This window comes from Rhodococcus sp. ACPA1 (assembly GCF_002300195.1).
Classification (GTDB): Bacteria; Actinomycetota; Actinomycetes; order Mycobacteriales; family Mycobacteriaceae; genus Rhodococcus_F; species Rhodococcus_F opacus.
The window spans coordinates 344,917-402,587 of the sequence record NZ_NSDX01000008.1; the positions used below are offsets into that span (position 1 = coordinate 344,917).

The following is a 57,671-nucleotide window of genomic DNA, read 5'->3' on the forward strand; positions in this document are numbered from 1 at the left end:
ACGCCGTGGGCAGTGGCAGCGCCGACCGGGGCGTACCCGGAGCGGCCGAGTTCGCTTATCCGACCGCCAGCCTGGAGGAGGCGCAGCGGCTTCGGTCCGTCCTCGATGACGCCCCCGTAGCGGCGCCGGTGACGGTGACGGTGGTCGGTGGCGGTCCGCTCGGCATCGAGACGGCGGCCGAGCTCGCGGAGCTTGGGCGGACCGTGACTTTGGTCTGCGGCGACCGGCTCGGCCCGTATCTGCACCCACGGGGCCGACGCTCGGTGGCCAAGGGGTTGTCCAATCTCGGTGTGACCGTGCTCGATGGTCCTGGCGCGACGGTCACCACGGTGACACGCGACGCCGTGGAGCTCAGCGGCGGCCGTGAGCTGCCGAGCACGGTGACGATCTGGACCGCCGGCTTCGGCGTTCCGGACCTGGCCGGCCGCAGCGGTCTGAGCACCGACGCCGTGGGCCGTCTCCTCACCGACAAGACGCTGACCAGCGTGGACGACGAACGCATCGTCGCGACTGGCGATGCCGCGGCCCCGTCGAACCTGCCGTTGCGGATGAGCTGCCAAGCTGCGCTGCCCCTCGGCGCGCATGCCGCTGACACGGTGCTCAGCCGGATAGCAGGGGAGCGGCCCGCAGACTTCGGCAAGGGGATCGCCGCCATGTGTGTCAGCCTGGGGCGTGGGGACGGTGTCTTCCAGCTCGCCCACAGGGATGACACCGCGATGCGGCTGCACCTGCGGGGCCGCCTCGGCGCGAAGCTCAAGGAGGCCGCGTCCGCGAGCCCCGTCAAGCAGCTGGCGGGCGAGGCGCGAAAGCCCGGGTCGCACACGTGGCCGGTCAACGACGCCTCCCGACGGCAGCGGGTCCAGGCTGAGCACGGTCGATCGCTGGCCAAGCCAAGCGGCCCGGCATGAGCGAGGAGGTGGATAGGGAGCGAGCCAGATGCGGTCGCCCGGCTGCCCGCGCGGCGGAGTGAGGGTGAGGACCGGCCCCCGCGTGGGTCGGGGGATTCACGGGTGTGGTGTGTCCGTGCTCAGTGCGGCGAGCTTTCGCATCCCGGCCGGGTAGAGCCGCTTGCCGGCGATCAGTGCGGCGATTGCACCGAGGTAGACCAGGGGTGAGAGTTGCAGGGCCCGAAGCAGCCCTAGGTGGTCGGCGAGGACGCCGACGGTGAAGGGCCCCAGTGCCATTCCCAGCAGGTTGTAGGCAACGGCGAGGGTACCCATGGCGGAGGCTCGGACAGAGGAGTGCGTGAGATTGGCTACCATGGCCGCGGATGGGCCGGACGCCCCGCCGGAGAAGAAGGCACCGATTGCGATCAGGACCATTTGCGCAGTCCCGGCACCGACGCTAAATCCTACCGTCAGGAACACGAGCGAGATCAGGCAGAAGGCGATCGCTGCGGTCCACTTGCGGCTGGTGTCGGTGCGGCCGACACGGTCGGTGATGATGCCGCAGATCACCATTCCGCTGCCGACGAGCAACACGAAGACTGCCGCCATCGCGCCGGCCTCGGCCGGGGCAAGGTCGTAGTAGCGGTTGAAGAAGCTGGGGAGCCAGGACAGCAGCACTCCGGCGGTGAACAGATGCAGTCCGCCGCCGATATAGGCGCACAGGACCGCCGGATTGGTGAACAGGGTCGACACCGGGGCGCGGTACCCCGCCTGTGTTGCAGCAGCTGTGACCGCGGGCAGGTCGTCGGCGGCGTGCTGGGCCAGTTTACGTTCGGTGATCAGGGCTCGGTACAGCGCGACCAGGATCAAACCGAAGATCGCCATGGCCGCGAACGACCAGCGCCAACTTACGTGGACGGCGATGACGCCGCCGAGGGCGACACCGATCACCGACCCGAAGGATCCGCCGGCCATGAAGGCTCCGCTGAGGGTGGCGTGCAGTCGGGGGGCGAAGACGCTGAGCACGACCGCGATACCGACGCTGGTATAGGCGGCCTCGCCGACTCCGACGAGGAACCGGGCACCGAGCATTTGTTCGTAGCTGCCGGCCACTGCGCACAACAGGGTGGCTGCGCTCCAGAGCACGGCCATGAGGACCAGGCTTTTGACCCGGCCCCACCGGTCCGCCAGCAGCGACAGCGGCAGGGTGAGCAGGCCGACCATGAGCGCGACGATGCTCGAGAGCGAGGCGAGCTGGGAATCAGACAGCGCCCATTCAGTTTTCAGGAAGGGGAAGATGGCGCTGAGAACCTGCCGGGACATGTAGTCCGAGAGCAGGAGCCCGAAGGTGAGGGCGAAGACGATCCACGGATACCTACTCGACCGGGTGCTGGGGCCGACGCGGGGTGTGGCGGCCGGGTCGTCGACGGAGGTGGCACGCAGTTCCATGTGGTGCTCCTAATCTAATGACCGACCGTGGTCGTGGGCACGTCGCGACCGGAGATACCAGCCGAGTCGGAGGGGGCATCGTCGAACTGGGCACGGAGGAACGGCAGCACGATGTCGGTGACCTTGTCGGGCGCATCGAGCCAGGGCCAGTGTCCGGTTCCCGGCACGATGTCGACCCGCGCGCCGGGAAAGCTCGCCAACTGCCGCTGGGCGAACTCGACGGGAATGAAGGGATCGTCCGCGCCCCACACCACGAGCGACGGAACCTCCAGGTCCCGGAGCGGGCCGGTCAAACTTCCTTCGAGCACGGCGAGGTCCAGGGACCTGTACATCTGGAGCACCGCCCGTTTGGTACCCCAGGGCGCGGCGTGGTCCACGATCTGGTTCAGCCAGTTCTCGGGCAATGCGGGATTCTTGCGTCCGATGATCGCCCGGGTGACCCGGCGGCTCATCATCAGTTGCACCAGTTCGCCGACGAACCGGGTTCGCCACAGGCGAGCGAATCCGTGCCAGTGCGAGTTCCTGTTGATGCCGGTGTCGATGAGCGTGACGCTCGCGACGTGCTGGGGATGCGCGGCAGCCCAGGCCAGCCCCCACGGCCCCCCGAAATCGTGGAGGACCAGATGCGCGCGCGTGACACCGAGTTGGTTGATGATTCCCTCGAGGTGGTCTGCCTGCGCCGGCACCGTGAAGTCTTGATTAGTGCGCCGTTCCGTGTCGCCGAAACCGGGCATGTCGGGGGCGATCACCCGGGCGAAGGCGGCAACCTTCTCCAACAACGGGACCCAGTCGTCGCCGGAGCCGGGATTTCCGTGCACGAACACCACGGCCTCGTCGGATCCGGAGGGGCTGTTGGTCAGGACCGGTGACCGGACCTCTCCCACCACGATGTGCAGCTTGTCGAGCATTGTTTCTCCATGCAGTAGTGCCCGATGGGCCAGTAAGTGTCATGGGAGTCGCGTTGCGGCCCCCGGTTGCCGGCGCGGTCGGATGCGTGAGGCAACCTAGGCGAGGCTGCGTTTGAGGATCTTTCCGGTGGCGGTCATCGGCAATGACGTGACGAACTCGACCATCCGTGGGTACTTGTAGGCGGCCATCTGCGTCTTGGTCCACTCGATCAGCTGGCCTTCGGAAATGTCCGCATCCTTGCCGAGGATGACGAAGGCCTTGACCTCCTCGCCGTGGCTTTCGTGCGGTACCCCGACCACTGCCGCCAGCGAGACCGCCTGGTGGGCCATGAGGACCTCCTCGATTTCCCGGGGGTACACGTTGAAACCGCCGCGCACGATCATGTCCTTGGCCCGGTCGACGATGTAGTAGAAGCCGTCCTCGTCGCGGCGGGCGAGGTCCCCGCTGCGGAACCAGCCCTCGCGCATCACCTCGGCGGTGGCCGCGGGCCGGTTGTAGTAGCCCGTCATCACGTTGTGGCCCCGGATCGCGATCTCACCTACCTCATTGGGCGAGGTCACAGGCTTCCACTGGGCATCGACCAACTGGACCTGCACACCCCAGACGGGCGTGCCGATCGACCCCGGCCGGGTATCGCTCTCGGCGTCGCTGAACACCGCCAGCGGCGATGTTTCCGAGAGCCCGTAGCCCTCGAGGATCTGGACGCCGAATCGCTGCCGGAATTGCTTGTGGATCTCTACCGGCAGCGCCGATCCACCCGAGATCGCCTTACGCAGGTTCGCCGCGATCCGTGTCACGTCCACTCCGTCGACTCCGGCGGCGAGGGCGTCGAGCAGACCCCAGTACATGGTGGGCACCCCCGCGAAGACCGTCACGTTCTGCTCGTTCATGATCTTCAGGGCGGATTTTGCATCAAATCGCGGCAGCAGGATCAATGTCGCGGCCACCGAGAAGGCCGAGTTCATGTTCACGGTCTGGCCGAAGGTGTGGAAAAGCGGTAGCGCCGTCAGGTGCGTGTCCTGTTGGCTCGGTCTCGAGTCGAACAGGCGGTTGGAGGTTTGCGCATTCATCACCATGTTCGAATGTGACAGCTCGGCTCCCTTGGGCTGCCCGGTGGTGCCACTGGTGTAGAGGATCACGGCAGTGTCGGTGGCCTCGCGGACCGCGCTCTCGAACTCGCTGGACTGGTTTTCGAGTGCGTGCGGCAGAGCCGTGACGCCCTCCCCTGGGGCCACCTGGTCCGCGCTGATCACGAAAAGGTGTTCGCAGCCCGGGGTGTCGGCGAAGCCCTCGCGGGCAAACTCGGCGATCGGCAGGTCCGGCGTGCTCTCGTGGCAGAAGTGGGCCTTGGCCTGCGAGTCGGCCAGGTGGTAAGCGATTTCGCGGCCCTTGAGCAGGATGTTCAGCGGCACCACCACCGCGCCGGCCTTGAGGATCCCGTAGTAGAGCGCCGGAAACCACGGCACGTTCGGGAGGGACAGCGCCACCTTGTCGCCGGGCCGGATCCCGCGCGACACGAGAAGGTTGGCTACCTGGTTGGAGACGGCGTTGAGCTGGGCGTAGGTGAACCGCTGCTCGTCGTGGATCAGGGCGTCGCGGTCCGGATACCGACGAGCGGAATCCTCTAGGAGCATGGACAGATTGAGCATGTGGCAACTCTCTCGGTGGGTATTGCGGCCGTGGCCGTTGTCGAATCGGGCGTGGATGGCCCTGGGGCGCCCGAAGGTGCCGGAAGCCTTCGCGGGCGCTGGCCGGGAACGGCGCCGTCGCCGGGATCACCGGCGAAGAATCGGAAAGCCCAGGCGGTGGTTCACCGAAGCTGACCACCTACCCGGGCATCTGCAGGGCGGAACCCCCAGTGCCGCTGCCGTCTTCGGCGGACAGTGGGGAATTCCCTAGAAGGGACGCACCGGCAGCGGCTTGATCAGCGGTTCGAGCAGGGGCGCCGCCTGTGCACAGGTGAGCACCTCGGAGGGGTCGAGTCGGATGTACTCCCGTGTGGATTCGTCGACCTCCCACACATCCTCACCGATGAGGCGGCCCTCGTCGTCGTAGGGCCAGTTCATGTACTGCCGGTTCTTCATCAGATAGGTCGCCTGCGGGTCGACGTCGATGCCGTCAGCGGCCAGCGCCGTTCCGGGCGTCTGCTGGTAGAGCACGAAGTCGGTGCAGATCAGGTTGTCGCCGACAGCGATCTTCTCGTCCTCGACGTAAAAGATGCACTGCCCGGTTCCAGCCCATTCGCTGTAGACACTCTTGATCGCGTCGGCACCCTCGAGCTTGACCATGCGACCGAACGTGTTGAAGTTGTAGACGGGCTTGTCGACCATCATGTCGGGTGCGAAGATCTCCTCCCAGCGGCCGGCAATCTCCAGGTTGCGGTGCCGGTTGTAAGCGTGTAGCAGGTACCGGTGCCGCGGGTTGACGGTCTGCTCGATCAACTGCCCGACCGCAATGTTCGTCTTGGTGACGTCGAATCTACTCATCGTTTTCCTATCAGAGCTGAAATTGTGTGATGGCTGAAATTGTGTGATGCGGTCCGGTGGTGCGGACCCGAACACCTCGGCGCGAGCGCGCCGAGGGGGGAGTTCGTCGTACTCGGTCGCCCGCTGGTCAAGCGGGCATTCACGCAACGCGATACGCGGCAGTGTGCCAACGAGTGGTGTCCGGATCGGAACACTTCCGGAGGGCGTCGCGCAGTCGCGCCCGGAACTGGGCGGTGGTAATGCCGAAGCGGACGAACACTTCGTCGCCGGGTGGTCCGCCGTAGGGCGCCCAGACCTCGGCGAACCGGATGATCTCCGCCGCCTCGTGATGCGGGTAGGTCGGGCGAGCCGCCGCCGCTGCGCGGTCTGCTGCGTGCGAGGTCGATGTCGTCGATAACTCTGCACCTGCGCGGTGAGGAACGCCCCGCGAGAGTTCGGCCGCGGAACGGGTGGACGAAGGTCGGACGCGTGGGGAGTGCCGGTCATTTGGGGGTCCTGAGGTCGGTCGGCAATTGCTGTCGCGCACGGCCGCGGAAGTTGGGTGGCACGGGGTTCTCCGGCAGGTCACCTGTCATCAGGCCGGTGTGGTCGCGTTGTTCTGTGCGGCCGGAACTTCCGGGCAACACGCGGGAACGGGAGACCTAGAAGGTCCGATCTCCTGCGATCGTCGCGCGCTCCATTTTCCGGACCGCCGGCCAGTAGTCCTGCACCGCGTAATGCTGCGTGGATCGGTTGTCCCAGATGGCGACGCTGTTCTTCGTCCACGTCCAACGGACCTGGTATTCAGGGATCAATGCCCGGCTTTTCAGGTAGTCGAGCAAATTACTTGCGCTCGGCGAGTAATCGGCACCGTAACGCACCCTGCTCGGCGTGTGGAAGTTCGTGAAGTGCGTGGAGAACACATTCACATAGAGGATCTCTTCACCCGTCTCAGGATGCGTGCGCACAACCGGGTGCTCGGCATCAGGGAAACGCTCCTTCAGCTCGTGCCGTACTTCCATCGGCTTGGAAGCACCGAAAACTGCCTCAAAGCCGTGCCGGGCACGCAGGAACCGTACGTCCTCCTTCACATGGTCCGGAAGCTCCCGATACGCCTCGACCATGTTGACCCAGATGGTATCGCCACCGACCTCCGGCGTTTCCACACAACGCAGAACGGAGCCCATGGATGGACACTCGCGCCAACTGGTGTCGCTGTGGAAAGAGTTCTCGTAGTGCCCCTCGCTCGAATTGTCCTTGTACAGGAGCACTACGCCCGAATCATCATCGGTGTTGGGGTGGCCCTCTTCGAGCGAACCGAACTTCTTCGCGAACTCGACGTGTTGAGTACGCGTGATGTCCTGATCTCGGAGGAACAACACTTTGTGCTTCAGGAGGAGCATCTTCAATTCTGCGAAGAGTGTGGCGTCGCGAGTGATATCGGGAATCTGCACGTCGAACAGTTCGGCGCCGATGTGACGGGTCAACTGCTTCATTCTGATCCGTGAATTCTCGGCCTGCGCTGGTACCTCGAATTTAACGGCGGTGCCCATGGGTGTCGCTCCTTTTCTTTCATGCGGAAGGGTTACTCGTTCAGCTCGGCCCGCAATGTCAGGGACCGATCGCTGAATGCTCTTCAATTGCGGACCATCAATGACTGGATTCGCAGCTTCAGGTGTCGAAACTGTATCGCTCGGGCGTGAAAAGAATTTGACCTCACGTTGCATCTCGCTTGACGCGCTATTACTGGTGCCCGGACACGAAGCCGCGACGAACGGTCGGCTCGGGCGGCCGGCAGATCCGGCGGTGCGGCCTCGCCGGCAGGCTCGTATCTGAACGCTCAGGACACCGAGCTCCCGGAGTGCCTTCGCCGCGACATCCGCGGATCCCTGGTCAGCCGACCATGGCCCACCTGCCGGAGGTTGCGGTTATCCCACGCGCACAACTCGGGGGCGCTGACCCATCGCCTGGTGGATCCGCGCCCCTCGGCGCACCTGCTTAAGCCGATCGGCCGAAGGACCAGGCGGAGCATCCCCTGTCGGTGGACCCGGCCGCACTCGCTGGCAGCGGGCGATATCGGTCACCGGCCGTCAGGCACTCGGCGCTACCCACGACCGCAGCTGCGAGGTACCCTCGACTGCCAGTACCTGGCCTTACCAGTGACATAACCCCAGGCAGGAGGCACCTCCCCCTCGCGCGCCGCAATAGGGAACCCCTGCTCGGTACATCACGACTGAAGGAGAACGCCCACCGCCGTTCGACGAGAATCGGAAAGACGCCGCGATGACCATGCTCGTCCGCAATGCCGCTCTGACCGGCTACCTGGATCTCGTTCGGTCTCGGAAAGTTGACCCACTTCCCTTACTGAGGTCGGTGGGACTGCAGGCAGCCGACCTGGCCGTGCCAAACCAGTGGATCGCCATCGACGCCGCAGCTCAACTGCTCGAGCGGTCTGCGGTGGCAACAGGTCTCGAGGACTTCGGAATTCGCCTGGCCGACAGCCGGAAGGTGACCAACCTAGGCCCGATCAGTGTCGCTGCGCAGGGCGAGGCGGATCTGCGCGGCGTACTGATGTTGCTCGGCCAATATCAGCACATTCGCAGCGAGGCCATCAATATCCGGATCTCCGAAGCGGACGACCTCGCGAAGGTCAGGATTGACTTCAACCTAGGTCCCGACGTCAACTCCACACATTTTTCTGAGATGACCGTGGGGGCGCTTATCCGTCTAATCAAATTCGTTGTCGGAAACCAGTGGAATCCGGCACATATCTGCTTCACCCACGACGCGCCGGCCACCCGGACACGTCACCCCAAGACCTTGGGGAAGTCGGTCCGATTTGGCGATAATTTCAATGGTTTCGTATTTCCTGCGAGCGACCTAGACCTCCCGAACAAACTGTTTGACACGTTGTTTCAATCGTTCGCGAAGGAATATATCGACACCATCGCCAGCCCGCGCCCCGTCGATGACCTCGATCGCGTCCGTGAATTGATCGAGACCACTCTCCCGACCGGCCGGTGTTCACTGCAGCATGTCGCGAAGACCCTGGGAGTCAACCGCGTCACGGTATATCGACTTCTTGCCCGGTCGAACACCTCATTCTCGGAGATGGTGAATAGCATCCGAGCGGAGCTGGCCCGGAGATACGTCACCCAGCAGACACGCTCCCTAACGGATATCGCTGGACTGCTTGGATTTTCCGAGCTCTCCGCGTTCTCGCGATGGTTTCGAAACGAGTTCGGATCCAGTCCAACGGTATGGCGGGCGGAACGCGGGAACGGGTCCCGGTCGGCGTAGCCCAGCGACACCGGTGGGCAGACAGCTGCCGATGTCGAGGAATTCGTTGACGGTGAAGCAAGCCCTGAGTTGCTCACGGACGCGAGGACCGGCAGCTACTGGGCTCTTTACTTCAGAGGACTCTGGTACAAGGCTATTCTCCCCGCTGGCCACCAGCGGAATTTGCCTTGGTGCAGGCCCGTGACCACCTCCTCGGAACCGGGAACCTGTGGTCATTCGTGCTCTTTCCGGGCGGAATAATGTCGGATCCGACGGAGACCGTTCGATGCTGTTGAGCGCATCGAGTACCACGTCGGCGCTCGTGGTCGGGATTCGGAAGTGTTCGCCCTCCGACGCCCGGAGGCGGTCCCGCACGTAGACGAGCATGGCGAGTTCGCGTTCGAGGTCTGCTGCGGTGCGGTCGCTAACGACTCAGAATCGTGACACGGAGGCCTTCGTCCGAGAAGACTGGCGGTACGGTGTCTCCAGCTCACCCAGTCCGCGAGGGGACGTGCCGTGATCGCAGGTCAACACCCCGAACGACGAAACCCCTAAGTGCGAGCGGATCGGGTTCCACCTCTGCGTGTTTCGGTATGCTCGTACCGTCGGCGGCAACGCCGACAGCACGCGTGGGAGCGAGTTGCTGGTTTGGTCACCGGAATGCTTTTCCCGGGTAGACCCACGCTGCGGTCGGGTTCGAGCGTGGCAGGTCGTCAATTGGGACATTATTGCCTGCCACGCTTCATCATATCGGGGGGGGGTATTCGACGCAGCGGGAGGGGATCTGGTGGTGTACAACGTGAGCCCGGATGCACCGGCGAGTCGGTTGGATCCGGAGGCCGGCACCAGCACACGCCCGCATCGAAGCCCGCCGGCTACCGTTCCGCCGACACGTACAAAGACCGCGCACAGGAGCGTGACTCGGCGCGGGAACTGGACCGGATGGTCGAGGACGCAGAATTCACCCGCGCTCGGAAAGACCTGGAGCGGGCCTTCCCCCGGGCGACAGTGCCCGAGGTCTCCGAACGTAAACGCCGCGAGCTGCCGATCCCGGATTCGATTCGCCGAGGCCTGAGTTCGCGTCAGCGCAAGGTGCGCTCGGTGAACAAGCACCAGGCGCAGTCGCGGTTGCCGGCCGTCGGGTACACCGCCGTGCAGAACCTGATTACCGACCCGGACCGGTGGAACACCGTCGGGGAGGCGTTGTCGACGGCACGCGGTGACGCGCAGCAACTGGACGTGAAGATGCGGTCGCAGGTCCAGCGCGTGGACCAGGCGATTCAGACCGCGGAACGGTTCAACGACCGAGGGCACATCCTCTACTGCGCGGTCACCCTCCCCACCAGGTGCCTCAGGAAGCGGTCAACCTGCCCTCGACCCTGCAGCCGGGATCGCGGCTGGACTTCGACCGGCACACAATGGCCACCCATGCCCTGCACGAACTCGACCCGACGGTCGGAGAGCGGGACGTGGTGTTCGAGATCGAAACCGGCCGGGGCATGTATATGGGGAGGTCGGACACCGTCGACGACACCGCACACCTGCTGCCGCGCGGAATGCGGTTCGAGGTGGTCTCGGCCGGTGAGGGGCGATACCGTCGCCCGGACGGCAGTATCGGCCGACGGATGATCGTCCAGCTGCGAGATGTCACCAAGGAATGAGGGGAACGAGATGGGACTGTTCACCGACGACAAGGGCCGACCCGAGCTGGTCGTGCACCCGGACATCAAGTTGGGACGCGCGCACTTCCGGCCCGTCGACGACCAACCCGAGAGCGAACCCGAGGAGACCCCGAAGCAACGCGCCCGCCGGGAGCTGAAGAAACGGATGACCGACGAGCGGCTCGCGAAACAGAAAACCGAAGGCACCAACCCCGAGAAGGGGTAAACGCCTCCGGCTCATCCTGTGCATCCGCAGTGTCCATACTCTAGCTCATTCTTGCTCAGGTACTAGACAGCACGCCTTGTTCGAGCGGCCCCGGCACCGCGATCAGACGATCGCGGGACATGTCATCACCCCTGGTGAAAACCGCACTCCGTAGTGTTCGGTGCGGCGGCCAGGAACGGTCGCACCTCGAGCCACTCGTGGATCGGCTTCCCACCCGCCCCTGGGGCTGCGGACAACTCGCCGGCCAGCTCGAGCGCCCGCTCGTGGGTCTCGACGTCGATCACCATCCAGCCGGCGATCACGTCCTTGGTCTCCGCGAACGGCCCATCGGTCACCGGCGGCCGCCCCTCACCGTCGTACCGGACGAACATGCCCTCCGCGGAAAGTGCCTGACTGTCGACGAACTCGCCGGTGCCCTCCAGCCGGGCGGCGAAGTCGTTCATGTACTGCACGTGGGCGGAGATTTCCTCCGGCGTCCACTGGTCCATCGGTACGTCGTTGAGCGATGCGGGCGCGCCGCGGTAGTGCTTGAGCAGCAGGTACTTGGCCATCATGTTCTCCTTTGGTGCGGTGCGGCCCATTGTGGCCGTTTCACTGCGGGGACGAAGCCGTGCGCGGGTTCTCGACATCCCCGGCGACATTTCCTAGCTCAGTTGTCGGATGCGGGGAGCGTGTCGGCGAGTTGCTCGAAAAGGGCCGGCCACCCGCGGCGGAGCCAGGTCAGCCGGCCGCGGTCGAGGTGGCCACCGTCGATGAGGTGGGAGAGGCGGTGTTGCTGCGCGGGGACACCCAGCTGACGGAGTTTGGCATAGACGGGGTTCACCGGGAGCCGGTGGCGGGCGATGTATGCCCAGACGTCGGTGGTGGTCCAGTCCCAGATCGGCCTGTACGCGGCGGTGCCGTCCGCGCGGGCGATGATGCCGTCGCGGCGGCCGCCTCGGGTGTTGAGCATTCGGCGGGGGCGGATTCGTCGGCCCGCATACCCCACAGCTCACCCGGCCCGAGCAGTGCGTGCGCGCGGCGAGCGGGTTCAGTGATCAGCGCCGCGTGCAGATCCACCATCGCCGCGGCCGCACCGTCGGTGAGTGCGGTGTGGTTCCACAGGCCGGAGTCGGCGAGCACCTGCAGCAGTGGTGGGTCGGTGGGGATGCAGTGCAGGTCCAGCCGCCAGGTGTGGGCGAGTTCGGTGAGGTAGTCGTAGGTTTCGGGGTAGTCGAGGCCGGAGTCGAAGAACACCACCGGCACCTCCGGTGCGACGCGGCGGGCCCGGTCGAGGATGACGAGCGAATCCTTTCCGCCGGAGAACGCGAGGTACCCGTCGTGGCCGGCCAGATGTGACTCGATCCGAACGGTGATGTCCGCGATGGCCTTCGCGCCAGCTCTCGCCGACGGCCCTCGAAATCCACGCAGTGCGGCGAGATCCAGGCCAGGTTCCGATGTCGTCGCTCCGCCACTCACCCATCGGCAGTGCGGTGTGCATAGGGGACCTATGGCCCATATGGGTGCCAGCAGCAGACGCGGAGCCGCGACATGCTGGATACGGCACCTGTCGTCCCGGCGTACCCGCGCCCGGGCTTCGGCACCGGCGTGATGTTCTGCGGTTGAATGGACGGCATGGGGTCGTCCGCGGTGGAGCAGCTGTGGCAGGCGTTGTCCGAGAACGAGTTGGCGTTGGTGTGCGTCCGTGGCCCGCAGAGTCGGTGGGCGGATCTGCGGACGGTTGGGGAAGACGGCGCAGTGGGGCTGACCTGGCTTGTCCGGGAGGCAAGTGAGATCGCCGAGCAGTACCCCCACGACAGAGCGAAATCGTGACGCCGCCGGAACTGACTTCGGAGCAGGACGTGGTGTGGGCGGCCATCGACACCGTCGGCGTGGATCGGGTGATGGTGGGCAGCGATTGCTCCTAACCGTTGGGTGAGCGCCCCGGCGGTGAGGTGGTACGTAAGAGCAAATTTCTCGATGAAAGGGATCTCCAGATCGATGTCCGGTGGATGGCCTATCTGTCTTGTCCTACGACCACCGTATCGTCGATCCGCCGACGCCGCTCGCTACCTCACCAGCGTCCGCTGCCGTCTCGAAACAGTCGACACTCTCACCGCCACAGCGGAACTCGCGGCTGGAACACCAAGCCGCCGACCATGACCTGCACCACAAGCGTGACCCCAAAACCCGGCTATACCGCTTCTGGCTACCTAGCTGGTGGACGCGGCGCGTTGCGGGGCTGGGCCGGTGGTGCCTCGGATCTGGAGGCTGACCGGGAAGACTCGCTTGCCGGGTTGTTCCGGTGTGTTGTCGTCGAGTCGTGCGAGGAGGAGCTGGACCGCTTCGGCGGCCATGTCCTCGATGGGCTGGTGGATGGTGGTGAGGTTGATCATTGCCCATCGCGCTTGTGGTGAGTCATCGAAGCCGATCACGGACAGTTCGGCGGGTACGGACACGCCGAGACGCGCGGCCGCGTCCAATGCTGCGAACGCCAATTCGTCTGTGACGCAGTAGATTGCTGACGGTGGATGATCCATCGACAGCAGTGATGTCGCCATGTCCACGCCGTGCTCGTGAGTCATGGTTGCCCGGCGGATGTAGTGGTCGGGTAGGGCGATGCCGCGGCGTTGGAGTGCGTGCCGGGCGCCGTCTTCGCGGGCGGCACCATTGGTGCGGTCGCGCGGTACCGACAGGATCGCGATGTCGCGGTGACCGAGGGCGGTCAGGTGCTCGATCACCAGCTCGCCGGCACCTTCGTCGTCGGAGAGGACCACTTCGAGAGACAGGGTGGGATCGTCGCGGCTCAGGAGCACCACTGGGGTGCTTCGTTCGAGCACTCGGCGCACGGTGCGGGATTTGCGGCGAGCGGATACGAAGATCATCCCGTCCACGGTCGCCGGGTCGAGGACGTCCACGCTGTCGACGCCCTCGGGGACGTCCGGGTCGCGTATGAGGGCCATGCGATAACCGCGTTCGCTGAGCCGGTGCTGAATGGCGTCGACGACGGTGGGGTAGAACGGCGAGGTCAGGTCGGCGACCACGACACCGATCGCCCGCGCCCGTCGGGTGACCAGGCTGCGAGCCGCGGAGTTGGGGACGTAACCGAGTTCCCGGGCTGCGGCAAGTACCCGTTTGGTCGTCCGCTCGGCGACGGCGGGGTCTCCTCGCATGACACGGGAGACTGTCGACTGGCTCAGTCCCAGGTAGGCGGCGAGATCGACACTGGTTACCACGTGCGGATCATACCCAACGGTGGGCCGGGTTCGGATGACGTCGCCGCGGGCCCCGGGGCCTGGGCGTGGCGCCGTGTGGTCGGCGTCGAACGGCTTCGACGGGTCGTCCTCGCACACACCTCGATTGCTGGTGGGTGTGCCTTCCTCGTGGGTTTCATCGGAGAGCCCCGCCCTCCTCGGTCCGGGATTGGTGCTGCGGGCGCGGGGGAGATCGGCGGCGGGTGCGCCGCGGTCCGGGAATCTGGACCGCGGCACTCGCGCGGATCGCCGTCGAAGTATGCGCCGGCAACGTCCGTACCTCCGGTTCGGCCCGGCCGAGCGCGGCGCCGGCGGCCGACCGGAAACGGTTACCCACTGTCAGGCGGTGTTCCGGCCACCGCTGAGGTCCAGTGTCTGTCCAGTGACGTAGCTGGCCTCGGTCGAGAGCAGCCAGGTCGCCAGGGCAGCGAATTCTGCTGTGCTGCCGACCCGGCCCATGGGAACCCGGGCCAGGAGCGCGGCGTTGCGTTCGGGACTGAGGTCGTCGAGCATCCGGGTGTGCATCATCGAGGGTGCGATCGCGTTGACGGTGACGTTGTGTGTGGCGACCTCCTTGGCGGCGGTTTTGACCAGGGACACCACGGCGGCTTTCGATGCGGAGTAGGCGGCCTGGAAGGGATTACCCTCCCGCGCCGAGATCGAGGACAAGATCGCCACCCGGCCATACCCCTGCTCGGTCAGCGTGGGAAGTAGTGCGGCGAGGCCGTGGAAGCAGCCGTCCAGGTTGACACTCATGGTCTTCGACCAGCCCTCGAACGGCATGGCCGTGATCGCGGTTTCCGGTCCTTGGATGCCGTGCGCGAAGAGTGCGCCATCGAGGCGGCCATGGGTGGCCAACACACGGGCGAGGGTCTCGTCCCAGGCTGCACGGTCGGTCACGTCGAGAGCCGCGATGTCGCGGCCCGTCCCGTCCCCGTCGCCGACGACGTCGGTGCACACCACCGAGGCGCCTTCGTGGATGAGTCGGTCCACTGCCGCTGATCCGAGGCCGCCGGCGGCGCCGGTGACGAGGATGACGCGTCCGGCGAATCGGCCGGGATAGAACGTCGAGGGGTCGGCGGTGGTGACGTGCAGGGAGTCGGTGGTGTCGACTGCGGTCATCGAATCGCTTCCGTTCGTTCGGTGTCGGCGGTGGTGATCAGCTGTTGTGTTGCGGCCATGAGTCTGTGCAAATGTTCTGTGATGCCGTGTGATTCGACGAAGGCGACGTCGGGAACCTCCACGCTGACCGGGACGCCGGGCAGCGCCGCGAGGATCTCGATCAGGGGAAACGCGCCGTCCCCGGGCACCTGACGTGTCGCGCGCGACTCGATCTGGCGGTCGGACCCGTTGGTGTCCTGACCGAGCGGCATCCGCGGCGGCGCCTCGAGGTGCGGGACCGCGGCGGGACCGTCGCACAACTGGATCACCTGCACCGCTCCCGGCGGAACAGCCGCGAGGTCGCCGACGGTGCCCCCGGCACGGACGAAGTGCAGGACGTCGAGCATGATCCCGCACCCGGTCTGTTCCGCCACGGCGGCGGCGGCGCGGAAGGTATCGACCTTCTGATACGAGATCGGCTCGATCGAGGCGGTGATACCGAACTCGTGGGCATCGCGCACCAGCGCAGCCAGGGAATCGGTCAGGCGATGGCGGTCGTCGTCACCGCCGATCACGTTGAGTACCCGGGCACCGAGGGCGGCGCCGGCCTCGAGCACCGGCATCCACTCACCCCGACCGCGTACGCCGTCCAGGGTGAACGCCTCGACATCGAACACGCGCACACCGGTGCTGTCGAGACGAGCCCGCGTCTGCGCCGACATCGGGGAGCCCGCGGCCATGGGATACCGGGTCTCCGACGTGGTGGCGGGATGCACCCGCGCGCCGACGGAGGTGAAGCCGCAGTCGGCCGCAGCTTCGACCAACTCGGGAGGGGGTAGATGCAGAGCCGACAGGTGGGCCAGCCCGATGGGTCGTGTCATGAACAGTCCTTTACGCGGTTTCCAAGGTGGGAGTTGACGGACAGCTGCGCCCTACTTATGCTGTGAATCACAAATTTACTACGTAGTCATTCAAGCACTGCGCCCCCTCCGCCGCAACCGCCCCTTCGGCTCGGGCTTCACCCCAGGAAAGAACCCCCACCCATGACAGTTTCGAATGTTCCAGCCTCGGAACCTTATTCGTCCTCCGGCCGTACCGGACCGGTCGACGGCGAGGCGCCCGCACCGCCGCCGTCCGGCTCACGGCGGGCGGCGATGGCCAGCACGGTCGGCGCGATCGTCGACTGGTACGACTTCTTCCTGTACGGGACCGCCGCCGCCCTGGTGTTCGGACCGATGTTCTTCCCCTCCGAGGACCCGACCGTGGGTGTCCTCGCCTCGCTGGGCTCGTTCGCGGTCGGTTTCGTCTTCCGCCCGATCGGTGGGGCGATCTTCGGCCACTTCGGTGACCGGGTCGGCCGCCGGAAGATGCTGGTGATCACCATCTTGATCATGGGTCTGGCCAGCACCGCCATCGGTCTGCTGCCCAGCTACGCCGCCATCGGCATCGCGGCCCCGATCCTGCTGGTCAGCCTGCGCGCGGTGCAAGGCATCGCCGTCGGCGGCGAATGGGGCGGAGCGGCCCTGATGGCGGTGGAGAACGCGCCGAAGAACAAGCGCAACTTCCTCGCCAGCGGGGTACAGATCGGATCGTTCCTCGGCCTACTCCTGGGCACCCTGGCATTCTCGATCGTCACCAACCTCACCACCGAGGAGCAGTTCGACACCTGGGGCTGGCGTCTGCCGTTCCTGGTCAGCATCCTCTTCGCACTCGTCGGGCTCTGGATCCGCAGCGGCGTCCCCGAGTCGAAGGTGTTCGCCGAACTCGAAGAGACAAAGAAGAAGCAGGCCGCACCGCTGCTCGAGGCCCTCAGGACCAGCCCCAAGCAGATCCTCGCCATCATCGGGATGCGCCTGGTCGACCAGAGCACGTTCTACATCGGCTTCACGTTCTCGCTGGTCTACGTCAAGAACTACACCGACACCCCGCCGAGCAGCGTGCTCACCGCATCGATGGTCGCCCTCGTCCTCGCCGTACCGACCACCTCGCTGTGGGGACTGCTCGCAGACCGGTTCGGTGCCCGCTGGTTCTACATCGTCGGCCCGCTGTGCGCTGCCGCGGCCGGTGTCCCGTTCTTCTCCGCCCTCGAGAGCGGATCGATGCCGATGATGATTCTCGGGTTCTTCATCCTGATCAACCTCGGACACAACATCTCCGCCTCGGTGCAGCAGACCTGGTTCACCGACATGTTCGACGCCCGCATCCGCTACAGCGGCGCAGGCTTCGGCTACGCCGTCGCCGGGGCCGTGGGCGGCTTCGTGCCCCTGACCGCCACCGCCCTGCTCGGCGACAGCGGAAACTGGACCCCGGTGGCCATCCTGCTCGCCGCCGCGTCCCTCGTGGCGCTCGTGACCGGACTGTGGTCGTACAAGTGGACCGGGCAGGGCCGGCGATGACCGACACCCTCTCGTGCGATCTGCTCGTCATCGGCGCCGGAGCCGGTGGCCTCGCTGCCGCCGTCACCGCCGCCTACCACGGCGCGAACGTCATCGTCGCCGAAAAGGCCGATGTCTGCGGCGGGGCCACCGCCTGGTCGGGCGGATGGATGTGGGCGCCGCGCAACCCCCTCGCCCGCGCCGACGGCGTCGACGAGGACATCGAGTTGCCGCGCACCTACCTGCAACACCGACTCGGGACGAACTTCGACGCCGCCAAGGTCGATGCGTTCCTGGCGGAGGCGCCGCGCATGGTCGGGTTCTTCCATCACAAGACCAGGCTGCAGTTCGTACCCGGAACCACCATCGCCGACATCCACGGCGGCACCCCCGGCGCCGGGACCGGACACCGCTCGGTGGCACCCCAACCGATCGACGCCTACCAGATCCCCGCCCCGGCTCGGGCGAAGCTGCGCTGGCAACTCTACGAAACCTCGTTCCTCGGCATGGGAATCATGGCCGGCCCCGACCTCCAGGCGTTTCTGCACGCCACCCGCTCCCCGAAGGCCTTCGGGCACGCCGCACGTCGGGTCACCCGGCACCTCATCGACCTGGCCACCGCACGCAAGGGCATGCAACTGGTCAACGGCACCGCCCTGATCGGACGGCTCCTGTCCTCCGCCGACGCACTCGGCGTCGACATCCGCGTCTCGTCGCCGGCACGCACGCTGACCACCGACGACTCCGGGGCGGTGACCGGAGCACAGCTCGACGGCCCCGACGGCCCGGTCACCATCCACGCCGCCCGGGGAGTGATCCTCGCAACCGGTGGCTTCCCCAGCAACGTCGACATGCGCAAAAAGTACTTTCCGCGCACCCCGACCGGGCGTGAACACTGGACCCTGGCCCCCGACACCACCACCGGCGACGGGATCGCGCTCGCCGAATCCGCCGGCGGCCGCCTCGACACCACCCTCGCCTCACCGGTCGCCTACTGCCCGGTCTCGCTGGTGCCGTACCGCAACGGCAAGACAGGTGTCTTCCCGCACATCCTCGATCGCGGAAAGCCCGGTGTCATAGGCGTATTGGCATCAGGTAAGCGGTTCGTCAACGAGGCCGACGGCTACCACGACTACACCACCGCGATGATCGACGCCGTTCCCGACGGGCAGCAAGTGTGCTCGTGGTTGGTCTGTGATCACCGGTTCCAGCGCCTGTATCCGTTGGGAATGTCCAAACCGCGCCCCATCCCGGTCTGGCCGTACCTGCGCTCGGGTTACCTCAAGACCGGTCGCACCCTCACCGAGTTGGCACAGCAATGCGGCATCGACCCCGCCCAACTCCACACCACGGTCGCATCGTTCAACGACAATGCCCGACGCGGAGAGGACCCCGAATTCCACCGCGGCGAAACGATGTTCAACCGCGGCTCCGGGGATCCGGACAACCCGTTCCCGAATCCCTCACTCGCCCCGCTGGAGAAGGGACCGTTCTACGCCGTCAAGGTCGTACCCGGAAGCTTCGGGACCTTCGCCGGTATCGTCACCGACGCCTCCGCGCGTGTGCTCGACGATTCCGACACCCCGATAGCAGGTCTCTATGCCGTGGGATCCGACCAGGCCAGCGTCATGGGCGGGCACTACCCGTCCGGCGGCATCAACATCGGACCCGCCATGACCTTCGGATACATCGCAGCACGACACGCCACCAGCGCCACGGATTCGGAGGAGGAGTCCGGCAGCCCCAACGTCCGTGACACACAACCGGCTGGTTGACACCCAGTCAGCGGTCGGACGACGCCGGCGGACGATTCGAGAACGTCACCGGCGCCGCCCGTCCTGCCGATGTTCGACGACATCAGGGCGCAGCGCTCTTTCGGCACGACCCACCCGCCCGCCGCTTCCGTAGTCCCGATCAGATCTGTGAATTCTTATGAACTGTCGTGAGTATCGCCAATGGCGCCAAAGGCGTCGCGCCACCTGGATCGAAGCCAACCGCACACGCAGCCATCCTGATACCGAGGCGGAGCACCTCATCGAGTTCGCCAGGACGTGGGCACCATACGGGGGCGCTGCCGAGGAGGAAATACTTGTGCACTTCGGCATGACAACATCCCGATTCATCGAACGATTGTGGCAGGTGATCCCCGAATCGAACTGTGCCCAAAACGAGATACGAAATTTGGCGAACGCATACCCTCACCAACGGACCGGCGACCTAGAGCGCTGACCGTCCGACAGGTCGGAACCTGAGTGGACATCGGGATAGGCAAAGCCGTCGACAGGTGCGACATGTGGAATCGCCACGACAGTCGCATTCTCGACAGCCCCTGACTGTTAAGGGAGGGTTCCAATGGCTGTGCGGCCAACTCAGGGCTTGGTTGTCTCATCCTCATACACACGCGCTGACGAGTTTGAATTTAGTTTAGGTGTGGTCGACACTGGGGTCGGATGGTCTGGGTCAAGCCGGAAAGCGAATCTCCTGCAACTGAATCTTCGGTGCTGCGTCTAGAGGTCCTACATAGAGCACGTGTCCGGGGTCGTCTCCTGCTGATGTCTTCGGAAGCCCACTTCGCACTCGTGGCGAACAGCGCAACCGCGGTGGAGTGACGGCGATCGCTGCGGCGAGGGAGATCAGCACTGGCCCGCCGCATCAGACGATCTCCCGGGAAAGGGCGTCGAAGGAATGGAGGGCGGTGTGTTGGAAGGCAGGTACGAGCGCAGGGGTGATTGTCCGGGTGGCGGCTTGGATTGGCGAGGCAGTTAATCCATCGGCGACGGCGGCTGCAACGACTCCCCACCCGTTCAGAGGAAGGACACCGATGGCCATCAGTATCGCCGGGCTCGTCGCGGCGATCAGTATCAGAACCGGACGGATCCGCGGTGGCTGATTCTCGTGTGCGCTTCCCAACTGCGAAACTGGGTCATCGGGGAGGTTGACTCGCGATAGACCCACATCAATTGTGTTCTTCGAGACTGTCGCAACCGATCTCGTCTAAAATCTGCTTCACTCTTGCTTCGAATCGTTTGGTTGACATTCCAAAGTTGACGAAAATATCCTCCTCGGCTGGACCCCCCTAGGGGGCGCATCTCCGCGCAAAGGTGAGTATGTCCTCGACTTCTCTACTGCGTTCAGGGAGTTGGGTACGTCGGCGCTCTGCCTCACGTCGTCTATCGCGCCATCGACGGTAACGACGGATCTCCATCTCAACTGGTGTTGTTCGCGCAATTTGTAGATCCGGTGTTTCCCCCTGGCGTCCCCCGGTTTCGGTTGCTGACATGGCATTCTCTGTTTCGAAGTGAAGACCTGTGTCTAGTCGACCAGGTGGCGGGGGGAATCGCAGGTTTCGGGGTTCGGATCGACCGAATGTGTTGGTAAGGACGGTGTGTGATGATGCTGTACGGCGAGTGCCGCCAGAACGGATGAGGAGTACACCCGGTCAAGGGTCGCAGCATCGCAGGGGACGACCGGCCGCTGCTGGTGCCGTTGTATCGCGGCCAAAAGTAGTCGTCGGTACTCGGCGACATCGATGCCGAATTCGGACTGGATCGTTCCGGGTGTAGGTTCGCCGATCGGTGCCCAGAAGATCGCGAGATCGAGGACGTCGTCGAGATGAACGCGTGGCGCCATCATGGCCGCTTTCTGGCTTGTTGCCGGAGCCGTTATTGCACCCGTGGGTGGCGTGGTGATGTGCGGTTTGTTGCGCGCGATCTCTGCGTCATCGCCTCGCGGTCATTCTCGTGTGGAGCGCGACCGGATTTTGAGGATGATCAACTCGGAATCGTTCGCGTCGCTGAGTGTGCCGAGAAGAGTGAATGGCTGACTATCTGCCAGGGGCGCCTCGTGCGCGAGTGTTTGTGCATATCAATCCTGAGGGTCTGGGATCGTGAGCTGCCTCGCGGAGTGTCGAATGTATTGCGGGCCAGTGCTGTTAGTTCGAGCGAGAGTGGTTCCGCCTGCTCGGCAGCTACCGATGGGCGACTCTGTCGTGTCGGATCTTTGGGCTGCGACCGATTCGCCGGCGAGATGGCCCGGATTGGTACTTAGGAACTGTGCGGTGACATCAGGGTCGACGATATGCGCGGTGCTCCATCGTTCGGTTGCGTACGTTTGTGCCGCAACCGCAAGAAGCGATCCTGCATTCGGCACGCGGCGGCGCAGGACGATCGACATGACTGTGATGACGGCATGGATCAGAAGGAATAGCACTGTGAACGGTCCTGCTGGTCGGAGATTAACGATATTTCGGTAATAGTGTGTCGTTGCGCGTGATTCGCACCGTGCTGGCGCGGCCCGTGGCACGACCGGGCACGTCAGGACCGCTGTTCCTGCTCCACGACCCAGCGTAGGGCGCGCCTCACCCGGCCGGTGACGGCGTCGCGATACCGCACGACGCCGCCGGGCGAGGAAGGGGAGCTACGCGGTGACTCTGTCGGTGGCCACGGTGTCGTCGTCGAAGGTCATTTCCGGTGCGGGCCGGCGGAAGCCCTTGGTCAGAACGGCCAGATAGACAACGCCGATCGCCAACCATACGCCGCCGATTTGGAGAGCGACGTCACCGAGCCTCGTGAGCAGATAGACGGAGACGGCGCCGCCGATGACCGGCATCACCAGGTACGAGAAGAGGTTGAGGGTGCGACCGTGTCTGTGCTCTCGGACCAGGTGGGCGATCACGCAGACGTTGACCACGGCGAAGCCGAGGAAAGCACCGAAATTGATGAACGAGGTGGCTGTGGTCAGGTCGAGTTTCATGGCGATGACACCGGCGGCCGCGGTCAGCAGCAGGTTGTTGACCGGGGTGCCGGTCGTCGCCGACAGCCTGCCGAAGACGGCCTTGGGCAGTACGCCGTCGCGTCCCATGACGTACATGAGGCGGGCGGCGGACGCCTGCAGGGCGATGCAGGAGGCAATGGATCCGGCGATGGTGACGAAGTTGATGATCTCGGCGTACGTCTCGCCGCCGACCTGGACCTTCAGGTGGTAGGCGGCCGCGTCGACGTCGGTGAACAGCGCGCCCGGGTGGACGAGTTGCATGACGAATGACAGCACGATGAAGATCGCGCCGGCGGCGATGACGCACCCGACGATGCCTCTGCCGATCGTCCTCGCCCCGCCCCTGGTCTCCTCGCCGAGTGTGGAGAGGGCGTCGAAGCCGAGGAAGGAGTACGCGGCGATGGCGGCGGCCGCAGTGACCGCGCCGATCGAAGTGCCGGAGTTCCACAGGGCGTCCGTGGCGGGTGCGGAGGAGCCGTGTTTGCCGAGGAAGACGACACACAGGGTGGCGAAGAGGACCAGCGACCCCAGAGCGATGAACATCAGGACCTTGTTGACGCGGTCCGCGAGTTTCATGCCGAAGACGTTGATGGCGGTGGTGATGCCCACCGAGACGATCAGCCAGACCCACTTGGGTATGTCAGGGAACTGGGCGTTGAAGTAGATCGCCGTGATCAGCCAGCCGACCATCGGGATGAAGAAGTAGTCGAGCAGCATCGCCCAGCCGGACAGGAAACCGATGCGGCTGTCGAGCATCTTGCGGGCGTAGGTGTAGACCGACCCGGAACCGGGCACCGCGCGCGCCATCTTTGCGTAACTCAGCCCGGTGAGCACCATCGCGAGGGTGGCGACGGCGAACGCCGTCGGGGCCACGCCGCCGCTGGTGGCGGCGACCACGCCGAAGATCGTGACGACGATGCCGGGGGATATGTAGGCCAGGCCGAACAGGATGACGGAGAAGAGGCTCAGGTCGCCTTTCAGTCTCATGGTGTTCCCAGTTGTCTCTGTCTCGCTGTTCATCGTGGGGGCTCCTCGGTGGTGTGGGCGGCGGTCCAGGTGGCGGGGTCGATACGGCCCCCGTACAGCGGGAGTTCGAGGGGCGCGTCACCGGGGCGGAACTGGTCCCAGACGCGGTTGAGGCCGGCGGTGCCGTAGCGGCGGACGTTGCTGACCTCGTCGAGGTCGATCACGTCGGTGAGGGTGGAGTCGCCGGCATCGACGGTTTCGGCGCGCACGGTGCCCTGTGGATCGACGACGAGGCTGCGGCCGATCCCGGACGGGGCGGCGGAGTTGACGCTGGCGACGAAGACCTGGTTGGTGATGGCGTTGGCGCGGCTGAGGACGACTTCCTGCGTGCGGTCGCTCGTCGGGGTGCGGACCACGTTGACGATCAACTCTGCGCCCATCCAGGCCAGATGGCGGGAGACCTCCGGGAACCAGGTGTCGTAGCAGATGGACAGTCCGATACGGCCGACCCCGGCGAGGTCGACGACCTCGAACCGGTTGCCGGGTGCGGTCGTCTCGTAGGGGCGCCACGGGCAGATCTTGCGGTACGCGGCGAGGCGTTCGCCCTGCGGCGAGTAGACGGGTGCCGTGTTGTGGATGCGACCGTCGGCGCCGCGTTCGTAGACGCTGCCGGGTACCAGCCAGATGCCCAGGTCGCCCGCGAGTTCGGCGAGGGCAGCGTCCCGTTTGCCGTCGAGCGGCTCGGCGGCTTTCTCCGGCGCGGCCGGAACGCCTGGGGCGCTCTCGCCGAGGTGTAGTTCGGGGTAGACGACGAGGGCGCCTGGTGCGCGCAGCTTCACGCGCCGCTCGACGTCGGAGGTGAAGCCTGCGAGGTCGTCGGCCGGGCGGCCGGGCGCCTGGGCGAGGATCAGGGGCAGGGGGCGGGTCATGCGGGGAACACCAGCCAATCGAAGGTAGGGCTCTGGAGGGAGCAGTTGATGGTGGTTCAGGCGCCGGGGGCGTGGGCCGGGCGGCCGGGGTGAGACAAGCGTGGGCCTCGTCACATATAATTTCAAATACTTTCTAGGGCTGACTTACATGCCTTTGAGGCATGCAAGTGCCATGTCTCCTCCGTCTTCCGAGAGGCCACTTCCAATGGAACTGCGGGTGCTGCGCTACTTCCTGACCATCGTGGAGACCGGTTCCGTCACCAAGGCCGCCGAGGAGGTCCGCGTCGCCCAGCCCTCGCTGTCGCGCCAACTGCGCGGCCTGGAGGCGTCGTTGGGCATGACGCTCTTCGACCGCGGCGGCAGACAGCTGATCCTGACCGCCGCCGGCCGGCGCTTCCTTCCGTTGGCCCGAGATCTGGTCGCCCGAGCGGACGCCGCCGAGGCCGCAGTCGGAGCACTTGCTTCCGGTCGCGCCATGCGGATCACCGTGGCGGCGCCGCCCACCACCATCACGGACGTGATCGCACCGTTCCTGGCCACCTGGGGACCGGAGGATCCGCTCGTCACGGTGCAGGCGGAGAGCCCGGCCCGCGCGTACCAGGCCCTGGGGAGGGGCGCCGACGTAGCCATTTCCACGGCGCCTCCGAGGCGCCGTTTGGCCGGGCTGCCCGTGGCGCGGCTGCCGCTGTGGGCCTATGTGCGGGCCGACCACGCCTGGACGAACCGGGACGGCGTCACGATCGGGGAACTCGCCGCGGCGCCCCTCATCGTCCTCACCCCGGCGCACGGCACCCGACGCGTCCTGGACCATGCCGTGCAGGACGCCGACGCCTCGTACGACATCGTGCTCGAATGCGATACTCCGCACGTCGCCCAGGCCATGGCGGCGTCGGGCCACGGAATTGCGGTGGTCTCCGACGATCCCCGCTTCGACCTGCACCCGCTGCTGATCCTCGACGGCGCGGGCGAGCCGCTGCAGATCCATCTGCACGCCGCGTGGGACCCCAGCCACTATGCGCTGCGCAGCATCGAGGCCTTCGCCACGGGGCTCTCGCGCTTCTGCGTCGAGCAGTACGGGCCTCAGGTCACCGCCCGCGGATGAGCTGGACGTATACCTGGCGGGCAGCCTGATCAGACCGGACAGGCATTGGACGGCGGCCCCGGCGGGCCCCAGGATGCGGCGATATCCGTATCTGTTGCCGGCCCGAGAGGACACCCACCATGCCAAGACCCTTCTATGCCCGAGGGCTGAGCCGTGCCATCGTCGTTACCGTCGCACTCGCGGCGGCGTGCACCGTCTCCCACCGACGATCGCGGCGCCCGCCGAAGCCGTGCCCGTACCGGGCGATCCGCTCACCGGAAGCGGGGCGGTGAACCGGACCGAACTCACCGCCGGCCAACTCACCGAGGGCGCCGCCACGGACACGGTCCCCGACAGCGCCTTCGCACTGCCCGCCCAGGCAGCACCACCCACCCACAGCTTCGAAGGCACCCTCACCCTCAACGGTCTCTCCGCCACCGGCGGCTTCCGCGTACTGAAAGACCCGTACGGATACGGAGATACAGCGGCCACCCGGCACCTGCCACCGGTCGACATCGCCCTCGTGCAGAATGGCAGCCACCTCGTCCCGGCCAAGCGCGGGTTGCAGTACACGGGGAACCAGGCGTGGAACCTGGCGGTGGGCCCCGGCCGTGCGTGGAACGAGGACGGCGACGGCGAACGCACCCGCGCCTCACTGCCTTTCGCGCTCGTCGAGCGCAACGCGAACTGCGTGCACAACGGCGCCCTGATGTTCCTCTTCGACGCCACATCGGTCTCCGAAATCCGCTACCAGATCACCACGGAGACCTGCGAATACTTCCAGCTCGACATGTGGGGCCAGGTACCGGCCGACTACCGGCCCGGGCCCGTCGACGGCGCCGAGAACCTGCGCGACGCGTACGCCGCCGAGGTCGGGGACCGGCTCCCGACCAAGCCCATCTCGGCGCTGGCCACCGACTACCCGGACAGTGGGGTAGACGTAGCGAAGTTCAGCGCCGGCATCACGCCGTCCGCACTGAGCACCTTCGGCTTCTACTTCGGCGGAGTGCACTATGTGGGCAACTGTCGGACCCGGCAAGGGGAGTACCCATTCTGCGGCCAGATGCTGTTGCCTTCGTACTCGACCGCGAAGTCGGCGTTCGCGGGAACAGCCATGCTGCGGCTGGCGAAGCGCTACGGCCCCGCCGTGGCCCAGGAGATGCTCTCCGACCGAATCCCCGAGACCGCCGGCAACACCGCCTGGAGCGGCGTCACCCTCGACCAGACTCTCGACATGGCCACCGGGAACTACATCTCGCACGGCTACGAGACCGACGAAGCGGGCCCCACCATGGCGGACTTCTTCGCAGCCGAGCCCTACGCCGACAAGATGCGACTCGCCCTGTCCTTCCCGCGTAAGGCCAGCCCCGGCAGCCAGTGGGCCTACCACACCTCGGACACCTACCTCGCCACCCGCGCGATGAACAACTACCTGCAGGACAAGGCCGGTTCGGACGCCGACATCTTCGACATGCTCCGTGACGACGTGCTCGAACCCGTCGGCGTCGGGCCCGACTCGCTCGTCTCCTCCCGCACCGACAACAGCCCCGGCGGAGCACCCTTCGGCGGGTACGGCATGTTCTGGACGCAGGACTCCGTCGCCCGGTTCGCCAAGTTCCTCAACAACGACCACGGGGCCGTCAACGGCACGCAGATACTCGACCCGGCCCTGCTCACGGCCACCATGCAACGCGACCCGGAGGACCGGGGCATGACCACCACCGGCGCCAAGCCCATGAAATACCAGAACGGCTTCTGGGGCCAGGACTTCACCTCCGCCGACAACCCCGCCTACACCAGCCCCTTCTACGTACCGTTCATGTCGGGGTACGGCGGCATCACGGTCGCGATGATGCCGAACGGCGCCACCTACTACTACTTCAGCGACAACAACGAGTTCAGTTGGAGCTCCGCCGTCGCCGAGGCCGCCAAGCTAGCGCCCATGCCCGTCGAGGCAGTTGGTGCGAGATAGACCCAGCGAACGTACCCTTATCGGCCTGGGATGCGCTTCGCCTGACTATGGCCGTTGATGGGGTTCCCCACCCGAACCCCTTCCAGGTTCGATCGGAGACTTCATCCAACGGCGCGCTCGTGGTCGGCACCACCGCCGACGACGAGGTCGTCGCGCAGGTCTGACCTGCGGTGAAGGTGACATGTATCTGTGTGCGATTAAGGATGAGTATTCGAAGAAGGTTCTGGGGTGGGCGGTGGCGGATCACATGCGCACCGAACTGGTCCTCGAAGCGCTGAACATGGCTGTCGACGAACGTGGCGGAGACGTCGCAGGCACAATCATGCGCTCGGACAGGGGAAGTCAGTATACCGCCGAGATCATGAAGCAGGCGTGCGCACGGTACGGGTTGCGGCGTTCGATGGGCGCGACCGGCATCAGGTCATGCTCGAAGCGCCTGGCGTTGCGCCGGTGTGGTGGTCGCGGGTGGCTCCGCTGATCGTGGAGACGATGACCGCGCGCTGCGCCGAGTGGGTTCGCTGGTTCAATGCGGACCGGTTGCATTCGTCGAACGATCGGGTCTGGTGCGGGTTGGTTCGACATCCCTCCACTTCGTGGATGCTTCCCCGCCGTGGAGGGATGTCCTCACACTGGAGGCGTTCTCGATACGAGAAGTTTCGCAGCGACGTCATCGCCGTCGAGGATTATTTGTGCGGATGGGTGAAAGCGCGACGACGGCGTCAAGACAGGTGGCGCCTCGACCTCGAACTCAGGCGAGCCCCCGAACTGAAAGAAGCCGCCAACCGATCAAACCGCTGCGAGAATTTGAGGGGACAAGTCGCGCAGTCGCCGATCTCTCAGTAGGACAATCCGAATGAGCGCGAACCACTACCTAAGCATCGTTGATGATCTGTACTCAAATCAGATCGTCGAATACTCGATCGACTCGCGCGATGTTACCGAACCTCGTGGCGCGATCGACCGTCTGCGGACCTCATTGATCACGCTGCCGAACGAAACCGACCGCTCGGCACATTGCGTGTCGTTAGTAGGCACCAAAAAGTTCCTAATTGTCACCCAACTGTGACGGACTTAACGTCTTCGGTGACTCGATTTCCAACCGTAAGGCGGTCAGATGCAGACGAACTATGCCGAAGAAGATGTGTTGAAAGATACAGACGATCTACTGTTTTCGTCTCTTCGAATCAATACCACGACGGTCCGTAACAGGTTTCTTCTTCCTGCCATGCAGCGTGGCTCGCGTGGGTACAAGCCAACTGTGGGCATGGCGGATACGCTGCGCTCGACCGCTGAACGGGGCCCGGGAATAATCATTTCCGAGGGGGCCGCACCTGACCATCCGGCGGGGTACTGGCAGCCGGCGTTCAGCATTCTCGGCCGTGACACCATCAAGGAATGGGGACATGTCGTCCGTGAGGTCCTCAGTACCGGCGACGTAGTCTTATTGATGCAGCTGTGGCATCCAGGTGCCCTGCGACTGGTTGTCGACGGTATTGAGAATCCACATCCGGACCATCCTGCATGGAGCCCATCAGGATTGATCCAGGAGGGCCGTACCAACGGTGTTGCAATGTCGAAGCAGGACCTTGAGGATACCAAAAATGCATATGTCGAGAGTTCGCTTATCGCCCAGCGGCTCGGCGCACACGGGATTGAGTTGCATTGCGCTCATGGCTACCTGTTGGATCTATTTTTGTGGCATGAAACGAATAGGCGAACCGATGAATACGGCGGTGAAACCCTAGCTGACCGCGCCGCATATCCTGCTGAAATAGTTTCGGCAATCCGTGCTGCGACGGGCCCTCAATTCATAATTTCAGTGCGTTTCTCGCAATGGAAGGAGGTGGATTACGGAGCCAAAATCGCGGCGCATCCTGACGAACTGGGACCGTTTCTGGAACGTTTGCAGCAAGCGGGAGCCGACGTCTTTCATGTGTCGGCTCGCAGATTCGACGCTGTCGCCTGGCCGGAACTCGACTCTAGACGGAGTGTCGCTTCCTGGGTGAAGACAATGACAGATCGCCCGGTCATGACGATCGGCAGCGTCGGGTTGTCCACCGATCTCGCGAGTGATGTCTTCGACAACCAAGACCCCGTACTGCAGGTGGAGGATGACATCATCCGTGTACGGCGCGGTTTGGAGGCCGGCGACTTCGACATGATCGGGGTTGGTAGGGCGCAGATTTCGAATCCGGACTTCGTCGAGCGCGTACGCAGGGCCGACTATTCGAATTTACGAGACTTTCGAAAATATCGCGATTTGGCCGAGGCATACGAAAGCTACTCGCATGAGGGGCAACTCGTGGACCAGTCGCGAAAGAAGGATTAATCGATGAGCCTACTATGTGAATATTGTCAAACCCTAGGAGTTTTATTGTGACAACCGGGACGCCGAAGTACTGGTGGATGGAAGGGCTTTTCAATCCCCCGCCCCGACCTACTGGTTTCTCGACAACTGATCGAGATGAGTTCGATGTAATCATTGTCGGTGCCGGAATGGCGGGAATGTGTGCTGCAATTTTGGCTCACGATCGTGGTGCCGAGGTCCTTCTATTGGAGGCATCAGATGAAGTCGGCGGCACAACTTACAAGTCCGGCGGGGCGATGTGGATTCCAGACAACTCACTTATGCACGTCTTAGGAATTCGCGACGATCGAGATAGCGTCTTGCGCTACGTGGTCCAGGTCGCGCATCCCGACCAGTATGACGCCGATGCCGAATACTACGGCGCAGAAGAGTGGCAGTGGGAAACAATAGGCGCGTTTTACGACAACGCCGCGAACGCGATTGATGCGCTGGTTGCGGCAGGTGCCTTCCGGGTCACCACCTGGCCATCCTTTACGGAACGGTATCCAGCCATTGTCAGTTATCACCCGGAATTGGATAACTCTATTCAAGGATTTTTCCGGCATCTAGGACCAGCGCGAGAGGACGGCTCCGCTGCACCTGGAGCAGATTTGGTCGATCAACTGGGGGTAGCCGTTAGAAGCCGGGGTATCGAGGTGCGCACAGATCATCGTGTGCAGCGGCTGCTGCAAGATGAAACTGGTGCAGCCGTCGGAGTTGGGGGGACGTGGGGTGATCCCATCTACGCGAGACGAGGGGTGGTTTTCGCTAGCGGTGGCTTTGCACATAACGCGGATTTGATCGATGAATACTGGCGCGGGCCGCTTTACAGCAGTTGCGCAGTTGCCACCGCACAGGGTGATTTCATCCCTATCGCGCGCGAGGCCGGAGCTGAACTCGCTCACATGCAGAATGGCTGGCTGTACGAGGACATCTTGGAAAAGGCTGCCATGAATCGCGTGAACGAGGATAAAGGTATTCCCGTTCCGCCCGGAGACAGCATGATTTATGTCGATCGCAATGGTAACAGGGTGGTCAACGAGAAGCTTGTGTACCAGGACCGAAACCGCGTCATATGGGACCGCGACAAGAACGGCGACTATCCGAACAGGGTTCTATTTATGGTTTACGACGATTACGTCGCCCACGACACCAAGCCGACCCTGTTCTGGGATAAGTTTCGCACCCCTAAGCCTTACATTATCGAAGGTCAGACATGGGAGGAGATCACCGAGCGCATCGAGGCGCGCTTGAAGAGTCTCACCTCTGTCATCGGTGATTTCGAATTGGCACCTGGCTTCGCCGAGCAACTGGGGCAGACGGTCGACAGATTCAACGGCTTCGCCCGCGCTGGTGTCGACGAAGATTTCCACCGTTGCGAGAACATGTCCGAATACGACTGGCATGGCATCCCGAGGCCAGGTAACGAAAAAAATCCGGGAATGTTTCCATTCGCCGAGACCGGGCCATATTACTGCGTGCTGATCTGCGGGATGGTGCTGGACACCAACGGAGGGCCCAAGACGAATTCGAACAGCCAAGTCTTGCGTTCGGACGGGTCCGTCATTCCAGGGTTGTATGGGGCCGGAAACTGTGTTGCATCAATAGCCGGTGATGGCTACTTATCTTTAGGGAGCACACTCGGGCCCGCCGCCACATTTGCGTACCTCGCCGCCGAAAGTGTAGTGCAGGAGGCACCGCGCGATACTGAAGCTGCTCGTGCGCGGTACACTGCAGATACGTTGACGACCAGCCAAAACAGCTAGATAGTCACTCGGATTCAGCAGCTACGGTCAGCGTTGCGTGTTAGCATGAATCGATACTGACACGCGACGTTGGCCCATAGTTCCTCCAATCGAGACAGTCTCGTGCGGGACCAAAATCGCCCGAGAGATCGCGTCGGTCTAAAGGGAGTAACCTATGGGCGCGGATTATGAATCGCACCGGCTTTCCGCAGTAGATCGGATGATGACAAGGATTCGTGAAATTCTCCAACAAGCACCTGCGGTAACCGACGAATCCGAGGAAATATTCGGATTCGTAGCGGCGCTACTTGTCGAATTTTCTTGGAATCGCAGTGCGCCGGTTGTGGGCATCGTAGGTCACGTTGGCAATTACTGGAGAAACTGGCTCCTAGTCATATTACGTGTCGGACCATTGCGTCCGTCGATGATTCAGCGGCTACTGGACACAATGGACCCGTCACATCCGTTGTCGCAGAAAATACTTACTCACAATCTTCGGATGCTCGAACGCGATGGACTACTAAGCCGGACCGTGGTCGCCGACGCGCGGAAGCACGTGGTGTATGACCTCACGCCACTAGGTCGGAGTCTGTCCGACCTAGTGATGAACCTGATCGAGTGGGGATATGCGCGATCAGACCAAATCAATTGCGCACGTGCAGAATACGATGCAGCTAACCACGATGGCGGCGCAGGCGAAGTGTGAGCGTCATCCACCCCGGCCTCCACGGGTTATCCGCTTCTGGTTCTCGGCGAGTAGACCATCGAGGCGCCGGGTATCGGCAATCATGTCGCGACGCATCAACACCGCATAGCGGGCGTAGAAACCCTGCACGACCCTTCGAGAGTTCCTGCGACGCACGCCACAACGACCAGGGCTCCAACTAGGGGATCCCTTCAGTTACAGTCCGTGCGTGAGGCGTTATCGCTGGTTGTGGAATGCGTGTGTGGTCGCGAGCGCCGTTGCAGTCCCTCGGGTGTTTTGTTGGGAGACGCTTACGACAACGCTGTCCTCGGTGCGACGGTCACCGTCCTGCTAGGTGATGCGGTGATCATTGGAGTGGTTGCTATTCGGGGCGGCGTGCACACCTCCGTCGATGAGGAATCGAATCGCCCCAGTGGTGCTCGTGCGGACCCGAATCGTAAGGACCATTCCTGAAGTAGGCGTGCGACGCAGCGGACAGTCAAAGCTTTATCCTAAATGGTCGCGGTGGCGGCTCGCCGCGGATAGGCCGGCCGCGCACCGATTCCGGGCTCACCGTGGTTGGTGCTGAGGCCCCGCCGTTCGCCTGCCGCAGCCTTGGGCGACTGGCGGCAGTGAGACCTCACCAGCGGTGCGTCACGGTTCAGCAGGTGGGGTCTCTTGCTGTCAGCCATCGATTGGTTCGGAGAGCGGCACCGGCTGAGGCAGCCCCGGATAGCGTCGACCGGATACGACCCACCTTGCGTGGCGTCCCCGGATCAGTGCCTGAGGCGGCCCTGGACGCCCGCGGTTCGGCGGTCTCGATCATGCATCTCACACATGGTTCGCTAGAACTTCGTGCTATTGCCCACGTCACTCCCAGCAACGAAGCTTGCAACGTGCCTCGCTCGACTCCGGCTCATGCTGACCCCGTCAAGCCGCACCGCATGGACAAAGATTCGTGATCTACAACCGGAGGAAGATGTGACCCAAATTGTCATCAGTGGAGCCTCGGGCGATTTGGCTCGCCGCGTGACGCAAGGGCTCCTCGAAAGAGCTCCTCTGTGCAACCTGACACTTGTGACTCGATCGCCCGAGGCAATCGAAGCAGGCGGCCCGAACGTCAGCGTGCGGACGGGCGATTACGAGAAGCCCGAGCTATTGGACGAGGCGTACCACGGCGGAGACATCCTGTTTCTCATCAGTGGGCTCAATCTCGGGCGGCGGACAACGGAACACCGTAATGCGATCCGCGCCGCGGAGAAGGCGGGGATACGCCATATCGTCTACACATCGGTCGGCGGAGTACAACCCGGCAACCCGGCGCTCTCAGCCATCGACCATTACCAGACCGAGCTCGATCTCCGGGCGAGCGGACTGTCGTACACGATCCTGCGCAATGCGCTCTACGCGGAGATCGTCAGTGCGATCTGGCTGGCACCTGCCGCACGCGACGGCGTACTCGAAATGGCCACCGGCCACGGTTCCTTAGCGCCCGTCTCCAAGGTGGACGTCGCGCGCTGTGCGACCGCAATCCTTGCCGACCCCGCCGACCACGATGGCGCTGTCTACGAGATCACCGGTCCTGAACTGTTGAGCATGGACGACATTGTCCGACTTGGTTCCGAGGTCTTCGGCACAGAGATCGCCTACAAGCCGGTATCGGAGGAGGAACGGCTGCGGTTCTTCGACTCGGTCGGTCTCCCGCGGACGTACGACCCGAACATGCCCCCCAGCGCCGAAGGCCACATGTGGGCCAGCGACGAGCTGGTGTCGGCCGATCTGGCGGTGGCCCAGGGCTACCAAGCACTGCTGTCCGGACATGTCGAGCAGATCACGGGGGAGGCGCCCGCGCCGTTGCGATCCGTCCTCGAAAAGGTAAAGGACACCCCGTACGACCGAATCGGTTCGGCGTCCTGACCGCTCGCACCCCGAGCGGAACCACATATCACGTCAGTGCGTTCAGAAAGAGAGTAATAGCGCCATGAGTGTCGACCATGCGGTCCAGCAAGGCCCCGGAGCAGCGTCCGTCGGTGACGTTCCTTCCTACCCCGACGTGCCGACCTACCTGAACATCCTAGGTAGCCTCCATATCTGGGAAGGCGACGGGTGGAAGAAAGAATCGATGTCGTGGAAGACCGGCGCGTACATCGCGTCGAATCTCAGCGGCATCCCCGAGTTCACCTTCAGTGGACCCAACGCGCGGGCCTTGCTCTCACGGCTCAGTATTAACAACGTCGACAAATGGCCCATAGGCAAGTCCAAGCACCTCGTCATGCTCGACGAAAACGGATACATCGCCAATCACGGTCTCACAGTGCGCGACAGCGAGTACTCGTATCGCCATTTCGCGGCGATGCCCTGGGCCCTCTTCAAGGCCCCGTCGCTGGGACTAGACGTAGAAATCGGTATGCGGGACATCTTCATCTTTCAGGTGGCGGGCCCGAAGTCGCTGCAGATACTCGAACGCCTCACGGGTGAATCGTTGCGCTCCCTGCAATTCCTGGGCATTCGGCGAATCCAGGTACCCGGAATCGATGCCACGGTGGAAATCGAACTGTCGCGAATCGGGATGTCGGGGACCCTCGCTTACGAGGTGCGTGGACCCCTCGAACACGGACCAGCGGTGTTCGACGCCGTGTACCGGGCGGGCGAGGATTTCGACATCACGCGCCTGGGATGGCGGACTTACGTCGTGAATCACACCGAGGGTGGCTTCCCTCAGCAGGGTTGTACCTTCCTCCCTGCTGCTTTCGCCGACCCGGAATTCGTCTCTCATCCCCTCTTCGGAGCTGCTCTGCCGCCCAAGCAGGTGAGCGGCCACTTGAGTGGGAGCGCAAATCCCACCGACATCACGGCGCGCCTCCGCACCCCCTTCGAAGTCAACTGGGGATGGATGGCGAAGTTCGACCACGACTTCCTGGGCCGGGAAGCCCTCGAGGCGGAGGCTGCCGCACCGCGCCGCAAGACGGTGGTCCTCAGGTGGAACAAGGAAGACGTACTCGACGTGTTCGCGTCGCAGTTCGAGCCCGGGGAGGAATACCGGCACTTCGAGTTCCCGACGACGCCGCAATCACCAGCGGGCGACCATGCGGACATCGTCACCAAGGACGGCAAGCAGGTGGGTATATCATCGCTGGCCGTCTACTCCTACTACTTCCGCGAGATGATCTCCCATTCCACCATCGACATGGAACTCGCCGAGATCGGCACTGAAGTCGTCCTGCACTGGGGCAACCACGGCGAACGAATCAAGCAGATTCGCGCGACGGTGGAGCGGTTCCCCTACCTCGACCTCCCGGCGAACAAGGATGTCGATCTGGAGTCGTTTCCGTCAGGAGTCGTCGCGCACTGAGTGCATGACCGACTCCGACCTACTCGTCCCGTCACACGATCCTGGCGGCGACGACCACTTCACACGAAAGGACAACAGCACGATGTCACGAACCAGTCGCGACGTGGTCGACCTCGGCACTTTGATCGTGCAAGGCGACGACCGTCAGGGAATCGTCGCGGCGGTCTCGTCCTTGCTCGCGAAATACGGCGCGAACATTGTCTCACTGGACCAGCACTCGACCGACCCTGCCGGCGGCAGATTCTTCCAACGCACGACGTTCCACTTGGAGGACCTACCGGCACAGATTCCGTCCCTGTCCGACGAACTCGACAACGTTCTAGGCATGTTGGGACAGTCGTACAGGTTGACTGAAGCTCGCAAGCCGAAGCGCGTCGCCATCATGGTGTCCAAAACGGATCATTGCCTCCTCGACCTCCTATGGCGGCAGCGTCGTGGCGAAATCCACATGAACGTGGGGATGGTCATCGCGAACCATCCCGATCTCGGGGACGACGTTCGCGGATTCGGCATTCCGTTCATCCACATCCCCGTAAACCGGGCGTCACGGGCACAGGCGGAGGCGGAGCAGTTGAAGCTTCTCACCGACAACGTCGATCTCGTTGTCCTCGCTCGCTACATGCAGATTCTGTCCGGTGATTTCTTACAACAGGTGGGAGTGCCGGTAATCAACATTCATCACTCATTCCTGCCCGCTTTCATCGGTGCGGGGCCGTATCAGAAGGCGAAAGATCGAGGCGTCAAACTGATCGGCGCCACGGCCCACTACGTGACCGAGGACCTCGACGAAGGGCCGATCATCGAGCAGGACGTCGTGCGGGTCTCGCACGTGGAGACTGCAGCTGAGCTGCAACGAAGAGGTGCGGACGTTGAGCGCCAGGTGCTTTCTCGCGCCGTTGCCTGGCACTGCGAGGACCGGGTAATCAGAGACGGGAACCAGACCGTTGTCTTCTGATTCTCGTCTAACCACGGTAGGAGAGGGAGTCGGCATGTCGGCCCGATTGCTGAACGGCCGCGAGGTGTCGCGAGTCATGCGCGAAAAGCTTGGGACCCAGGCACAGCAATACTCGAGGGACTTCGGTCGGCGTCCGGTTCTGGCGACGGTACTGGTCGGCGACGACCCCGCCTCGCACACCTACGTGCGTATGAAAGCCGCTGCCTGCACCGAGGTCGGTATCGAATCGCGCCGAGTGCATCTCGACGCGGGGTTGAGCACGAATGCTGTCTGCGCGGAAGTTCGGGCGCTGTCTGAAGATCCCAATGTAGATGGGATTCTTCTGCAGCACCCGGTGCCACCCGGAGTGGACGAACGCGCTGCGTTCGACGCCATCGATCCGGCGAAGGATGTCGACGGTGTCACCCGAGACTCGTTCGCGGCCATGGCATTGGGAACCGCGGGCTTCGAATCCGCAACCCCCGGCGGCATCATGAGATTGCTCGATTCGTACGCCATTGCACTCAGTGGGCGGCACGCAGTCGTGATAGGTCGCAGCCCGATCCTCGGCAGACCGATGGGAATGCTTCTGCTGGCTCGTGACGCGACGGTAACCTACTGTCACTCACGCACTGCGGATCTGAGCTCCCACGTCGAGTCGGCCGACCTAGTCGTGGCGGCGGTGGGGTCCCCCGGACTGGTCCGAGGCGAGTGGATCAAACCCGGTGCTGTCGTGATCGACGCAGGCTACGCGGACAACAAAGGTGACGTCGACTTCGACTCGGCGTCTCGCAAGGCGTCATACATCACGCCTGTGCCAGGGGGCGTCGGCCCGATGACCATCACCACGCTGTTGGAGCAGACAGTCCGCGCCGCGCGAGAGCGCTCCATGAGCTGATCGATTTGTCCGGGTGTTCTCGTGCAGCGAGACGACTGCCGGAACGGAAATCCTCGTTCTTGCGCCGACCTGTACGCGCCTTGCCGATTCTGGTTGTCGTCGTCGTTGTCATGCGGCAGCGCGAGAACCGCGCACTGCAAAACGCTGTCCACGTCAGTGCGGTAGGTCGGCTTGTTCAAGAATCGAGGTCATCGCTTACTCAGGCCAATCCGGCGCCGGCGCGTTCCGAACGGGACCACACAACTGAGATGGACGCCTCGGCTCGTGGGATCGGCGATATCCTGGGGGAACATCGTCGAGAGGTGAGCAATGTGGCGTTCGTTGGCCGTGCCTCGAGCGGGATGAATCGATGTAATCGATGACTGATGTCGATCCGTTCGCGACGCAGCGCGACGTGGCCGGTTCGGTCACGGCGGAGCTGGCTGCTGCCGGATTCGAGGACGCCCAAGAGATCGGCAGCGGAGGGTTCGGCGTCGTCTACCGCTGCACGCAGGCTGCGCTCGACCGCACCGTAGCGGTGAAGGTCCTCACCGTGGACCTCGACGAGGAGAATCAGGCACGGTTCCTGCGCGAACAGCGCGCGGCAGGAAGGTTGACCGGACACCCCAATATCGTCAACGTTCTCCACGCCGGTGTGACCGACAACGGTCGCCCCTTCATAGTGATGCCGTACTACCCCCAGGATTCTCTCGATGCGCAAATCCGACGTCGCGGACCGCTTCCACTGGACGAAGCGCTGCGGCTCGGAGTGAAAGTAGCGGGCGCCCTGGAGACCGCGCACCAACTGGGAATCCTTCATCGCGATGTCAAGCCCGGGAACATCCTGTTCACCGACTACGGTGAGCCGGCGCTGGCAGACTTTGGGATCGCCCACATCTCTGGCGGGTTCGAGACCACTGCGGGCATTGTGACGGGTTCACCGGCGTTCACCGCCCCCGAGGTCGTGGCCGGCCAACCAGCCAGTCCGGCCGCCGACGTCTACGGTCTCGGTGCGACACTGTTCGCCGCGATGACCGGGCACGCAGCGTTCGAGCGCCGGAGCGGAGAGCAATTGGTCGCCCAGTTTCTCAGGATCACCACAGAACCCGTCCCGGATCCCTGCGAGCACGGCGTTCCGCACGATGTCGGTGCGATTATTGAAGTTGCCATGTCCGCAGACCCGGGGCGTCGTCCGTCCGTCGCGGAACTGGGTCAGCAACTCGAGACTTCCCAGCTTCACCACGGGTTCGCGGTCGACAAAATGGCCCTGCGCACCGAAACGGGAGTGACACAAGAACATGAAAGTAGCCCGCCGATACGCACACATTTGCCCGCGGCAACAGATACGTTAGCCGGACGCCGGGGGTCCCCCACAGGTCGTCTGCCCCTGGAGTTGACCAGCTTCGTTGACCGCCGCACCGAACTAGCAGAGGCGAAGAACGCGCTGTCGACCTCGCGACTGGTGACGTTGACTGGGATCGGTGGGGTCGGCAAGACCCGGCTGGCGTTGCGGGTCGCCACCAAACTGCAGCCCGATTTCCCTGACGGTGCGTGCCTGGTCGAGCTAGGTGAGCTTCGTGACGAGTCACTGTTGGTGGGCATGGTGGCGAGTGCGTTGGGACTACGCGACCAGTCGACGAAACCAATACACGAGGTACTCGTCGACTTCCTCGTCCCCCGCAAACTGCTACTGATACTGGACAACTGCGAGCAGATTGTGGATGCGGTGGCCGAGCTCACCGAAACCCTGCTACGCAGCTGCCCCGAGCTTCGGATCCTCGCGACCAGCCGTGAAGCACTCGACATCGGCGGGGAAGTGGCGCAGCTGATCCCGCCGCTGCCTGTACCGGATCCCGATCACCTGCCCAGAGGGCTGCCCCGCAATGACGCGGTAACGTTGTTCGCCGAACGGGGAGCCGCCGCCGTCCCGGGGTTCGCAGTCACCGAGGCCAACAAGGTCACCATTGCCCGGATCTGCCGGCGCCTGGACGGGTTGCCCCTAGCGATCGAATTGGCTGCGGCCCGGATGCGGGTGATGACGCCCGAGCAGATCGAGCAGCGGCTGACGGACCGTCTCGCGTTGCTAACGCGCGGCAGCCGGAACTTACCTTCACGGCAGCAGGCGTTACGGATGTGCATCGACTGGAGCCACGGATTGTGTATGCCGGTCGAGCAACGGGTGTGGGCTCAGCTGTCAGTGTTCGCCGGCAGCTTCGAAATTGATGCTGCAGAACAGGTGTGCGGCGGTACCCTGACATCGGAGGCGCTACTCGATACCGTGACCGGCCTGGTCGACAAGTCGATTGTGACCCGGGTGGAGTCGGGCGACACGGTACGGTTCCGGATGCTCGATACCGTGCGCGACTACGGCCGCGAAAAGGCGCACGAGACCGGTCAATATCCCGAACTCTCCCGCCGACACCGAGATTGGTACGAGCAGTTGGTGATCAAAGCTGAAGGTGACTGGATCAGTCCCCGACAACTCGCGTGGATCAACAGACTCGCGCTGGAGCAGCCGAATCTGCGAGAGGCGCTTGAATTTTCGGCGTCCGATAGTCCCGAAGCCGGAATTCGCATCGCAGCCGCGCTCTACCACTACTGGTATACCCGGGGGTTGTTCAGCGAGGGGCGGCGCTGGCTCGAGCGCCTCCTCGCCTGTCAGACCGGCGCACTTACCCGAGACAGGGCCAAGGCGTTCTTTGCGTGCAGCCTCCTGGCCGGCGTGCAGGGCGATCTTCGCGCCCAGGCCGCCTTGGTAGAGGAGTGTCGCACTCTCGCCAGCCAGACGACCGACCCGATGCTACACGCTCACCTCGATCTGGCCGCGGGGGCCTTAGCACTGTTCAGTGGAGATCTTCCCGGCACACGCTCGCATTTCGAGAATGCCATCGAGGCGGAAGCCACACAGGGAGACCTCACCTTCCAAGTCATTGCTCTCGGCCCCCTTGGAACGACTTACGCACTACTGGGCGATACGGAGCGGGCCATCGAATGCTACGAGCGCCTCCTCGCGATCACCGAGTCGCGGGGAGAATTCGTGTATCGGTCGTATGCATTGTGGGCGTTGGCTGTTGCGGTTTGGCGGCACAATGACCGCGCGCGAGCGGTACGGCTACTCGAGCAGGCACTGCAACTCGGTCGGAAAGTTAAAGACTGGTTGAGCACCAGCTGGTGTCTGCAAGCGCTGGCATGGATCGCAGCCGAGGAACACAACCCCCGCCGTGCGGCCGTATTGTTGGGAGCCGCAGAGCAGCTGAGCCGATCGGTGGGAAGTCCAACAGTGGTGGTATCCGCCCTGGTGGTCTACCAGGAGGAGTGCGAAAAGCAGACCCGCCAGGCGATGAGCGGGCAGGCGTTCGCCACGGCCCACGAGCGCGGTGGGGCACTCGGTTTCGACGCTGCCGTCGCCTACGCGCTGGGCGAGCAGGTTCCGCCGACATCGATATCCGCTCCTAGCTCGACGAAACTGACGAAGCGGGAACATGAGGTCGCCGAATTGGTCGCCGAAGGGTTGACCAACAAGGAAATCGCTGCTCGCCTTGTCATCTCGCCACGCACCGCGCAGGGGCATGTCGAACACATCCTGACCAAGCTGGGATTCGGCTCACGCGCACAGATCGCGGCATGGGTCGTCGAATCGCACAATAGGCCCTCCTGAACCACCGACCGACACTGGACTGCTGAATGCCGGCCTGGCGTACAGACAAGATCGACGATGCCGCGGTCGAACGCGCTTGTCGCGTAGCGCAGATGAATCGGCTACAACACCGCACGTCCTCCTGTGTCAAGCCCCTAGATCGGAATCCGCGGTGTCATTGGGGTTGGTGGCACCAATTACCTCACTGGCTCTCTCGGCACCGAGTACATAACGTACGGGCTAGAGTCTGGTCCTGGATTGTTGGTCGTGCTCGGGCATGTGGTGACATGGGGATACGCGCATTCGAATCGCGGCCTCCGGTTCCCACTTCCACGCTCGTATGAGGAGGAGCGGCACGTGACTGCGATAGTGCTCGCGGGACCGGGTAGCGCCAGACAACGCGAAGGGCACGCTCTCGGCCGACCGCGGAGTGCCTGCCCTTCGTCCGTATGTGTCGCGTAGGTCAGTGCTGGTATGTCGCCAGGTCTCGGTCCTTGCTCTCCTTCGTCAGGACAATGAACACTGAACTGACCACGGCGAGCGCGATCATGTAAGCCGCCACCAGGCCTGTGCTGCCGTCCGTAGCAGCCTGCAACGACACGAGGATTACGGGGGTGAAACCCGCGCCGAGGAGCGTGGCTGCCTGGTAGCCGAGAGAGGCACCCGTGTACCGAGCGGATGTGCCGAACTGTTCGGCGATGTACGCAGCCATCGGCCCGAAAGTCGCCGACTGGAACACGCTGAAGCCCAACACGAAAGCGAGTGCTACCAGTACCACGTTCCCGGAGGACAGCATGGACAGGATGGGGACGACGAACACCGCGAACCCGGCGAGGCCGGCCAACATGACCGGCCGACGGCCGATTCTGTCCGAGAGGCGCGCGAATCCCAGCAGTGCGAAGATGGCGATGAATTGGCAGATCGCGAAACCGATGAGGACGTCCGACCGTGTAGCACCCGACCTCGTGGCATAGCCGATGGCGAATGTCGCGAACATGATCTGTATCGCGACGCTGGCCATGCATCCCCCGGCCACGAGGACGACGTTCTTCGGACGGCGCAGGATGCTCATGAGCGGCGGCGGCGGCGGCGTGACCGGGACAGTGGCGGAATCGCGCTCTGTGCGCCGCGCCAAAGCCTCTTTGAAGACTGGGCTCTCCGAAACTCGACTTCTGATGAAGAGACCGAGCGCGAGGAGGACAGCGGAGAGTAGGAACGGGATGCGCCAGCCCCACAGGAGGAAGTCCTCCTCGGGCAGCACGGCCACGATCGCGAGTGCGATGGTGCCCAGCAAGGAACCGGTGGGTGCTCCCGCGTTGGTGAATGCCGCGGCGAATCCGCGTCCGCGTCCACCGACGTGTTCCAGCGACATCAGTGTGGCGCCGCCCCACTCGCCTCCGATGGCGATGCCTTGGCTCACGCGTAGCAGGACGAGAATGATCGCGGCCCAAGAGCCGATGGCTGACGCAGGAGGAACGAGCCCGATCAGGAACGACGCGCTGCCCATCACCGTCATCGAGACGAGCAACATGGACTTTCGGCCATATCGGTCCCCGAAGTGACCGAAAATTATGCCGCCGAGCGGGCGCGCGAGGTATCCGGCGGCGAACGTCCCCAGGGATGCGATGGTGCCGGCTACAGGCGTGAGATCGGAGAAGAAGACGGGCGCGAACACGATCGCCGCAGCAGTCGCGTAAAGCAGGAAGTCGTAGTACTCGATGGTGCTGCCGAGGTAACTCGACAGCACCACTCGTCGAATCTCCTTCTTCTTCGTGTCGGCGTCGGTGACGAGCGGCGGGTCCATGCTGGGAGTTGGTCGTAGTGGGGTCGGATCGACGGGTGAGCTCATGGTGCCTTCCTTGTGGGGAGTTCGAGGGCGCGCGCTGCTGCGTAGTGATCGCTCGAACCGGAGGCAACGGCGGCGGGAGACAGTCGCGGGCCGCGGTGCGCCGGCCGCCCCCGCCCGGCTCGGATGCTGCCGCCGGGCGAGCCGAAGGTGACGGACATCTGGTGAGAGAAAGTGGTGCCGAGACCCGTGTTTTCAGGAGATGGCGGCGTCGATCTTGTCGTAGCGGACCTCACGCACCCGCTCCATTACGGAACGGAGCGGCTCTGGGGCACGCCCGGTGATTTGCTTTACGTGATGGCTCAGAAGAGCCTGGTAGCCCTGTGCGACAGCCACTTCGGCGGAGACAAGTTCGTCGCTGGCCCATAGGTGCCCGTCCGGGCTAGGGGGCATGTTCGGATCGTAGGTGCGGGGAATCCCGATCGAGTCGAAGAATGCCAGCCGGTCGCGTTCGGTGATCGGTTGATACTCGATCGGTGTCGAGTGGATCTGCGCGCCGAGGGCTGCGATCTGATGAAAGTCCAGCAATTCCGGGCCTGTGATTTCGTAGACCGCGCCGACGTGGCGGGCGGGGTCCATGAGACAGGCGGCAGCGCTACGCGCGACGTCGCCCTTCGCAACGGGAGCCAGAAGCCCATCCCCGGTTGCCTGGGCCAAGATTCCTGACGGCACGGCGGGTGCCACCAGGATGTTGCTGACGATCTCCGCGTAGAGGGCGTTCCGCAGAATGGTGTACTTGAGCCCCGACGCGCGGAGATCCAACTCCGTCTGATGGTGGTCGATAGCGGACAGCGCAGGATTGCCCGGCTGCACACCGCCGACCGAGGTATAGACGATGTGACCGACGCCTGCCTTTTGAGCTGCTTCGATCGCGCCGCGATGCTCGGAAATTCGACGTCCGAGGTTGAGGCCGCTGATGAGGAAGAGTGTGTCGCCGCCTACGTAGGCTTCCTGGACAGAGGCTGGGTGCTGGTAGTCGCTATGCCGGATCTGCACAGTGTCGGAAGCGAGGCCAGCCAGTTTCTCCGGTGTGCGGGTGGTGAGGATCAGCTCCCGGTGCGGATCGGCTGCGAGCAATAGGCCCGTTACCCTCCGGCCTAGGTCACCCGATGCTCCGCTGATGATAATTCGACTCATGTGCACTCCTCGTATGCACGGCCCTGATCCGCTGGGCCGCCTTCGCTCAAACTGGTTGTGATGCAAGCTACATCGGACCACCGTCTGTGGCGTGGGTCCACATCCAAAATTGTCGTCGTTGTCATGCGCGGTGAGTATCGACCGCAGCCGATGTGTTTGGCGTATGAGGTCCGCAAACTTTGTGCCATTGCGACGAGGCGGTCGGCATCACATGCTGGTGTGGTCCGACGTGATCGCAGTCACTAGCAGCAGCCTGATCGCGTCCTACCGAGTGAAGAGAGACATAACATGGCACAGCTCGCCAGCACGGAACTGCCGGATCGCGACAAGATCCAGGTCTCGGATGCCGACCTCGTCGCCCGGGCTGCGGCCCTCGTCCCGCTCATCCGCGAGTACGCGGAACAGGGAACCAAGGACCGCCACATCGCACCCGAGGTGATCGACGCAATCTCGGAGGCGGGCTTGTTCCATCTCATGGTTCCCACGCGCTGGGGAGGCCAGGGAGCGTCGTTCAAGACTGCGGTCGACGTGACCGCCGAAATCGCCCGCGGTGACGGCTCGACCGGTTGGGTCACCGCACTCATGATGGTGGCGACCGGCTTCGCTAGCACGTTCTCCATGCAGGCGCAGGAAGATGTGTTCGGGGTGAACCCGAACGCGAGGATCTGCGGGATCTTCTCCCCGGGTGACCGCAGCGAGCCCGTCGAAGGGGGCTACCTGATGAGCGGCCGCTGGCCCTACGCCTCGGGCTCCTTCGCCGCCCAGTGGGCCAGCCTGACGATCACGCTGGAGGATGGTGAGCAGGGAATGGCGCTCGTCCCCGCAGAAGCCTTCACCATCGAACCGACGTGGTTCGTCGCCGGCATGCAGGGAACGGGTAGCGACACCGTTGTGGTCAAGGACCACTTTGTCCCGGAGTACCGCGTGCAGCGAGTGAAAGACATGTTCGCGTCGAACTTCCGCTCTCCGTTCACCGAGGAGCGGACGGCATCGATGCCCTTCAACGCCGTTGCCGCCGGCATTCTGGTTGCGCCGCAGATCGGACTGGGACGTCACGCCCTCGAGTTGACACGCGCGAAGCTTCCGCTGAAGCCGGTCGCGTACACGGCCTACCGCCAAGCCAAGGAGTCGCCTACCCACCAGATCGGTGTCGCGAAGGCGGCCACCAAGCTGCGCCTTGCCGAGATGTTGATGGCTGGCATGTGCTCTGACATCGACACCGCCGCCGAAAGCCACCAGCTGCCCAACTTGGAGGTGCTCGCGCGCATCCGCAACGACACAGGCGTGGTGGCGGAGCTGGTCAAAGAAGAGATCGACTACCTCCTCACCGCGAACGGTGCCGGCTCGTTCGCCGACGTCAACGTGCTCGGACGGGTGTGGCGCGACAGCGAGACCGCGGCCCGGCACGCACTCGTGACACCCGAGATCGGGCGCGAAGCGTACGGACGTCAGCTCCTCGGAAACGATGATCCGACCATCGGATTGTGAGATGACGATGACCTCCGCCGTCGAAGGGAAGGTGTCCGATGTGCTGAGCCCAGCCGATTACAGACGGGTCATGAGTCACGTCCCAACCAGCGTCTCGATCATCACCGCGATGACCGACGCGGGACCCACCGGAATGACGGTGGGTACCTTCACCTCCGTCTCGCTCGACCCGCCGTTGGTCGCGTTCTACGTGGACCAGGGTTCCACGACCTGGCCGGTGCTGGCTGAAGCCGAGTACTTCGGAATCAACATCTTGAGGTCGGGATGCGGAGATGTGTGTCGGGCGTTCTCGCGACGTGGGCAGGATCGCTTCGCCGGTGTGGTGTGGCAGCCCTCAGATCGGGGAGTGCCCCTCCTTGAGGACGCGATCGTCACCGTGGAGTGCTCGCCGCACCGCGTCGACCGCATCGGTGACCACCTGCAGGTAGTGGGTGAAGTCGAGGATCTCATTCAGCAGGGAATCGACGAGCCGTTGATTTTCCTGCGGGGCGGTTTCGTCGACATGTCGGCAATTGCCGGCCGGTCGGTGGAGGCGTGATCTCCGAGCACCTCGAGATCCAGCTCCGTCCGGGAGCCGGCGGCGATCTCGAGGCAGCTTTCGACGAGATCCGGTCGCTGCTTCTGGCAGCGCCGGGATGCTCGGAGGCAACCTTGTCTCGGAGCGTGGATCGGGACGAGACGTATCTCCTTCGCGCTTTGTGGAACCGCGTGGAGGATCACACCGAGTTGTTCGCCGCGTCCGCTGCCGGAACGCGCGTCCGCGAGTTGATTCAGCCGCTGTGCGCTGCCGTACCACGGGTCACGCACTACGAGCACTGACTCCGCCGCGCCGTCGGGGCGGTCTCGCGTGGCGCCCTGGCATACGCAAAAGCTATGACCGGTCCGCCATATTGATATTTGTCGGATAGCTCATCCGGGTCAAGAATGTGGTGTACGACATACCGACCGCTCCTGCAGCTCAGGCGCAACGGTCGCAGCCATCCCAATCACGAAGGATTCTCGCGATGATCGAGGTCAAAGTAGATTTCGCGCGGTGTGACGCGAACGGCACCTGTGCCGCCCTCATGCCCGATGTGTTCCAGATCGCCGACAACGGCCTACTCGAGCAGGTCGCGACGACCGTGCCGGCCGACCGGGACCAGGATCTCGACGAAGTTATCCTCTGCTGCCCGATGGGGGCGATCTCGCGCGCATGAGCACACTTCACGCTTTCGACCCGTTTGCACCCGACTCGCCCAGCCACACCGGTGGTTCCGCGGACGGCGCGTCGCTCGTACAGGGCGACTACGGATACGCCGTTCTCGACTTCGACCTCGCGACCAAGGTTCTTCGGGACACCCGTTTCATCAATGCCGCCCTGACGTTGATGGAACAGTTCGGCATCACCGACGGGCCCGTCCATGACTTCCGTGCCAAGAGTCTGATCATGGCCGAAGGCCCCCGACACATGCGGCTCCGAACCCCGTTGGCGCGCTTCATGGGTCCCACCACGGTCGAAGACATCCGCGCGGTCCTGCGCGGCATCCTCGAAGACATCGATCCGGGAAAGGACGCCGCCGGACCTGTCGATTTCCACGCGGCCGTCGACCAGAAGATCCCCGCGAGGGTGTACTGCCACTTGGCGGGCGCGCCGGCCGAGGACGCCCCTGTCGTGGCCAGTCTGTCTGCGCGGACACTTGCTCTACTGCAAAGGGATCCGAGTCTTACCGAGTCAATACTCAAGGCCTACGACGAATTGTTCGATTACCTTGGCGACCTGATCGCGCGCAAGCGGCAGGCCGGACTCGGTGACGACATGCTGTCTTTCCTCATTCGTCAGGAGGCCGAAGGAAAACTGACCTCCGAGGAACTGCTCAGCGAAGCGACGGCGATGCTCGAAGCCAGCTCCGTGAACACGGCACACCAGACCGGTCTCGTGGTATGGACGCTGCTCCGTGACAGGGCGGCATGGGCCAGGCTCGTCGAGGATCAGTCGCTGATCCCGGCCGCCGTCGTCGAGGCCTGCAGGTTGTACCCCCGCCCCGGCATCGTCAGCAAGATCGCGTCGGTCGACATCGAGCTCGACGGCACGGTCATTCCCGCCGGGTCCGACGTGCACGTCGCCGTCTGGTCGGCGAACCGCGATCCAGAGCGTTTCGCGCAGCCCAACGCGTTCGACCTCGATCGAGAGCGAAACCAGCCGTTGACGTTCAGCACCGGTCTGCACGGATGCCTGGGTCAGAGCCTGGCGAAGGTCGAGATGGAAGAAGTGGTGCGCTACCTTTTGAACCACTACCCCCATGCCAGAGTCGTGGAGAACGGAACCGACATCGGACACGCCGGCGGCAGGTGGCTGGTCGGATCTCTGGCCGTGGACCTCAATCCCTCAACGACGGCGACGACATCGTGACGAGCGACTCCCCGTCGCTGACCGAGCGGCTCGCGACGTTCTGGGCTCGAACAGGCTACGACGATCTGCCGAAAGACGTCGTCGACGGAATCAAGGACCACATCCTCGATACCTTGGCCGTCGCCCTGGTCGGCACGACAACTCCCGAAGTGAGCGGTGTCGTCGACGCGCTGTCACGCTTCTCGGCCGGCGATGCCGGCAGCCTGGTGTGGGGGACCGGCACACGCCTCACCCCGGCGCACGCAGCCCTGGTCAATGGAACTTCCGCGCACGCCAGAGATTTCGACGACGGAGGCGGGCCCGGTCACGCGGGGTCGACCGTACTGCCCGCGGCGCTCGCGGTGGCCGAAAAAGCAGGGAGTACCGGTCGGCAGGTCATCGCCGCCACGGTCGCCGGTTACGACATCGGGTATCGAACCCTGCAAGCGGTCGGCGGATTCGCAGCACACACAGACCGAGGATGGCATTCGAGCGGCACGATGGGCAGCTTCGCCGCGGCGGCAGCGGCAGCGAAATGCCTCGACGCGGATAAGAATGCCTTCGCCGATGCACTGGGAATCGCCGGATCGTTCACCGGTGGGGTGTGGGCATTCATCGACGACGGTGCCTTGACCAAGCGTCTGCACCCGGGCAAAGCGGGTGAGACGGGTGTCGACGCCGCCGTGCTGGCGACCGGGGGAATCACCGGCCCCCGGCGAATATTCGAAGCGAAGTGGGGCGGCCTCTACGCTGTTATCGCCGGCGGCACCGGCCATACCGATCGGGCGCTGACTGGACTGGGGACGGACTTCAACGTCGCCTCGTCGTACCTCAAGCCCTACGCGTGCTGCCGCGGTTGCCATTCGGCCGTCGACGTGATGAAGGACCTCGTGACGAATCGGGGCCTGACGCCGGAAAACGTTCGCTCCATAGTGATCACTGCAGGTACGACCGCGGTGAACATGCTGTCGGTGTACCCGATCGGCACCGTGTTCGACGCCCAATTCAGCCTTCCCTACGCGGTGAGCCTCGCGCTGTGCGCAAGCGCCCTGGGACTCGATGACTACGACCCACCACGGCTGAACGATCCGCGGATCGCCGCGACTTTCGCCAAGGTCTCCATGCGCGTCGACGACGCCATCGAGATCGAGGACGGACCCCGGTTGGACATCGAGTTGACCAACGGCGAAACCCTCGTCGTCGAGGCCGGGAACCCGACGTATGCACGTGGGTCCGCTCAGAACCCGATGACACACGACGAGGTCGTCGCGAAGGCAACGCTCTTGCTCGAACCTCTCGGAGGCGACATCGCCTCCCGGTTGGTGGCCGCCGTCGAGGCACTCGACGACGCACCCAACCTGTCCGAACTGCTGTCCGTTCTCGCCGCCGAAAGGGTGCCGACCCCATGACTTCCCCAGACAAGATCGCACGCACGGAGGTCATCTCGGCCGAACCGGTTGAGGCGATGGCTGCGCTGCTGGACATCGATGTTCCTCATGCGATCGGTGACACGGTGCCACCGATCTGGCATTGGCTCCACCTGCTTCCCCGCGACGCTGAGAGCGACCTCGGTGAGGATGGCCACCCCGTTGTCGGTATCCCCGCGCCTCCCGGCGGTGGACGCCGCCGGATGTTCGGTGGTGGCCGCGTCACCGCCTTCGGCAGTCTACGTATCGGCGAGCCCGCCACGAAGGTGACGTCCATTGCCAAGTCCGTGGACAAGGTGGGACGCACCGGCGCCCTGACGCTCGTCACGGTTCTGCAGGAGATCACGCAGGGCGGTGAACTGATCATCCGCGAGGAGCAGGACATCGTCTACCGCGAGGGAGGGTCGACCCCGCTTCCCACGCCTGCTCCGTCGTCGGCCCAGGTGAACGGCCCCACGCTGTCCCTCGCCGTCGACGAGAAACTGTTGTTCCGTTTCTCGGCACTGACTTACAACACGCACCGCATTCACTACGATCTCGATTGGTGCCGCCGAGAGGGATACGACGGCCTGGTGATCCATGGGCCGTTGCTAGCCTTCATGATGGCCGAGCACATGCGTCGACAGGACATCTCGTTGCAGGGCAAAACATTCGGATACCGTTTGGTGTCGCCGATGACCCGCCCGCAGACCTTCACCGTGGTTCCGCACGTCGACGGCCTGGAACGCGGTGCCGAAGCACACAGCGCCGCCGGTGTCGTGTGCGCCACCAGTACGGTGACGGGGAGCTGATCGCTATGTCCACCACAACGGACGTCCTCATCGTCGGAGGATCGGTCGCCGCTATCCGCGCGGCCGAGACCGTTACCCGGCATGCGCCCGACCTCGGCGTCACCATCGTCAGCGACGAAGCGCATCCCCCATACGAGCGTCCTCCGCTCTCGAAGATCGGGCTCGGCGACGACCTGGATCTCGCGGCGTTGACGTATCCGTCCGTGGCGGATCTGCGCGCACGGGGGGTCGAGTTCGCTCTGAACACCCGTGCCACCGCACTGGACGTGGCGGGACGCCGCGTCGTCACGTCGAACGGCGAGGTCGAGTATGGAGCCGTCGTCATCACCACCGGGTGCGATCCCATCTTCCCGGAGATGTTCCGCGGGCTGCCGGACGTGTTCGCGCTCAGGCGATTCCAGGATGCACAAGCCTTGCGTGCCGCGGTGTCCGATCACACCAAGTCAGTCGCTGTGATCGGAGCCGGATTCATCGGCGGCGAGTTCGCGGCGACGTTGGTCAAGGACGGCCGCGATGTCACGATCGTCGACCTCGCGGAGAAACCCCTCGGGCGCTTCGGCGACCAGGTTGCGGCGGCTTATGCAGCCCTGCACCGTGAGTCGGGAGTGACACTGCGCCTAGGTGACGCGGTCGTCGGCGTCGAGGACAGTTCGGATGGCCGCGTGCTCCGTCTCGCCGGGGGTGACACCGTACCCGCGGACGTCATCCTCGTCGGTATCGGCGTGCGCCCGTCGACCGAATGGCTGGAGAATTCCGGAATAACCCTGAACAACGGTGTGGAGTGCGACGCGCACTTGCGCGCAGCGGATCGTGTGTACGCGGCCGGTGACCTCGTGCGCTGGCCGAACGGTCGGTTCGGTACCTCGATGCGCGTCGAGCACTGGACCAACGCTGCGGAGCAGGGGCGTGTCGCGGGAACGAATGCTGCCAATACGGTGTCCGGGCTGCCGCCCGTGGAATGCGTCACCGTTCCGTACTTCTGGTCGGATCAACACGGTGTCCGCATCCAGTTCTCAGGGTTTCTGACCGGTGCCGAGGAGATCGTCGCGAGTAAGGAACCGGGCGGTTCGCTGTTCGTGTACAAGCTCGGCGACACCGTGACCGGAGTGTTGGCATTCGAACGTCGCGCGGAATTCGTCAGGATTCGGGCGATGCTGCGACGCGAAACCCGCTGGGACACAGTTCAGGGAATGCTACCCGTCGGGTCCTCGCTCGTCTGATCCGGGCTGGTGGGGTCGTGGTTATCGAGGTTCCGGATAATGTCGCCGAACCGTTCGGCGACGGGGGTGATGACGCCGTCTCGGCGGCTCACCACGCCGAGCGGAAGGTCCGGCCATCCCTCTTCGACGGCAACTTTCGCCACGCCGGGATGCTGTTCGGCCAGCTCGCGACTCAGAACGGACACCCCGACACCGGCAGTAACGAGACTGGCGGCCGTTTCGACGGTAGGCACGGATATCACCGACGCCGGGCTGCCTCCTGCTGTTGCGAACCGGTCGTCCAGCAGCCGGGACAAGCTCCGTGCGCCCGGTAACCGCGACGGAAGGACCCACCGTTCGTGTCGGAGGTCGGACAGGTGCACTCGGTCCTGCGTCGCGAGCCACGATGAGCGCGGCACGACGAGAGTCAGCGACGAGTGGGCGATGATCGTCATGGAGAACGCGACATCGTTGATCGTCGGCAGCGGCTCCTCGGCGAGAACGGGCACGACAGCGAGGTCGAGATACCCGGTAGCCAGGTTCTCCAGCAGCACTTGGGGATTGGCATCGGTGAGCTCCAGTGTGATGCGCGGGTGTTCGGCGAGGAAGACCGCAACTGCGGCACTGACGACCCGCCACATCCCGATCGGCTCCGCGCCGATCCGAAGATCGCCCTCGAGGCCCTGCCCCATTGACCGAAGCGCGGAGGTGATTCTCTGTTCTTCGGCGACGAGCCGCCGGCCGGCGCTTTGCAGATAGCGGCCCGCATCGGTCAGGGCGATACCGCGAGGGTGCCGGTCCAGCAGGCGAACGTCGAGCTCGGCCTCCAGCTTCGTCATCGCGCTGCTGAGAGGCGGTTGCGAGAGGTGCAGAATGCGCGCCGCCTCGGTGATGGACCCCGCATCCGCGACGGCCAGAAAGTATTTGACGCTCCGGATGTCCATGCGCCAAGTGTATGGCAACGGTGCTGCAATGGTATTGGCCTTACGGGGCCGAGTAAAGGATCGTGAACATCGGAGCGACAGCCCAGAGTTGTCGTGAACGCAGTACGGAGGAATCGTGCAAGAAGACCAGCAGGTAACAATCGTCGGAGCCGGGCCGACCGGTTTGCTGACCGCGCTGGGTTTGGCCCAGCACGGAATCAGTGTATCGGTGGTCGAGCGTGCGCCCGCGTTGCAGGACACACCGCGAGCGATCGTCTACCACTGGTCGACGCTGGACGGTCTGTCACGGCTCGGCCTGTTGGAGAAGGCATGTGGGGCGGGCTTCCTCAAGCAGGACTATGCATATCGGGTTCGAGACACCGGGGAGATCATCTCCTACGGGCTTGCTGCCCTGAACGGCAAGGTCGAACGACCGTACAACCTGCATCTGGGGCAGGGTGCGCTCGCCAAAGTCATCCTCGAGGAGCTCGACACGTTCGCCAACGCGCGGGTGCTGTGGGACCACGAGGTCACCGGCATCGATCAGGACGAGTCGGGCGTGACCGTCTCCGTGCGCGGCGTGGACGGCGACACGGTTCTCCGGTCGCAGTGGCTGGTCGGAGCGGACGGTGCGAGCTCGGCCGTTCGACGCACGTTAGACCTGGGCTTCGAAGGTATGACGTGGCCGGAGCGCTTCGTGGCGACGAACGTCCGCTTCCCGGACGACCGCGACGGCTGGGCCCAGTCGACGTTCTACGTCGACGATGTCTACGGGGCAATCATCGCGAAGATCGACGAGTCCGGCGATCACGGGATGTGGCGCTACACCTATATGGAGGATGCCTCGCTTCCGGCCGATTCCATCGACGAACGCATGCCGCGGTTCCTGTCCGCCGTGTTCGGACCCGAAGTGGCCGCCCGGACCGAGGTGGTCGCGGCATCGCCGTATCGGATGCACCAGCGTTCCGCGTCGTCGTTTCGAGCCGGCAGGGTGCTTCTTGCCGGCGACGCCGCGCATGCGACCAATCCCACAGGCGGACTGGGGCTGACCATGGGCTTGTTCGATTCCTACGCGCTCATCGAGGGCCTCGGGGCAGTGGCGCAGCACCGCGCCGACGACGAGGTGTTGACCGCGTACGCGGACCAGCGTCGGGCCGCGTTCGTGGACAAGGCGAGTCCGCGCGCATCGTCGAACAAGAAGCTGCTCTTCCACTCGTCGGATCCCGTCACGCGCGACCAGGACCTCGAGATGTTCCGGCGCATGTCTCGCGACCCAGAATTCGCCGCAGAAGTTCTGTACTTCACCAAGACCCTCGAAAGTCCGTCTCTGCTCTCGTCCGTGTAGGACGCGCCGCCTCGGACGCCACTCGAAACGAAAGAACTGCAACATGAATCCTCTTGATGGACTCACGATCGTGTCGTTGGAGCAGGCCGTCGCCGCTCCCTTCGCCACACGACAATTGGCCGACCTCGGCGCGCGCGTCATCAAAATCGAACGACCGGTCGTCGGTGATTTCGCGCGAGGCTACGACGAGACCGTCAACGGCCTCGCCAGTCATTTCGTGTGGTTGAACCGGTCCAAAGAGTCCGTGGCCCTGGATCTGAAGAGTGCGGAGGGCCGAGAAGCGGTGCAGGCTTTGGTCGACCGGGCCGACGTTTTTGTTCAGAACCTCGCCCCCGGGGCGGCGGATCGGCTGGGGTTGGGCGCCGAGGAGCTCCGTGCTCGGAATCCGCGGTTGATCCACGTGTCCATTTCGGGTTACGGAACGGGTGGGCCGTACTCGTCGAAGAAGGCGTACGACCTGCTCGTCCAGTGCGAAGCTGGCCTGGTATCCATCACCGGTACCGAGGACGAACCGTCCAAGGTCGGTATCTCCATCGCCGACATCGCGTCGGGAATGTACGCGTATTCGGGTGTGCTCACCGCCGTGATTAAACGGGAGCGCACCGGCGAGGGCGCCACGATCGAGGTGTCGATGCTCGAAGCGTTGTCGGAGTGGATGGGCTTTCCGCTGAACTACGCGATATACGGGGGCGCGTCCCCCTCCCGCACCGGAGCCCGGCACGCGGCGATTGCTCCATACGGTCCCTTCACGTGCGGCGACGGCAACCAGGTCTTCCTCGGCATCCAGAACGAACGGGAATGGGCGACGTTCTGCACCTTCCTCGGATCGCCGGAGCTGGCGCGAGACGAGCGCTTCGTGCGCAACTCCCTGCGTGTCGAGCACAACGCGGAGTTGCGCGCCGTTATCGAGGGGGTCTTCCAAGCCTTCACGGCCGAGCGGGTGGCCGAGCTACTGGAAGTGTCGGGTATCGCCAACGCTCTGCTGCGCACCATGGACGGTCTCGCGGAGCATCCGCAGCTCGAAGCGCGGGGCAGGTGGCGCACCTACCAGTCGCCGGTCGGGGAGTTGCGCGCCCTGATTCCACCCGTCACCATGTCCGATTCGACCCCCGTCATGGGTCCGATCCCGGACGTTGGGCAGCACACCGAGGCGATTCTGGCGGAGTTCGGGATCGCACCCGAATCCACGGTTCCGGCGGGGTTCTGACCGTGTCGACAAGTGTCTCCGCGCTCGCGGAGACCACGGCGCGAGTGCAGGAGGCCACGACGTTTCTGTTCGTTCCCGGGAACCGCAGCGACCGGTTCGACAAGGCGCTCGCCACCGGGGCGGACGTCATAGTCCTCGATCTCGAGGACTCGGTGGCACGAGGAGACAAGGCCACAGCGCGAACCGAGGTCGTGCGGTGGTTGTCCGAGGGCGGACGCGCATGCGTGCGCGTGAACTCGGTGGGCGACCCCGAGCACATCGGCGACGTGGATGCACTGTCGGATCTGCCGGGACTCACCGCTGTCATGGTCCCCAAGGCGGACGATTCCGTCCGGTATCTCGATCTCCGCCAGCGACTCCGGTGCCCCGTCATCGCGCTGATCGAATCCGCGGTCGGTGTGGACCGGTCGGGAGTGATTGCCGCCGACCCGGGCGTTGCACGGCTGGCGTTCGGCCATCTGGACTACGCCGTGGATCTCGGCGCGGAACCAACGCGTATCGCGATGCTCCACGCTCGGTCACAGCTGGTGCTCGCGTCACGAGTGGCGAACAAGCCGGGACCGGTGGACGGGGTGACGACGGCACTGAACGACGGTGCGGTTCTCGCCGACGACGTCCGCTATGCCATCGAACTGGGCATGGCCGGCAAGCTGCTGATCCACCCGTCGCAAGTAGAGCCGAGCCGTACGGCTTTCCACCCCAGCGACATCGCCGTCGCTCACGCACGGAAGATCGTCGACGCCGCTGCGTCGGGTGCGGCGGTGCGTGTGGACGGCTTCATGGTCGACGCGCCGGTGTTGGCCCGCGCCCACGCGGTTCTGCGCGCTGCGGGCGCCCCGACCCCCCACGTCGACTGAGACGATGCTGGTCGGTACGACGCCGGTCAGTACGACATAGACAGGATTTGGTCGCGGTCGTACCGGAGATGCGGATGCTGCTCGCGCAGATGGTGCTGAACCTCGTCGACCAGAAGGTCGTCGGTGCGCCCTTCCATGAGCTCCCCGCACGGACATTGCACGTAGCGTCTTCTCTCACCCGTCATGTCTCGACAATAACCGGCGGTCAGGTCTCGGTGTGTCCTCCCATATCGCTCAACCAGCGACAATGCGTCCAGAGTATGAGGACGGGGAACATCCTGGCATTGCGATGACGGGCACGTCAGCACAGGATCGACAGTGATCGGGATCTCGCCGGTGCAGGCGACAAGCCGGCCGTATGCGCCCGCCGACACCGAAGTTCGGGATCACGCGACCTCGCAGCAAGGAGAACTTATGTCCGTCACCGTCGACCGGCCGAGCAGCCTCGACCGCACCCGCTTCTTCATCGACGGCACCTGGATCGACCCGGTGCGCACAGAACTCCGGGACCAGATCGAGGCTGCCACCGGCGAGCGCATCGGGGTGGCCGCGCTCGGGAGCGAGGCCGACATCGACGCAGCCGTTCGCGCCGCCCGTCGGGCCCTGGACGAGGGCCCATGGGGCCGAACCACGGCTGCCGAGCGCGCCACCGTGCTTCGTGCTTTCGCTGACGCCCTCGACGCCCGAGCGGTTGACACGGCAACGCTCGTCAGCCGCGAAAACGGGATGATTCTCGGGCTGTCGCAGGCACTGAACGGCGGAGCCCCGGGGGCTCTGCTGCGCATGTACGCGGACATCGTCGAGAACCTGCCGCTCGAATCGGTCCGCCCGAGCCAGGCGGGATCGACCATCGTCCGCCGCGTGCCAGTGGGCGTCGTCGGTGCGATCGCTCCGTGGAACTTCCCGCAGGCCCTGGCGATGTTCAAGATTGCGCCGGCGCTGGCCGCCGGGTGCACCGTTGTTCTCAAACCGTCCCCCGAGACTGCGCTGGACTCATATGTATTCGCCGATGCAGCGCAGGAGGCGGGCCTGCCGCCCGGTGTCCTCAACATCGTCCTCGGCGACCGCGACGCCGGCGCGGCGCTCGTCTCACACCCTCTGGTCGACAAAATCGCGTTCACCGGCTCGACCGAAGCAGGGCGCATCATCGGTCAGGAGTGCGGTCGGCTGCTTCGCCGTTCCACTCTGGAACTGGGCGGAAAGTCCGCGGCCATCGTCCTCGAGGACGCCAACCTCGAGACCTTCCTCGCGGGCTTGGACAACGCATCGTTCCTGAACAACAGCCAGACCTGCACGACGCAGTCACGCATCCTCATCGCACGCTCGCGCTACGACGAAGTGGTGGATGCCGTCGCGAACTTCGCCGACTCGTACACACTGGGCGACCCGCTGGACCCGTCGGTAACCATGGGACCCATGGCGACCCCCACCCACCGAGACAAGGTGCTCGGCTACATAGACATCGCGAAGAACTCGAACGCACGCCTGGTGACGGGCGGTGGTCGGCCCGACGGTCTCGATCAAGGATGGTTCGTCCAGCCCACGGTATTCGCCGATGTCGACAACTCCGACCGTCTGGCGCGCGAAGAGGTATTCGGTCCGGTCATGGCTCTGATCCCGTTCGAAGGAGACGACGAAGCGGTCCGAATGGCGAACGACAGCAACTACGGCCTCGGTGGATCCGTATGGAGCGTTGACGAGGATCGCGCCCTCGGAGTGGCTCGTCAGGTCCGCACGGGCACGATCGGCCTGAACTACTACACCCTTGATCTCGGCGCACCCTTCGGAGGATTCAAGGACTCCGGCCTCGGACGAGAACTCGGCCCCGAGGGCCTCGATCCCTACCTCGAGTACCAGTCCGTGTACGCCTCGACGCGGTACCTGGAGTCGACCACGTCGGCCGGAGCTGCCCGGAACGCAACGGCATCCAGCCCCGCCGAGGTCGTCGCCGCGTACTTCGCCGGTGTCGCCGCCGGCGACGCCGCCGCGGTGGCGGACCTGTTCGCCCCGGATGCCCTGTTGCATAACGCAGCGGGCACCCTCTCCGGCGCGGAAGCTATCGGACGCATGTACGAAGGTGGCTTGAAGGCAGGGAAGATGATCCCCTCGCCCAGGACACCCGTCGTCGACGGGGAGAACGTGTCAGTGGAGATCGACCTGAACGCCAACGGCTCGCAGATCGTACTGGGAGATTTCTTCA

At 64.3% G+C, this 57,671-nt stretch carries 47 protein-coding genes and 1 pseudogene (2 of these 48 only partly in view); 32 read left to right on the plus strand and 16 right to left on the minus strand.

From position 1 onward, the window contains the following. Positions 1-908 carry the 3' portion of an NAD(P)/FAD-dependent oxidoreductase gene (locus tag CJ177_RS34650; RefSeq protein WP_095869791.1) on the plus strand. 316 nt of this gene lie to the left of the window's left edge, so the window shows 908 of its 1,224 coding nt (coding positions 317-1,224); its start codon lies off the left edge, out of view; it ends in the stop codon at positions 906-908. 96 nt (positions 909-1,004) lie between these two features. Here the strand turns inward: CJ177_RS34650 and CJ177_RS34655 are convergent, their stop codons facing one another. From CJ177_RS34655 to CJ177_RS34675, 5 genes are all read right to left on the minus strand, one after another. Further along, complete coding sequence (locus CJ177_RS34655) at positions 1,005-2,336, minus strand: MFS transporter (RefSeq protein WP_095869792.1); 1,332 nt, start codon at positions 2,334-2,336, stop codon at positions 1,005-1,007. A 14-nt stretch (positions 2,337-2,350) separates the two neighbouring features. Then, positions 2,351-3,244, minus strand: coding sequence for an alpha/beta fold hydrolase (locus CJ177_RS34660; RefSeq protein ID WP_095869793.1), 894 nt, complete (start codon positions 3,242-3,244; stop codon positions 2,351-2,353). A gap of 96 nt (positions 3,245-3,340) precedes the next feature. Further along, the gene (locus tag CJ177_RS34665) at positions 3,341-4,894 is read right to left on the minus strand and encodes a long-chain fatty acid--CoA ligase (RefSeq protein WP_095869794.1); all 1,554 of its coding nucleotides are present in this window, start codon (positions 4,892-4,894) and stop codon (positions 3,341-3,343) included. 246 nt (positions 4,895-5,140) lie between these two features. Then, the gene (locus CJ177_RS34670; protein WP_095869795.1) at positions 5,141-5,731 is read right to left on the minus strand and encodes a hypothetical protein; all 591 of its coding nucleotides are present in this window, start codon (positions 5,729-5,731) and stop codon (positions 5,141-5,143) included. A gap of 641 nt (positions 5,732-6,372) precedes the next feature. Further along, positions 6,373-7,263: a TauD/TfdA family dioxygenase gene (locus CJ177_RS34675; RefSeq protein ID WP_095869796.1), complete on the minus strand. Its 891-nt coding sequence runs from the start codon at positions 7,261-7,263 to the stop codon at positions 6,373-6,375. Positions 7,264-7,993: 730 nt separating this feature from the next. Here CJ177_RS34675 and CJ177_RS34680 point away from each other — a divergent pair. The 3 genes from CJ177_RS34680 (at position 7,994) to CJ177_RS34690 (ending at position 10,876) form a co-directional block, all read left to right on the plus strand. Beyond that, complete coding sequence (locus CJ177_RS34680; protein ID WP_095869797.1) at positions 7,994-9,010, plus strand: AraC family transcriptional regulator; 1,017 nt, start codon at positions 7,994-7,996, stop codon at positions 9,008-9,010. A 1,325-nt stretch (positions 9,011-10,335) separates the two neighbouring features. Continuing rightward, a complete protein-coding gene (locus CJ177_RS48710) occupies positions 10,336-10,650 on the plus strand; it encodes a hypothetical protein (RefSeq protein ID WP_241031746.1) in 315 nt (104 codons plus the stop codon). A 10-nt stretch (positions 10,651-10,660) separates the two neighbouring features. Then, a complete protein-coding gene (locus CJ177_RS34690) occupies positions 10,661-10,876 on the plus strand; it encodes a hypothetical protein (protein WP_095869798.1) in 216 nt (71 codons plus the stop codon). A gap of 125 nt (positions 10,877-11,001) precedes the next feature. On the opposite strand, the gene CJ177_RS34695 is transcribed toward CJ177_RS34690, so the two are convergent. From CJ177_RS34695 to CJ177_RS34700, 3 genes are all read right to left on the minus strand, one after another. Continuing rightward, positions 11,002-11,427, minus strand: a complete 426-nt coding sequence (locus CJ177_RS34695) for a YciI family protein (protein WP_218835156.1) — start codon at positions 11,425-11,427, stop codon at positions 11,002-11,004. Positions 11,428-11,525: 98 nt separating this feature from the next. Then, positions 11,526-11,795 (minus strand): phosphoadenosine phosphosulfate reductase family protein, encoded by a 270-nt coding sequence (locus CJ177_RS49530; protein ID WP_373560074.1) that lies wholly within the window; start codon positions 11,793-11,795, stop codon positions 11,526-11,528. Continuing rightward, positions 11,696-12,334 (minus strand): phosphoadenosine phosphosulfate reductase family protein, encoded by a 639-nt coding sequence (locus CJ177_RS34700; RefSeq protein ID WP_241031745.1) that lies wholly within the window; start codon positions 12,332-12,334, stop codon positions 11,696-11,698. Before CJ177_RS34700 ends, CJ177_RS49530 begins: the two co-directional genes overlap by 100 nt. Positions 12,335-12,490: 156 nt before the next feature. On the opposite strand from CJ177_RS34700, the gene CJ177_RS34705 reads away from it, so the two are divergent. Beyond that, a complete protein-coding gene (locus CJ177_RS34705) occupies positions 12,491-12,688 on the plus strand; it encodes a hypothetical protein (protein WP_095869800.1) in 198 nt (65 codons plus the stop codon). A gap of 380 nt (positions 12,689-13,068) precedes the next feature. Here the strand turns inward: CJ177_RS34705 and CJ177_RS34710 are convergent, their stop codons facing one another. The 3 genes from CJ177_RS34710 to CJ177_RS34720 form a co-directional block, all read right to left on the minus strand. Further along, entirely contained in the window at positions 13,069-14,091 is a 1,023-nt protein-coding gene (locus CJ177_RS34710; protein WP_143548760.1) for a LacI family DNA-binding transcriptional regulator, read from the minus strand. A 357-nt stretch (positions 14,092-14,448) separates the two neighbouring features. Further along, positions 14,449-15,231 (minus strand): SDR family NAD(P)-dependent oxidoreductase, encoded by a 783-nt coding sequence (locus CJ177_RS34715; RefSeq protein ID WP_095869802.1) that lies wholly within the window; start codon positions 15,229-15,231, stop codon positions 14,449-14,451. Beyond that, on the minus strand, positions 15,228-16,091 hold the full coding sequence (locus CJ177_RS34720) for a sugar phosphate isomerase/epimerase (protein WP_095869803.1): 864 nt from the start codon (positions 16,089-16,091) through the stop codon (positions 15,228-15,230). Before CJ177_RS34720 ends, CJ177_RS34715 begins: the two co-directional genes overlap by 4 nt. Positions 16,092-16,253: 162 nt before the next feature. On the opposite strand from CJ177_RS34720, the gene CJ177_RS34725 reads away from it, so the two are divergent. Further along, positions 16,254-17,606, plus strand: coding sequence for an MFS transporter (locus CJ177_RS34725; RefSeq protein WP_095869804.1), 1,353 nt, complete (start codon positions 16,254-16,256; stop codon positions 17,604-17,606). Next, complete coding sequence (locus CJ177_RS34730; protein ID WP_095869992.1) at positions 17,603-19,360, plus strand: FAD-dependent oxidoreductase; 1,758 nt, start codon at positions 17,603-17,605, stop codon at positions 19,358-19,360. Before CJ177_RS34725 ends, CJ177_RS34730 begins: the two co-directional genes overlap by 4 nt. Before the next feature lie 2,641 nt (positions 19,361-22,001). Here the strand turns inward: CJ177_RS34730 and CJ177_RS34755 are convergent. Beyond that, positions 22,002-23,345 carry an APC family permease gene (locus CJ177_RS34755; protein WP_095869808.1) on the minus strand — a complete coding sequence of 448 codons (1,344 nt, stop codon included), beginning with the start codon at positions 23,343-23,345 and terminating at the stop codon, positions 22,002-22,004. Between the two features lie 29 nt (positions 23,346-23,374). After that, a complete protein-coding gene (locus CJ177_RS34760; protein ID WP_095869809.1) occupies positions 23,375-24,253 on the minus strand; it encodes a carbon-nitrogen hydrolase family protein in 879 nt (292 codons plus the stop codon). Between the two features lie 205 nt (positions 24,254-24,458). On the opposite strand from CJ177_RS34760, the gene CJ177_RS34765 reads away from it, so the two are divergent. The 12 genes from CJ177_RS34765 (at position 24,459) to CJ177_RS34820 (ending at position 40,904) form a co-directional block, all read left to right on the plus strand. Next, positions 24,459-25,355: a LysR family transcriptional regulator gene (locus CJ177_RS34765; RefSeq protein WP_095869810.1), complete on the plus strand. Its 897-nt coding sequence runs from the start codon at positions 24,459-24,461 to the stop codon at positions 25,353-25,355. Positions 25,356-25,542: 187 nt separating this feature from the next. Then, the gene (locus CJ177_RS34770) at positions 25,543-27,306 is read left to right on the plus strand and encodes a hypothetical protein (protein ID WP_095869811.1); all 1,764 of its coding nucleotides are present in this window, start codon (positions 25,543-25,545) and stop codon (positions 27,304-27,306) included. Positions 27,307-27,487: 181 nt separating this feature from the next. Continuing rightward, positions 27,488-27,784 (plus strand): DDE-type integrase/transposase/recombinase, encoded by a 297-nt coding sequence (locus CJ177_RS34775; RefSeq protein WP_095869812.1) that lies wholly within the window; start codon positions 27,488-27,490, stop codon positions 27,782-27,784. Between the two features lie 375 nt (positions 27,785-28,159). Continuing rightward, entirely contained in the window at positions 28,160-28,372 is a 213-nt protein-coding gene (locus tag CJ177_RS34780; RefSeq protein WP_095869813.1) for a hypothetical protein, read from the plus strand. Positions 28,373-28,420: 48 nt separating this feature from the next. Beyond that, entirely contained in the window at positions 28,421-29,635 is a 1,215-nt protein-coding gene (locus tag CJ177_RS34785; protein ID WP_095869814.1) for a 12-oxophytodienoate reductase, read from the plus strand. 47 nt (positions 29,636-29,682) lie between these two features. Then, positions 29,683-31,419 (plus strand): FAD-dependent oxidoreductase, encoded by a 1,737-nt coding sequence (locus CJ177_RS34790; protein WP_095869815.1) that lies wholly within the window; start codon positions 29,683-29,685, stop codon positions 31,417-31,419. A 154-nt stretch (positions 31,420-31,573) separates the two neighbouring features. Then, positions 31,574-32,104, plus strand: a complete 531-nt coding sequence (locus CJ177_RS34795; RefSeq protein WP_241031743.1) for a helix-turn-helix domain-containing protein — start codon at positions 31,574-31,576, stop codon at positions 32,102-32,104. Positions 32,105-33,064: 960 nt separating this feature from the next. After that, positions 33,065-34,000 (plus strand): NAD(P)H-binding protein, encoded by a 936-nt coding sequence (locus tag CJ177_RS34800; RefSeq protein ID WP_095869816.1) that lies wholly within the window; start codon positions 33,065-33,067, stop codon positions 33,998-34,000. A 64-nt stretch (positions 34,001-34,064) separates the two neighbouring features. After that, positions 34,065-35,435, plus strand: coding sequence for an aminomethyltransferase family protein (locus CJ177_RS34805; protein ID WP_095869817.1), 1,371 nt, complete (start codon positions 34,065-34,067; stop codon positions 35,433-35,435). Between the two features lie 82 nt (positions 35,436-35,517). Next, complete coding sequence (gene purU, locus CJ177_RS34810; protein WP_095869994.1) at positions 35,518-36,390, plus strand: formyltetrahydrofolate deformylase; 873 nt, start codon at positions 35,518-35,520, stop codon at positions 36,388-36,390. Between the two features lie 34 nt (positions 36,391-36,424). Beyond that, positions 36,425-37,267 (plus strand): bifunctional 5,10-methylenetetrahydrofolate dehydrogenase/5,10-methenyltetrahydrofolate cyclohydrolase, encoded by an 843-nt coding sequence (locus tag CJ177_RS34815; protein ID WP_095869818.1) that lies wholly within the window; start codon positions 36,425-36,427, stop codon positions 37,265-37,267. 358 nt (positions 37,268-37,625) lie between these two features. Then, the gene (locus tag CJ177_RS34820) at positions 37,626-40,904 is read left to right on the plus strand and encodes a protein kinase (protein WP_095869819.1); all 3,279 of its coding nucleotides are present in this window, start codon (positions 37,626-37,628) and stop codon (positions 40,902-40,904) included. A 442-nt stretch (positions 40,905-41,346) separates the two neighbouring features. On the opposite strand, the gene CJ177_RS34825 is transcribed toward CJ177_RS34820, so the two are convergent. After that, positions 41,347-42,687, minus strand: coding sequence for an MFS transporter (locus CJ177_RS34825; RefSeq protein ID WP_241031845.1), 1,341 nt, complete (start codon positions 42,685-42,687; stop codon positions 41,347-41,349). A gap of 237 nt (positions 42,688-42,924) precedes the next feature. After that, positions 42,925-43,866 carry an NAD(P)H-binding protein gene (locus CJ177_RS34830; RefSeq protein WP_095869821.1) on the minus strand — a complete coding sequence of 314 codons (942 nt, stop codon included), beginning with the start codon at positions 43,864-43,866 and terminating at the stop codon, positions 42,925-42,927. Between the two features lie 288 nt (positions 43,867-44,154). On the opposite strand from CJ177_RS34830, the gene CJ177_RS34835 reads away from it, so the two are divergent. From CJ177_RS34835 to CJ177_RS34870, 8 genes are all read left to right on the plus strand, one after another. Beyond that, a complete protein-coding gene (locus CJ177_RS34835; protein ID WP_095869822.1) occupies positions 44,155-45,354 on the plus strand; it encodes an acyl-CoA dehydrogenase family protein in 1,200 nt (399 codons plus the stop codon). 70 nt (positions 45,355-45,424) lie between these two features. Beyond that, positions 45,425-45,892 (plus strand): flavin reductase family protein, encoded by a 468-nt coding sequence (locus CJ177_RS34840; RefSeq protein WP_240960373.1) that lies wholly within the window; start codon positions 45,425-45,427, stop codon positions 45,890-45,892. Then, a complete protein-coding gene (locus tag CJ177_RS34845; protein WP_095869824.1) occupies positions 45,889-46,173 on the plus strand; it encodes an antibiotic biosynthesis monooxygenase in 285 nt (94 codons plus the stop codon). The genes CJ177_RS34840 and CJ177_RS34845 overlap by 4 nt, the downstream gene beginning before the upstream one ends. A 185-nt stretch (positions 46,174-46,358) precedes the next feature. Continuing rightward, a complete protein-coding gene (locus CJ177_RS34850; protein ID WP_095869825.1) occupies positions 46,359-46,550 on the plus strand; it encodes a ferredoxin in 192 nt (63 codons plus the stop codon). Beyond that, positions 46,547-47,743 (plus strand): cytochrome P450, encoded by a 1,197-nt coding sequence (locus tag CJ177_RS34855; RefSeq protein ID WP_095869826.1) that lies wholly within the window; start codon positions 46,547-46,549, stop codon positions 47,741-47,743. The genes CJ177_RS34850 and CJ177_RS34855 overlap by 4 nt, the downstream gene beginning before the upstream one ends. Continuing rightward, a complete protein-coding gene (locus tag CJ177_RS34860) occupies positions 47,740-49,131 on the plus strand; it encodes an MmgE/PrpD family protein (RefSeq protein WP_095869827.1) in 1,392 nt (463 codons plus the stop codon). Before CJ177_RS34855 ends, CJ177_RS34860 begins: the two co-directional genes overlap by 4 nt. Further along, positions 49,128-49,940 carry a MaoC family dehydratase N-terminal domain-containing protein gene (locus CJ177_RS34865; protein ID WP_095869828.1) on the plus strand — a complete coding sequence of 271 codons (813 nt, stop codon included), beginning with the start codon at positions 49,128-49,130 and terminating at the stop codon, positions 49,938-49,940. Before CJ177_RS34860 ends, CJ177_RS34865 begins: the two co-directional genes overlap by 4 nt. 5 nt (positions 49,941-49,945) lie before the next feature. Further along, positions 49,946-51,160, plus strand: a complete 1,215-nt coding sequence (locus CJ177_RS34870; protein ID WP_095869995.1) for an NAD(P)/FAD-dependent oxidoreductase — start codon at positions 49,946-49,948, stop codon at positions 51,158-51,160. Here CJ177_RS34870 and CJ177_RS34875 read toward each other — a convergent pair. After that, complete coding sequence (locus CJ177_RS34875) at positions 51,124-52,083, minus strand: LysR family transcriptional regulator (protein ID WP_095869829.1); 960 nt, start codon at positions 52,081-52,083, stop codon at positions 51,124-51,126. The two genes, CJ177_RS34870 and CJ177_RS34875, sit on opposite strands and share 37 nt — an antisense overlap. Before the next feature lie 115 nt (positions 52,084-52,198). Here CJ177_RS34875 and CJ177_RS34880 point away from each other — a divergent pair, with 115 nt between their 5' ends. From CJ177_RS34880 to CJ177_RS48725, 5 genes and pseudogenes are all read left to right on the plus strand, one after another. Further along, complete coding sequence (locus CJ177_RS34880) at positions 52,199-53,407, plus strand: NAD(P)/FAD-dependent oxidoreductase (protein WP_095869830.1); 1,209 nt, start codon at positions 52,199-52,201, stop codon at positions 53,405-53,407. Positions 53,408-53,450: 43 nt separating this feature from the next. Next, entirely contained in the window at positions 53,451-54,614 is a 1,164-nt protein-coding gene (locus CJ177_RS34885) for a CaiB/BaiF CoA-transferase family protein (RefSeq protein WP_095869831.1), read from the plus strand. Between the two features lie 2 nt (positions 54,615-54,616). Continuing rightward, positions 54,617-55,471, plus strand: coding sequence for a CoA ester lyase (locus CJ177_RS34890; protein ID WP_241031741.1), 855 nt, complete (start codon positions 54,617-54,619; stop codon positions 55,469-55,471). A gap of 414 nt (positions 55,472-55,885) precedes the next feature. Beyond that, positions 55,886-57,361, plus strand: a pseudogene (locus CJ177_RS34900) (aldehyde dehydrogenase); the annotation flags it as partial. Next, positions 57,353-57,671, plus strand: partial view of a nuclear transport factor 2 family protein gene (locus CJ177_RS48725; protein ID WP_240960383.1) — the 5' portion only. The gene runs 107 nt beyond the window's last position; the window shows 319 of its 426 coding nt (coding positions 1-319); its start codon is at positions 57,353-57,355; its stop codon lies off the right edge, out of view. The pseudogene CJ177_RS34900 and the gene CJ177_RS48725, both read left to right, overlap by 9 nt.

What these genes read in the sequence shown, in the direction of transcription:
- CJ177_RS34665 (WP_095869794.1), bottom strand. Translation starts at nt 4,894, where the DNA reads ATGCTCAATCTGTCCATGCTCCTAGAGGATTCCGCTCGTCGGTATCCG.
- CJ177_RS34695 (WP_218835156.1), bottom strand. Translation starts at nt 11,427, where the DNA reads ATGGCCAAGTACCTGCTGCTCAAGCACTACCGCGGCGCGCCCGCATCG.
- CJ177_RS34835 (WP_095869822.1), top strand. Translation starts at nt 44,155, where the DNA reads ATGGCACAGCTCGCCAGCACGGAACTGCCGGATCGCGACAAGATCCAG.
- CJ177_RS34680 (WP_095869797.1), top strand. Translation starts at nt 7,994, where the DNA reads ATGACCATGCTCGTCCGCAATGCCGCTCTGACCGGCTACCTGGATCTC.
- CJ177_RS34705 (WP_095869800.1), top strand. Translation starts at nt 12,491, where the DNA reads ATGGGGTCGTCCGCGGTGGAGCAGCTGTGGCAGGCGTTGTCCGAGAAC.
- CJ177_RS34655 (WP_095869792.1), bottom strand. Translation starts at nt 2,336, where the DNA reads ATGGAACTGCGTGCCACCTCCGTCGACGACCCGGCCGCCACACCCCGC.
- purU (WP_095869994.1), top strand. Translation starts at nt 35,518, where the DNA reads ATGTCACGAACCAGTCGCGACGTGGTCGACCTCGGCACTTTGATCGTG.
- CJ177_RS34785 (WP_095869814.1), top strand. Translation starts at nt 28,421, where the DNA reads ATGCAGACGAACTATGCCGAAGAAGATGTGTTGAAAGATACAGACGAT.
- CJ177_RS34730 (WP_095869992.1), top strand. Translation starts at nt 17,603, where the DNA reads ATGACCGACACCCTCTCGTGCGATCTGCTCGTCATCGGCGCCGGAGCC.
- CJ177_RS34805 (WP_095869817.1), top strand. Translation starts at nt 34,065, where the DNA reads ATGAGTGTCGACCATGCGGTCCAGCAAGGCCCCGGAGCAGCGTCCGTC.
- CJ177_RS34660 (WP_095869793.1), bottom strand. Translation starts at nt 3,244, where the DNA reads ATGCTCGACAAGCTGCACATCGTGGTGGGAGAGGTCCGGTCACCGGTC.
- CJ177_RS34830 (WP_095869821.1), bottom strand. Translation starts at nt 43,866, where the DNA reads ATGAGTCGAATTATCATCAGCGGAGCATCGGGTGACCTAGGCCGGAGG.
- CJ177_RS34780 (WP_095869813.1), top strand. Translation starts at nt 28,160, where the DNA reads ATGAGCGCGAACCACTACCTAAGCATCGTTGATGATCTGTACTCAAAT.
- CJ177_RS34870 (WP_095869995.1), top strand. Translation starts at nt 49,946, where the DNA reads ATGTCCACCACAACGGACGTCCTCATCGTCGGAGGATCGGTCGCCGCT.
- CJ177_RS34820 (WP_095869819.1), top strand. Translation starts at nt 37,626, where the DNA reads ATGACTGATGTCGATCCGTTCGCGACGCAGCGCGACGTGGCCGGTTCG.
- CJ177_RS34755 (WP_095869808.1), bottom strand. Translation starts at nt 23,345, where the DNA reads ATGAGACTGAAAGGCGACCTGAGCCTCTTCTCCGTCATCCTGTTCGGC.
- CJ177_RS34855 (WP_095869826.1), top strand. Translation starts at nt 46,547, where the DNA reads ATGAGCACACTTCACGCTTTCGACCCGTTTGCACCCGACTCGCCCAGC.
- CJ177_RS34725 (WP_095869804.1), top strand. Translation starts at nt 16,254, where the DNA reads ATGACAGTTTCGAATGTTCCAGCCTCGGAACCTTATTCGTCCTCCGGC.
- CJ177_RS34720 (WP_095869803.1), bottom strand. Translation starts at nt 16,091, where the DNA reads ATGACACGACCCATCGGGCTGGCCCACCTGTCGGCTCTGCATCTACCC.
- CJ177_RS34795 (WP_241031743.1), top strand. Translation starts at nt 31,574, where the DNA reads ATGGGCGCGGATTATGAATCGCACCGGCTTTCCGCAGTAGATCGGATG.
- CJ177_RS34815 (WP_095869818.1), top strand. Translation starts at nt 36,425, where the DNA reads ATGTCGGCCCGATTGCTGAACGGCCGCGAGGTGTCGCGAGTCATGCGC.
- CJ177_RS34690 (WP_095869798.1), top strand. Translation starts at nt 10,661, where the DNA reads ATGGGACTGTTCACCGACGACAAGGGCCGACCCGAGCTGGTCGTGCAC.
- CJ177_RS34885 (WP_095869831.1), top strand. Translation starts at nt 53,451, where the DNA reads ATGAATCCTCTTGATGGACTCACGATCGTGTCGTTGGAGCAGGCCGTC.
- CJ177_RS34760 (WP_095869809.1), bottom strand. Translation starts at nt 24,253, where the DNA reads ATGACCCGCCCCCTGCCCCTGATCCTCGCCCAGGCGCCCGGCCGCCCG.
- CJ177_RS34670 (WP_095869795.1), bottom strand. Translation starts at nt 5,731, where the DNA reads ATGAGTAGATTCGACGTCACCAAGACGAACATTGCGGTCGGGCAGTTG.
- CJ177_RS34875 (WP_095869829.1), bottom strand. Translation starts at nt 52,083, where the DNA reads ATGGACATCCGGAGCGTCAAATACTTTCTGGCCGTCGCGGATGCGGGG.
- CJ177_RS34850 (WP_095869825.1), top strand. Translation starts at nt 46,359, where the DNA reads ATGATCGAGGTCAAAGTAGATTTCGCGCGGTGTGACGCGAACGGCACC.
- CJ177_RS34675 (WP_095869796.1), bottom strand. Translation starts at nt 7,263, where the DNA reads ATGGGCACCGCCGTTAAATTCGAGGTACCAGCGCAGGCCGAGAATTCA.
- CJ177_RS34825 (WP_241031845.1), bottom strand. Translation starts at nt 42,687, where the DNA reads ATGGACCCGCCGCTCGTCACCGACGCCGACACGAAGAAGAAGGAGATT.
- CJ177_RS34865 (WP_095869828.1), top strand. Translation starts at nt 49,128, where the DNA reads ATGACTTCCCCAGACAAGATCGCACGCACGGAGGTCATCTCGGCCGAA.
- CJ177_RS34840 (WP_240960373.1), top strand. Translation starts at nt 45,425, where the DNA reads ATGAGTCACGTCCCAACCAGCGTCTCGATCATCACCGCGATGACCGAC.
- CJ177_RS34775 (WP_095869812.1), top strand. Translation starts at nt 27,488, where the DNA reads ATGTATCTGTGTGCGATTAAGGATGAGTATTCGAAGAAGGTTCTGGGG.
- CJ177_RS34765 (WP_095869810.1), top strand. Translation starts at nt 24,459, where the DNA reads ATGGAACTGCGGGTGCTGCGCTACTTCCTGACCATCGTGGAGACCGGT.
- CJ177_RS34715 (WP_095869802.1), bottom strand. Translation starts at nt 15,231, where the DNA reads ATGACCGCAGTCGACACCACCGACTCCCTGCACGTCACCACCGCCGAC.